Below are 57671 nucleotides of genomic sequence, written 5' to 3'. Positions count from 1 at the left end.
CAGCAAGGCGCCGTCGGTGATCTGGCCGATGGCCGCCGCTCCGATCGCCGCGGCGACCATCAGTAGGTCCACATCGAGCGTCTTGTCGCGTAGCGCCTGCAATCCGGCCCACCCGGGTTCCCAACCGCCTGTCGCGTAGCAGGCCAGATACAGACCCCAGCACATCCACTCGGGGCCGCCGGTGAGCCGCACCGCCAGCCCGGCGCAGAAGAACACCACAGCCGCTGCGGCCCAACGGGCTTCGGGCAGAGCGAACAACCCGGTCCGGCGCATGGGGACGCGACCGGATGGCGGAGTCGGACGGGTCGGCGCGAGCGTCGGCGCGGCCACGGGTCACCTCCAGAACGGCAACGAACAGATGGCCCGACCATACCAGAAAACATGAACATGTCTTCATCTGTTCCTAGAGTATGCTGTTCAGTCATGGGACACGGTGTCGAAGGCAGGGACCGTCCTGCCGTGCGCCTGGATCCCGAATCGGCCACCCACGTGGCGACCACGTTGCAGGCGCTGGCCACGCCGAGTCGCTTGATGATCCTCACCGAACTGCGTCAGGGCCCGCTGCCGGTGAGCGCGCTGGCCGACGCCATCGGCATGGAACAGTCCGCGGTCTCCCACCAGCTTCGGCTGCTGCGCAATCTGGGGCTCGTCACGGGCACCCGCACCGGCCGCAGCATCGTCTACAGCCTCTACGACAACCACGTCGCCCAATTGCTGGACGAGGCGATCTACCACAGCGAACACCTGCGTCTCGGGTTGGCCGACCGACCCCGGACCGCGGGCTGACCGACCGCGCGGCAGAAACGATCCCCCTGCTCGGTGCGCTTTCACCCGATTCGGGTGATGCCCGCCCGGAACGGCGGTGGCACCGTCCAGGAAATGACGGCCTCGGCGATGGTGGACAGCCGGTACGAGTTCGCGAACGGGTATCCGATCGAGACTTCCGCGACCCGGGCATGGGACGAGAGTTTGTTCCAGCGCGCCGTGGTCGCGTACCGGTTCTGGTATCCGACCGTGTCGATGGAGGGAATCTTCCACGGCAACCGGGAGATCGGGCTGAACGACAACCGCGCGATCGGGATCCTCTCTGCCGGGCCGCGGCAAATCGGGTTCACCCTCAATTCCGACACTCCGTACGGCGCGGCGGTGCTGGATCTGTCGGCCGGGCCGATGGTGGTCGAGCTTCCGCCGGGACCGTACATCGGGCTGGTGGACGATCATCATCAACGCTGGATCACCGACCTGGGCATCCCCGGGCCCGACCGAGGGCGGGGCGGCGCCTACGTCATCGTTCCCCCCGGCTACGCGGGCGCACTGCCGGAGCGGGCCCACGTCGGGCGATCCGCGTCGTTCAAAGTGCTGCTCGCGATGCGCGCGCTGCCCCTCGGCGGCGACCTCTCCGAGGCGATGGACGCGCTGCGAGAGGTGCGGGTCCATCCACTCGGCGCGGCCGGTGCGGTGCTCGACATCGTGGACACCACCGGGGATGCCATGGACTCCACCTGCTTGTCCTGGGAAGACGGCCTCTCCTACTGGCAGGTGTTGCACGGGGTCTTGGAGACCGAACCGGTGGTGCCGGAGTTCCTGCCGTTGTACGGGCTGCTCGGGGCCATCGGCATCGAGCGAGGCGCCCGGTTCGCGCCCGACCGCCGGTCCGCGACGCTGTTGACGGCCGCGGCGCGGGCCGGGCGCGACCACCTGCTCGTCTCCGCGTTCGCCAGCGCCCGCCCGGACCGCACGGCATGGCCGGATCGTCGCTGGGAATGGGTGGGACTGGTCGCCGACAACGGCGACTTCCGGACCGCCTCCGGCCTGGATCTCGAAGCGCGCGACCGGTGGTTCGCCCAAGCGATCACCGCCTCGCCGGCCATGTTCCGGCGGCAGGTGGGCGGCGGATCGCTGTATTGGCTCGGCGTGCGGGACCGGCGCGGGGATTACCTGGACGGCGGTGCCACTTACACCCTCGACATACCGTGCCCGGTCCCGGCCGGGCTGTTCTGGTCCGTGACGGTCTACGACGCCGCGACCCGCTCGCAGATCCAGGCCGGCCAGGGCATGGCCGCCCTCCGATCGCTGTTCGAGTTGCGCGACCTTCCTCCCGGTGGTCCCGTGCGCCTGCACTTCGGCCCCATCCCTCCCGACGGCGCCGAAACCCGCTGGCTGCAAACCGTCCCGGGTCGCGGATGGTTCGCCTGTCTGCGCATCTACGGACCCGAGGAGGGAGCGTTCGACGGCACCTGGAAGCCGGGGGATTTCGAGCGCACGAGCTGATCGAGTGTGGGCGGCGGTCGCATGGCGCGGGATGGGACCGGTTGCGTTTCGCGGATCGAACCGCTGCTTGACCTGGAGTGCACTCCAGCACTTAGTGTGCGCTCATACAGGGTTGTCCAGCAGAAGGGATCACTTCATGGAGCTCGGTTTTCATCTGCCAATCTTCGATATCGACGGTGGTACCGCCGCCATCGCCGGCGAGCTGGCGCGGGTGGGCGCGGCCGCGGAGGAATCCGGCGCGACCTGGCTGTCGTTCATGGACCACTACTTCCAGATCGAGCCGACCGGGCTGCCCGCGGAGGCGAACATGCTGGAGGGGTACACCACCCTCGGCTACTTGGCCGCGCATACTTCGCGCATCGACCTCGGGCTGCTCGTCACCGGCGTGACCTACCGTCACCCCGGCCTGCTCGCCAAGATCGTCACCACCCTCGACGTCCTGTCGGGCGGTCGTGCTGTCCTCGGGATCGGTGCCGCGTGGTTCGAGCGCGAGCACCGTGGGCTCGGCGTGCCGTACCCGCCAACCGCCGAACGGTTCGAGCGGCTGGAGGAGACTCTGCGCATCTGCCGCCAGATGTGGGACCCGCAGGACAACGGGCCGTTCGACGGGAAGTACTACCAGCTGGCCGAGACATTGTGTTCGCCGCAACCCATCAACCGGCCGAAGGTGTTGATCGGCGGTGGGGGAGAGCGCAAGACGCTGCGGTTGGTCGCGCAGTACGGCGATGCCTGCAACCTGTTCGGTTCCTCGCCGGCGGATGTCGAGCACAAGCTCGACGTGCTGCGCGGGCATTGTGACGACGTCGGCCGCGACTATGACGAGATCCGCAAGACGATCATCGCCAACAACCCGCGGCCGAACCCGGAGAACCGCGACGAATTCGTCCGGCAAATGGCCGACTACGCGAAACTCGGCATAGAGACCGCCATTGTCACTCCGACCACCGGCTCGCCGGCGGCATGGATCGATGCCATGGCGCCTGCCGTCCCGCAACTGGCGGAACTCGGCTGAGTTGTCCGCGGCGGGCCCGGACCGCTTACGAGTTCCGGGCCCGGCTGGTGATGCGATCAGGAGACACCACGGCACGGACCATTCGATCGCGGTTCTACAGTTTGTAGCCGATCTGGCGCAACAGTTGCTTGCGGGCCGCCTGGTCGTCGGCATTCTCCACACCGAGCGGGGCCGAACCGTCGATCACTCCGATGATTCCCCTGCCGAGTTCCGTTTCCGCGATCAGAACCTCGACGGCATTGGCTGTGGCGCAATGGATTCCGCATACTTCCGGGACCTGTTGCACGGCGTTGAGCACGTTGACGGGGTATCCCTCGCGAAGAAAGACGACGAACGAGTGTCCCGCGCCGATGGCGACCGCGTTCTTGGTGGCGAGTTCGACGAGCGCGTCGTCGTTGCCGGAGCAGCGGACCAGGCGCGGTCCGGAGGCCTCGCAGAACGCCAGCCCGAAGCGCAGATGGGGACCGACCCCGACCAGCGCCTCGTGCAGGTCTTCCACGGTCTTGATGAAGTGCGACTGTCCGATGACGACGTTGAGATCGTCCGGTTTGTCGATGTGCACGGCTGTCAACTCCACAGCGACATACTGCGCCCCACCGACGCCGATTCATAGCATTTCGACATTTGTACCGAACGCGTCGCGAGTGGACGCGTGACCGCCCAGCGAAGGCGGACGTACGCAGGATGGGTGCGGCCGGACTTTGTCCGTCTTCAGTCCGCGCATGGCCGGAGCGAAGGCGGAGGTACGCAGGATGGGTGCGGCCGGACTTTGTCCGTCTTCAGTCCGCGCATGGCCGGAGCGAAGGCGGAGGTACGCCTTAGGCGCCGCCGGGCCGGGAAGGCAGGTCCACGACCAGTGCGGTGGCGTTGTCCCTTCCGCCGGCCTGGAGGGCGGCATCCACCAAGGTGTTCGCGACCGTGGGAGCGGCGTCGCCCTGCGCGAGGATGGCTTTGACCGCGGCGATTCCGAGGGGCTTGTGTACGCCGTCGGTGCTCAGCAGCAGTCTGCCCGTGCTCGACCCGGTGACGGCGTACCCGATCGCGTCCGGCCGAACGGTGCGCGCCGAGGTGGTGACCAGATGGTGCATGCGCGGCTTCGGATCGAGCCCGCGGGCGCGGTACACCTCGGCGACGGTGTGATCGGTGGTGATCTGGTGCAGCACCCGGCCGTTCCAGCGATACGCGCGACAGTCGCCGACCCACGCCACCTCGCAGGGGCCGTCGGGTCCACCTGCGGCCGGAAAGACCGCGACCACGAGCACGCTGTCGGCCGAAGGCTCCGGAACCTCTCGCAGCAGCTCCTCCTGGGCCGCCATGATCCCCGCGCGCGCTCCCTCGCCTGCGGCTACGCGTGCCGCGGCGGCGGCGACCGTGCGTGCCGCGCGGGCGCCGAGCAGGTGATCTCCGACGCCATCGGCGACGACGCACGCGGTCGTTCCGGTGACGACGTCGGTCTCGACCGCGACCGCGTCGGCGTTGATCGACCGTGACCCGCGCCGACTGGCCGAAGCGCTCATCGCCCCGCCCAGCCACGATGTCTCGATGCGCGGCATGCTCGCGGTGGTACCGGTGGACATGAACTGGTCTCCTCGGGGCTGGGCTCTGAGTGCTGCCGACCAGCACCCATCAAGGACACCGCATCAGTATTTGGGCTTGGCGAGAGTCCGTTGTGTGAACGCTGAGAATTCGCTCACGATCAGGTCACGGCCGGTATCCCGGAAGGGTGACCTCCGCGGTGGCGACGGCGGAAGACATCGTCTCGTGATGCCGTCGTCGGCGGGCGGACACGAGGCGTACTGATCGATCACCGGTGTACCTTGTGCCGCACTCCACAGCTCGCGGCGCGTTTCGCAACTTTATTTCCGGATTCCGGCAATCAATCGGCTCACCGATCGTTGCTCGCCGCATTTACGTTCTCCGCTGTGAAGCAGGGGCGCACGCAGCGCGTAACTCACCGGGGTGGAGCGAGTTTGTCCGATTTGTTCGAATCCGATCGGGCAATTCGCCGGATATCCGTGGAGACCGCAAATTCGGAGCCTCCGGCTTGTTACGTCCCAGCACGGCTGTCGGGCAGGTATCCGTCCGCATCCGTTCGGCGCTGAACGTCGAGAACCTTTCTGCCGCATATCAATCGACGCGCCGAGACGGTCCCGCGGGCCGATTCGGCGGCACCCGACAACGCACGCCCGCCCGCGCCGGGCGCGGGCGTGTCCCGGAACGGAGCACTACGTGGTCATCAGTCCCGCCGAGCCTGCTTCCCGACGATTCGCGCCGCGGCTGAGCCCGCGACGCGGCGGTGTACCCACCCCGGTATTCGTGGTCGCCGCGATGGTCAGCATTCAGCTCGGTGCGGTCATCGCCAAGCATCTGTTCACCCTCGCCGCCCCGGTGACCGTCGCGTGCGGCCGGATCGTGCTGGCGGGTGCGTTCGCCATGCTGCTGTGGCTACCGTCGCCGCGGATCGAGCGCCGGGCGCTGTTGCCGATCGCCGGGCTCGGTGTGGCCATCGCGGGCATGAATCTGTGCTTCTACGCGGCGCTGGATCGCATCCCGCTGGGCATGGCGGTGACGATCGACTTCATCGGTCCGCTCGCCGTCGCGCTGATCGGGTCGCGGCGTACCCGCGACGCGCTGTGGGTCGCGCTCGCCGGAGCGGGCGTTCTGCTGCTGGTCGACAGTGAAGGACCGGTGTCGTGGAGCGGTGTGCTGTTCGCGGTCGCGGCCGGTGCGGGATGGGGCGCCTACATCGCGTGCGGCGCCGTAGTGGGCAGGCACACCGCCGGGCACGACGGATTGGCGCTGTCCATGGGCCTCGGCGGGCTGCTCGCCCTGCCGGTGCTGGTCGCGAACGACGCTGTGGCACCGGCGAATCCGGACTTCCTGCTCGGCGCCGCGGCGTTGGCGCTGCTCTCGTCGCTGGTGCCGCATGCCATCGAGATGGCGGCCTTGCGCCGGATCGCGCCCGCGGTGTTCGGCGTCATGATGAGTTTGGAGCCCGCGGTGGCCGCGGGCGTCGGGCTGCTACTGCTCGGCGAGGAGATGCGCGCGGCGCAGTGGTCGGGCATCGGCCTGGTGGTCCTGGCGTGCGCCGGAGTGGCGCACGGATCTCGTGCCGTCGCTCGCGACGGCGGCGATCGAGCGTATGCCGAAATGGCGGTGTCCACCGCTGTAGACAAAGCCACGTAGGTTTTTCGATGTCGGCATCGCTCACGTGTTTCCGTCGCGGCTGCCGACAGACATGATGACTAGGCAAAATGCATTCCGCACGCGGTGATTTCGGTAGCGGGCGAAGATGTCGGTGACGTAGACAACATCCGAAACTCGGTTGAATTCCGAGCCTTACCGGCGGGTACGTGATCGAATGCTCTGCAACTGAAGTCTCGAACCCGCGTGACGCATCGCGGGTGCAATAATCCGGGAGGTTGTGGCTGTGGTCGACGCAAGCGTGCCCACGCTGCGTCCGTCGGAGCTGGAGAGGTTGGCTCAGCTCGACGAACACAACGAACTTTCCGCCGACCAGGTGCGATCGAGTTCGCAGCGGCTGGGCGTGCCGGAGGAGGACCTGTGGCGGTGGCTGGAGGAGCGCCGCGGTGCGTCCGCGCCCACCAGACGCATCGATGTCCCGGAGCAGCAGGCCGCCCGCGTCGAGGTTCCTGATCCGCCGACCACGCGCGTCGACGTTCCCGAGCAGACGGCCGCCGCCGTCGAGGTTCCTGATCCGCCCACCGCCCGCGTCGACGTTCCCGATCCGCCGACCACACGCATAGATGTCCCTGACCCGCCGACCACCCGGATCGATGGCCCGGAGCCACCGACCAGGCACGTGGGATATGGCGAGATCAATCACCGGCCGTCCCGCATCATCACGCTTTCCGAAGCGGCCGGAGGCGGGCTGCTGCCGCAGATCTCCGACGGGGACGTCACCACCTTCCGCGCCGATGCCTACCGGAGCCTGCCACCGGACGAATTCGCGCGCATCGACGCCGTCTACACCGACGGGATCCAGACGGCCTGCCGGTGGCTGGCCGAACACACCGGACGAGCGTGCAGGCACGACCTGAACCAGAACGGCGTCGGCAGCTGGCTGGGGCCGCGCGGGGCGGGCCTGGCCGAATACATGCTCTCGGTGCTACAACCTCGCCTCACCGTGCCGGAGCGTTTCCACCAGGGCGCCGGTGTGGTGGACGAGTGGAACGACATTCTCAGCCTCTACCGGTTCCTCGGCGCACTCGTCGCCGACAGTCCCAGTCGCGGGCACACCATCACGCGCCTGCGTGGTGCGCAGGCGGCGTTCCTGCTGCACGGGCTGCGCCTGGATCTGCCCCAGGATCTCGCCTACTCGGTAGGCCCGGGTCTGACGACGGTTCCGGTCGATGACGAGCTGGTCGCCCGGGTCCGGGCCAGGACCGCCGATCCGGTGGACGCGGCGGCGATCGTGACGGCGCTGTTCACCGGCGCGACCGCGATGGAACTCAACGCCATCCCTTGTGTCGCGCTCACCACGGACGCGCTGATCTTCAACGGCCCGATCGGTTACACCCATGCTCCCGACCTGTATGTGTGGGTGATACCGCCACCGGCGCGCCCTCTGCTCTACGAAGCCCGCGCCTACCAGGAATCCCGCCCGACGCCCAACACCAAGCTGTTCGCGGGCGCCATCGGCGGAGCGGGTTTCCGCCTCCGCAGGCTCGCCGCGGCGTGCGAGGTGACGCTGCCGGATCTGTACCACTGGCATCACAGCTGGATCCGCGAAGCCGGACTGCTCCGCAAGTCCGACCAGCCGACGCCGGTCCGCAACACCGATCTGCTCTTCGGCCTGAAACTGGCGCCGCGGCCACGCCGCCGCCGCGCACGCTGAGGCCGCGTCGATCAGGTCACCCCGCGTTGTCGAGCAGATGGCGGGGTGCGGCCTGCTGCCACGAGTCGCGCACGATGGCTTCGAGTTCGTCGCGGTCGTCGAGGGCGGTCAGTCGCGCGCGAACCCAGGCGTTGCCCGCTTCGTGCGGGGCGATCCAGAACTTCTCCGGTTCGGCGAGGACGAGTTCGTCGCGCTCGGCGATGGGGCAGCGGACCGCCATCGAGGTCTCGGCTTCCGGAAGGGTGAGGAACAGCTTGCCCGCGACCCGGAAGGTCGGCATCCCCCAGGTGAATTGTTCGGATGTCTCCGGTAGCGACAGCGCGAAGGCCCGGACATCGTCCCCGGTGAAACTCATGCACCGAATCCTGCCAGCCCGCAAGGGAAGTCTCTGACGCCGGAGGGCATAGCGGTTGCCGGTGCGATGCCGGACCGATCCATAGGGCGTCGTGCCAACGCGGCTATCCGCGCGTTGTGAGCTGCCCAGTAATCGCCTCAGGACCATGGTGCTCTGCGTCCAGCCCCCTATCGTCTGCGCAGAAGCCAGTGAGGTCGAGAGGCAGTTTCGGATGGTCGGCACACGCGAGAAGTTGGAGCGATTGCGGGACGCCCTCGCGACCGCCGAGGAACCGGCCGGTGCGTCCGGCATCGCCAAACGGCAGAGCAAAGGCATACCCAGTGCCCGCGAACGGGTCCGCTCGCTGCTCGATCCTGGTACGTTCGTCGAGATCGGCGCACTCGCGCGCACGCCGGGAGCGCCGGACGCGAAGTACGGTGACGGAGTGGTCACCGGCCACGGCCGCATCGACGGGCGGCCGGTCGTGGTCATCGCGCACGACCAGACGGTGTACGGCGGCTCGGTGGGCGAGATGTTCGGCCGGAAGGTGGCCCACATCCTGAAGTTCGCCTTCGAGAAGGCGTGCCCGGTGGTGGCGATCAACGATTCCGGCGGTGCCCGGATCCAGGACGCGGTCACTTCGCTGGCCTGGTTCGCCCACATGAGCAGGCGCCAGGAGCGGTTGTCCGGGTTCGTCCCGCAGGTCTCCATCATGCTCGGCAAGTGCGCCGCCGGTTCGGTGTACGGCCCGGTCAACACCGACGTGCTCGTCGCGACCGAGAACTCCTACATGTTCGTCACCGGGCCCGAGGTGATCAAGACGGTGACCGGCGAGGACGTGACCGCGGAGGAACTGGGCGGCGCTCACGTGCAGGCCCGCAACGGCACGATCCATCACGTGACCGCCACCGAGCAGGAGGCTTTCGACTGGGCCCGCAAGTACCTGAGCTATCTGCCGTCGAGCTGCCTGGAGCAAGCGCCGATCGTCAACCCCGGTCTGGAACCCGAGATCACCGCCACCGATCTCGAACTCGAGTCGATCATCCCGGACTCCGACCGGGAGGGATACGACATGCACGAGATCCTGCTGCGCATCTTCGACGACGGCGATTTCCACGAGATCCGCTCCGCCACCGCGGCGAATCTCATCACGGGCTTCACCCGCGTTGACGGCCGCAGCGTCGGCGTCGTCGCCAACCAGCCGCTGGTTCTCGGCGGCGCGGTCGACGCGAAATGCTCCGACAAGGCAACCCATTTCATCCGGCTGTGCAATGCCTTCGGCATCCCGCTGGTATTCGTCGTCGACACTCCCGGCGTGCTCCCCGGCGTAGAGGAGGAGCGCAATGGTGTCATCGTCCGCGGCGGGCGCGTGTTCCGCGCGATCATCGAGGCGACCGTGCCCATCATCAACGTCGTCGTGCGCAAATCCTATGGCGGCGCGTACGGCTTCATGGCGTGCAAGCAGCTCGGCGCCGACATCAGCCTGGCCTGGCCCACCGCCCGCATCGCGGTGATCGGCGCGGAGAGCGCGGTCGACATCGCGGGCAGGCGTCAGCTGCTGCAGGTGCCGGAGGAGCAGCGCGCCGCGGTACGGGAGTTCATGATCGACCAGTACAACACCACCGTGGCCACGCCGTGGATCGCGGCCGAACGCGGATACATCGACGCCGTCATCGAGCCTTCCCGGACCCGGCTGGAGATACGGCACGCGCTGCGACTCCTGCGGGACAAAGAGGCGGCTGCCGAACACAACCCGCGCAAGCACAGCCTGTATCCGATGTAGTTCGGGTTTCCTCGCTGCCGGGCCGGGTATGCGGCCGGAGGACGAAGGTCCGCGGTCGGAGGAGTTGCGGGCATGGACTGGTTCACCGCACCCGAATATTGGTTGGGCAGGCAGCTGCTGACCCGCGGTGTCGCAGCCGTCTATCTGATCGGCTTCGTGGTCGCCGCCCGCCAATTCCGGGCGCTGATCGGGGAGCACGGCATGCTGCCGGTGCCGCGCTGGCTGGCCGGGCGGTCGTTCCGGCGCGCGCCGAGCATTTTCCATGTCCACTATTCCGACCGGTTCTTCGCGGTCGTCTCCTGGTTCGGTGCGGCGCTGTCCGCGGCGATGGTTGCGGGCGTCGCCGATGTGGTGCCGCTGTGGGCGGCGATGCTGATGTGGACGCTGTTGTGGGCGCTCTACCTGTCGATCGTCAACGTGGGACAGGACTGGTATGCCTTCGGCTGGGAGTCACTGCTGCTCGAGTGCGGGTTCCTGGTGATCTTCCTCGGCAACGACCGCACCGCGCCGCCGGTGCTGGTGCTGTGGCTCGCCCGCTGGCTGCTGTTCCGGGTGGAGTTCGGCGCCGGACTGATCAAACTGCGCGGTGACCGGTGCTGGCGCGATCTGACCTGCCTGTACTACCACCACGAGACGCAGCCGATGCCGGGACCGCTGAGCTGGTTGTTCCACCACCTGCCCAAGCCGCTGCATCGGATGGAGGTGCTGGGCAACCATTTCGCCCAGCTGGTCGTGCCCTTCGGGTTGTTCGCGCCGCAGCCGGTGGCGAGCATCGCGGCGGCCGTCATCGTGATCACGCAGTTGTGGCTGGTGCTGTCGGGTAACTTCGCCTGGCTGAACTGGCTGACGATCATCCTCGCCTGTGGGCTTGTCAGCGGGCCGGCCGCCGCGGCGGTGCTGCCGGTGCCCGCGCCGCCGGCGCTGCCGGGACCGCCACCGTGGTACACGGGCCTGGTCATCGCGTTCACCGCGCTGGTGGTCTTCCTGAGTTACCGGCCCGCACGCAATCTGATCTCCAGTCATCAGGCCATGAACCGGTCGTTCGACCCCTATCACTTGGTCAATACCTACGGAGCGTTCGGCAGCATCGGCCGCACCCGCTACGAGGTGGTCGTCGAAGGCACCGACGAGCCGACCGTCACGAGCCGGACGCGGTGGAAGGAATACGAATTCAAGGGCAAACCCGGTGATCCACGCCGCCTGCCGCGGCAGTGGGCCCCGTACCATCTGCGGCTGGACTGGCTCATGTGGTTCGCCGCCGCCTCACCCCGGTACGCGCAGTCGTGGCTCGGCCCCTTCTTGGCACGACTGCTGGAAAACGACGCGGCCACGCTGCGACTGCTACGGCACAATCCCTTCCCGGAGGCCGCGCCCCGTTTCGTCCGGGCGCAACTGTATCTCTACCGCTTCACCACACCGCGCGAATTGGCCCGCACCCGGGCGTGGTGGGACCGCACACTGGTGACGCGATACGTTCCGCCGCTATCGCTGGACGACCTGCGTTACCGCAGCCATTCCGGTCTGCAATGACACCCGGTCGGACCCACTGGGCTCGGCCTGAGAATCCCTGACCCACAACGGCTTGCGCCCGCAGTACGCCGTGGACGGTGGCATTCGCCACACTGGCGTGGCGACGATCGACGACGAAAGCGGGTATGCGCCTCGATGACGCAACCGACCGAAGGAGGATGTATGTCCGTCTCGGCCTCGCGCTCGCAGTATCGCGCCGCTCGACGCGGTGACAGCGGTTATCCCGGCACGGAATGGCCCATCGAATGGACCATCGCGGCATGGGTCCTGGTGTTGGCAGTGCTGAGCATGGCGCTGGCGCTGCTGTAGGAACACCTCGACCGGGTGAAGGGTCGCTTCGCCGGAACCGGAATCGAAACATGGCACTCATCCGAGCGGGAGCTCGAGCCGCATCGAGTGCTCGAGATTTCTTGCCGAAACGGCGCAAGAATCGCCTCGCACGGGTGAGTGGAGGAGGAGAAGGAGTTCGATCCGTTGGAGGAAATACTACGGCCGCTCATCGTGATTCTCGGTACGGTGGCCATCACCGTGACGGCCGGTCTGCTGATCGATCGGTTACTGCGTTACAGCGCAAGCAGACGTCCGGGCAACCAACTTCCCACGCTGTTGCGCCGGGTGCAGTTGCCCCTGCAGGTGTTGCTCGGCGCGTTGGCGTTGCACGCCACCTATCCGCTGGCGCAACTGGAACTGCGCCAGGACGCGATGATCCGCACGGTCCTGGCGACGGCGGCGATCATGGCGGCGGCGTGGGTGGTCATCCGTGCCGCCGACGCGGTCGCGGAGAACACGCTGCGCTCCTACGCCCGGCGTACCCAGGACATCACCCGGGTACGGCAATTGCGTACCCAGCTCGGCCTGGTGCGCCGGATCATCACGTCGGTCCTGGTGGTCACGACCGCCGCCGTCGTGATCCTGCTGCTGGTTCCGAGTCTGCGGACCCTGGGAACCTCGCTGCTGGCCTCGGCAGGGGTGATCGGCATCATCGCCGGTGTCGCCGCGCAGTCGACGTTGAGCAACCTGATCGCCGGATTGCAGATCGCGTTCGGTGACTCCGTCAAGATCGGGGACACCGTCGTGGTGGAGGGGGAGTGGGGCATCGTGGAGGAGATCACCCTGGCGTTCCTCACCGTGCGGATCTGGGACGACCGGAGGCTGACCATGCCGGTCTCCTACTTCAACAACAAGCCGTACGAGAACTGGTCGCGTGGCGGCCCGCAGATCACCGGGACGGTCTTCCTGTACCTGGATCACAGCACACCGGTGCCGCTGCTGCGTGAGCACTTGGAGGAGTACCTGCGCACGCGCGCGGATTGGGACGGCCGCGCCTGGAGTCTGCAGGTCACCGACAGCACGCCGACCAACATCGTGGTGCGCGCGACGATGTCGGCGGCCAATGCCGACGACGTGTGGAATCTACGCTGCGCGGTCCGCGAGGAAATGCTCGACTGGCTCGGCCGCAACCATCCCTACGCCCTGCCGAAGATCTCCACCGCCATCACCGACGCCGCCACCGGCGATCGTCACTTGGCGCTGGTGGGCGACGGCGGCGACTGACGCTACGATCGAGTCTTCGCGTCGCACCCGGACGAGGGCCGGGATCGGGGATGGGGAGGCGATCATGACCGACGCAACCGAGGGGATCACAGACGACCTGTTCGCCGGAACAGCCTGGCACTACGCGCGCTACCGGCCGGACTATCCGCGGCGGTTCTTCGATGATCTCGTCCGGCGGCTGCGACTCGACGGCACCGGCCGACTACTCGACTTGGGCTGCGGCACGGGCCAGCTCACCGTCCCCCTCGCGCGGCACGTGTCCGAAGCCGTGGGCATGGACCCCGAGCCCACGATGCTCGTCGAAGCCGCCCGCCGCGCAGAAGCCGCGGGTCTTGCGAACGTGACCTGGGTGCGGGGCGGTTCGGAGGACCTCCCGGGCGGGCTGGGGCGTTTCCGGTTGGTGACCATCGGGCAGGCCGACCGCGGCCGAAGGCCAGGAGTCGCACGAAGAGATACTGGCGCGATCCTCCTTCCCTGCGTGCACCGGCTGGTCCACGAATTCGAACGCGCGTGGACGATCGAGCAGGCGATCGGGTACCTCTACTCCACCTCGCTGCCACTGCACCGGCTGCTCGGGGACCGGCGCGCCGCGTTCGAACAGACGATCACCGAGAACTTGCTCGCGATCGACCCCGGCGGATGTTTCGTCGAACCGGTCACCCTGGAAGTGCTGATCGCCGCCGAGAGTTAGGGCGTCTGCGGTGCCAGGGCATGCAGTGTCACCTGGCTCAGCCGCCCCGCCTGTATCCGCGCCGTGAGATAGGTGTGGTCCGGCTGCCTGCGGCGGTCGGTGGGCGAGCCGGGATTGAGCAAGCGCAACCCGCTGTCGGCGATGGTGTCCCACGGAATGTGGCTGTGGCCGAAGACGAGTACGTCGGTGTCCGGGAAATTCCGGGCACAGCGTTCCTCGCGGCCCTTCGCGGGTCCGGTTTCGTGCACCACCGCCAGCCGGAGTCCGTCGAGTTCGGCGCGGGCGACCTCGGGCAGCCGCGCACGCAGATCCGGGCCGTCGTTGTTGCCGTAGACAGCGACGAGGCGTTCGCTGCGGGCTTCGAGGCGGTCGAGCAGCGCGACGTCCACCCAGTCGCCCGCGTGCACGACCACGTCGGCGGCGTCGACCTCGCGCCAGAGCACCTCCGGCAGATCCCGCGCACGTTTGGGCACGTGCGTATCGGAGACGATGAGCAACCGCATGGTGACCGGTCTACCACGGTTGCGGCGGAGCGCCGATTATCCCGGTCGTCCGGCGGACGGCACGGCAGATCGCGTCTGTGACATCTATCACATCAGCTCGGCGTCCCGGTGGAGATTGGACCTCCGCTCGTGGGTATGCCGGGCGTGACGGTGACGCAGTGCAGCGCACCGGTACGACAGTTTCCATCGCGTTGTCCGGGAGGGCTTGTGTCTTCGATGCTTTCGTTTCTCATGCTCATGCTGATGCTGCCGGGGATGGCGACCGTCGCTGCGTATGTGACGGTGGCGGTCAGTGTGTGGCTCGAAGAGCGTCGCGACGCCGGCGACTCCGCGGTCGGGGTCGAGGCCCGCCATCCGTAGGACAGGACAGGTCCGAACTCAGGGTGTGCTGTCGGCCGATGCGCGATGCCAGGGAAACCACCAGCGGGTTCTCGCCCGGCGGAGTGAGATGGCCTTACAGTCGATCCCGGTGGCGGCCGCGAAGGCGGCGGCATCGGCGGGAGTGGTCGTCTTCGGGTGACTGCGGGCCCACGCGGTGAAGCGGGCGGTGAACTCACCCTGACACGCGTGCACCAGCAGCGGGTAACGGCGCGCCACCTCACCGGCCCGCTTGCGCAGCAGGGCGTCCGCCGCCGCTCCGACGGCCTCGGCGTCGAATCCGGGCGGTATCGGGGCTCCCGCGACCAGCGCACGCACCAGCGCTGCTTGCCGCTGCGCCAGCGTCGCACCGCCGGAAGGCTGTTCCGGTACGGAGTCGGCGCTCACGCCGGTACCGCCCTGGCGCCCGCGGTGATCGGTGGGCGGGCGGCGGCGGTAGCGAGGGCGTCCAGTTCGTCGAGTAGTTCTGCCGCGGGCGGATAGTTGCCGTCGCGCTCCAGCATCATCGGCGCCGGACGATGCGCGGTGAATTCGGCGACGAGCGTGAGAACTTCGCCGGGAACCGGATCGGTGTGGGTGTCGTGGTAGCGACCGCCGGATTCGTGACCGCCCGCGACGTGGCAGTACGCCACCTGTTCGGTGGGCAGGCGCAAGAGTTCGGCGAGCGGATCGCGACCGCGGTTGCGGGCGTTCGCGTAGACGTTCGCGAGATCGAGCAGCAGCGATACACCGGTGCGTTCGACGAGTTCGGACAGGAACTCCGCTTCGGTGTATTCGTCGTCGGGCCAGTCGAACAGCGTGGCGATGTTCTCCACCGCGAGCGGGACGTCGAGCGCCGCCCTGGTCCGGGCGATATTGCGGGTGAGCGCGTCCAGCGCTTCCCGGGTCCGCGGCACCGGCAGCAGGTGTCCGGCTTCCAGGCCGCCCGCGCGGACGAACGCGATGTGCTCGCTCACCAGCGGAGCCGCCACCGCCGCCGCGCAGGCCGCCAAGTGCTCGACGCGATGGCCCGCGACCGGCTCCGCCCCGCCGAGCGACAGCGAGATGCCGTGTGGCACCACCGCCACGCCGCGTGCGCGCAGAGCGGCCAGTTCCTCGGGGACGGCGATCTCCCCGGCGCGGCGGGTATCCCCGGGCAACGACTCGGCGATGACCTCGCAGAATCCGAGTCCCGCCAAGGTGGCTATCACCCCGCAGATCTCGGCCCGCCAGCCGATACCGAGCGCGTCCGGCGGCAGCGGCCCGAGGCGCTCATCCACCGCAACCGCCGCAGCCCCCGCCGCACCCGCTGCCACATCCGCCCCCGTCGCCCCCGCTGTCACCCCCGCCGTCACCGCCGCCCGACGCACTCGGCGGAGCGACTGCCTGGGCGAGTCCGGGATCGAGGGCGACGAGCGCGCCGATACCGAAAACCGCGGCCGCGAGCGCCGCGCTTTCGGCGCCATAGGTCGCGTAGGAAGGCGAATTGCTCGGCCGCAGATGCCGATTGCGCTCGGACGCGGCGTCCCGGGCGCGGACACCGAGCGCGGTGAGCCGGGGCTTGCGCACCACCAACCAGTAGGCGACCGCCTGTGCGAGCACCAGCACCACCAGCACACCCACCGGGTTGCCGTGCGAGGCGCCCGCGATGATCCGCACCAGGCCGAGCGCGCCGGTGACGAGGATCGGTATGCCCGCATCACGCAGACCGTGGCGCATCTCGGGTCCCGGGAAGTACCCGAGGTCGACCATCCTGGTGCGCAGCGCGTCGAGCGACCCGCCCGCGATCGCGCCGACGGTCTTGCGCTGACCCGCCGCCAGCCGGTCGTATACCGACACGGTGAACGGATCCAGCCGCCCGAGCTCCTGCGGTGTGAGGGTGCGGACCGGCGCGGCGGCCGAATCGATCGCGTCGAGGCCGCGCAACCGCGCCATCGCCGCGAGTACGGCGTTCTGGTCGCCGTACAGCATCCCCAGCTCGGGTGAGGTCAGCTCCGCGCCCGGCGCGGTGACCGAGTCGGTTTCCGGATCCGCGCGCGTCGCACGGGACCGCAGCCAGATCCCGACGAGCACGGCTATCAGCACGAGCGGTATGTAGACGGAGAGGAACTGCGGCCCGGAAATACCCCAGGTATCACCGGCCGCGACAAGTCCGTCCGAGCCCACCCCGATCACTTTCATCTCCCACCTCGGAATCGGTCCAACCCTGCCCTCAGTATCAGGCCGCGGAGGCTCACACGCCATGCCGAATCGCCGTGTCGCGCATCGGCGCACCGCGACCCGGGCTCACTTCGCGCGGCCGAGACCGAGTTGCTCGGAGACCATCAGCGCGACTTCGGTCTCCAGCCGGTTCACCGTCAACGGATGACCGAGCACTTCTTCGGCCCTGCGTATCCGGTAGTGGACGGTGTTCTTGTGGACGTGCATGCGCGCCGCGGCGTCGGTGAGGCTGCCGCGGGCCTCCAGATACGTCTGCACCGTCTCACGCAGACGAGCGGTGGTCTCGTCGTCGCGCATGAGGTCGCCCAGCACCCGATGAACCCACGCCTTCGCATCGGGCAGATGGTCGATCAGCAGGCTCGACAGCGCCACCCGGGAATGCATGGTCAGCGGGCGGTCGGGATCGGCGAGCAACGCGAGGCTGCGAGCGCGCTGGGCGTCGCGGAAGGTCTGCCGGAAGCCGGCCAGTCCGGCGCCGGGATCACCGATCGCGACGCGAATTCCCGGGCGCCGCCGCAGGTCTCGCTCGAGCCGGTCGGCGTCCAGCGACGGCTTGCCGACCGACGAGATCCACGCCCAGCAGTTCTGCTCGTCGACCAGTACCGTCAGCGGGTGCTTGCCGGTCGCGGCGGCGAGCATCGAGGTCCCGGCGCGCAGCAGTTCGATCGATGCGGCGACGGGTTCACGCACCCAGACGACGGCGGCCATATGCCACCCCCGTAGTGAGGCGGACAGCATTTCCTCCGCGGAGGCGACGTCGAGGTTCTCGGTGTCGAGCACCGCGCGGATCTGGGCCGCGCGGGTGCTGTCCGAACGCGCGTCCCAGCGACGGCGTTCGCTTTCGTAGATGTCGATGACGCCTTCGATGACCTGGTCGATGTAGCTGTTGACCAGCACGGCGACCCGGCTGGTCGTCGCCAGGGCGAGATCGGCGGGGGTCTGGGCGTGCCGGAGTACGGCGATGGTCCGCTGCATGAACATGTGCTCGCCGAGCCGGTACGCGCGCAGCAGCGCCTCCAGGGACATCCCGTGCTGGGCGAACCGGCGGGCGTACTCGGCGGCGGCGGGCGGCACGGTGATGTCGTCGCGAGAGATGCTCAGGATGAGCATGTCGAGGATCGCGGTGAGGTTGGACGCGGTGCTGGCGATCATCAGCCGCCGTACTTCGTCGTCGTGGCGGAATTCCGGGATCACCTCGGCGAACATCGCGGTCATCTCGGAGGTCAGGCGATCGAGATCGGCTTTGACGCGTCCGGCGACCTCGCGGATGGTCGTGTCCACGTCCTCGCTCATGCCGGGACCGTACCGGAATCGGTGCGGCGGCTCGGAGGCATTCCGCATTCTTTTGTGCCATCGGTACAAAGGCCGGTGGAAACTCTGGGATGCCGGCCCGTAGCCGGGTCCGGGCACCGAATCTAACTTGGAGTGTAATTCCCGTCACCCCGAGGTAGGTGAGGATATAAGTGCAGCACGTTGTGGAAATTCCGGAGGTCAGGGCGACATGGGATCCGTCCGGACCCTGCATCGCGGATGATCGCGAGCAACTCGACAATCAAGCTTTCGAGAAACGGGTGCGCTCGGCCGCCGCTGTTCTGTCCGCGAATGGTGTCGGCGAAGGAGATGTCGTCGCGCTCGTATTGTCGAATCGACTCGAATTCGTCGTCATTCTTTTCGCGGCGTGGCGGCTGGGTGCGGCGGTCAGTCCCGTGAAGCCGGATTCGACGATCGAGGAGGTGCGTTATCAGGTCAGCGACTGCCGGGCGAAGGTGGTCGTGACCGAAGGCGGGCGCGGAGGGGAAACGCTGGATGTGACCGAGGTCGCCGGGCTCGGCCCCGACATGGCCGGGCCGGAACCGGCGCCGGTGGATCCCGGCGCCGCGGCGCTGATCATCTACACCAGTGGCACCACCGGCCGACCGAAGGGAGTGGTGCTCGACCACGCCAACATCGCCGCGATGTGCGAGATGCTGGTCGAGGCGCTGGCTTTGAACGAGACCGATCACAGCCTGCTGATCCTGCCGCTGTTCCACGTCAACGGGATCGTGGTCAGTGTCCTGTCGCCGCTGCTCGCCGGTGGCCGGGCCACGATCGCGGGCCGGTTCTCGGCTTCGGCGTTCTTCGGCATCGTGGAACGTGTTCGCCCGACGTACTTTTCGGGAGTCCCCGCGATCTACGCGATGCTCGTCGCGCAGCCCGGCAGCGCGACGCCGGACACTTCGTCGTTGCGCCGTGCGATCTGCGGGGCCGCGCCGATGCCCGCGGAACTGATCGCGCGGTTCGAAACGCGCTTCGGTGTACCGATCGTCGAAGGTTACGGACTGTCCGAAGGTACCTGCGCGTCGACGCTGAATCCGCCGGAGGGACCGCGGAAGCCGGGCACCGTCGGGCGGCCGCTGCCAGGGCAGGCCGTCGCGATCATGGATGCCGCGGGCCGCGTCGTGCCCACCGGGACGAGCGGGGAAGTGGTCATCCGGGGGGCGAATGTGATGCGCGGCTATCTGGGCAGGCCCGAGGCGACCGCGCGGACGGTGATCGAGGGCTGGCTGCACACCGGCGATGTCGGCTATTTCGACCCGGACGGATATCTCGTCCTGGTCGATCGGATCAAGGACATGATCCTTCGAGGTGGCGAGAACATCTACCCCAAGGAGATCGAGAACGTCCTGCACGCCCATCCTGCCGTCTTGGAGGCCGCGGTGGTGGGCGCTCCCGATCCGGTTCTCGGCGAGGTCCCGGTCGCCTATGTGGTGACGATGCCGAACGCGTGGGTGGACGCCGCGGAGCTCGTCGAGCACTGCCGGAAGTCCCTCGCCCGCGTGAAGGTGCCGGTATCGATCGAACTCACCGAGGCGCTGCCGCGGAATGCGGTGGGAAAGATCGACAAAAGAAGGCTTCGCGCACTCGCGGCCGCAACGGCCTAGAAACAGTCCGCTCGGGACGAGCGGAAACCGCATGATCGAACCCGATTCGTCCGGGTTCTCGCACGCGCTCGATTCATCGGATAAGAAAGGTCCGAACAATGGGATTCAAAACAGCGGATTTCCCGCCCGTCGACGTGACGACATTCCTCGACCTGCCGTTGCGGGAGCGGATGAGAACGCTGGCTCTGCACTGGGTGGAATACGGCTTCGGTTCGCCGAAAATGATCCACACGATCTATCTGCTCAAGGTCCTGCTCGTCTCGGCGCTGGGCGGCGTCGCCGTCGCGACCTGGACTTCCGGCGTCGGCCCGTTCTGGGATGTCGCGGCGTGGTGGAACGAGCCGATCGTCTATCAGAAGCTGGTGTTGTGGACCGTCTTGATCGAGGCGCTCGGCATCGCCGGGTCCTGGGGGCCGCTCGCGGGGAAGTTCAAGCCGATGACCGGCGGAATCCTGTTCTACGCCCGGCCAGGCACGATTCGCCTGCGGCCGTGGCGACGGGTGCCGTTCACCGGCGGTGATACCCGCACGGTCGTCGACGTACTGCTGTACCTGGCGTTCCTGGGCACCTTGCTGGCGGCGATCGTGCTGCCCGGCGTGCCGAGCGCCGCACTGAGCGCGGTCCTGCCGGACAACACCTCCGGCTTGGTGAATCCGGCGCTGCTCATCGCTCCGATCGTGCTGTACGTGCTGTGCGGCTTGCGGGACAAGACGATCTTCTTGACCGCACGCGGTGAGCAGTATCTGCCCGCACTGGTGTTCTTCACGGTGCTGCCGTTCGTCGACATGATCATCGCCGCCAAGTTGCTGATCTGCGCGGTGTGGATCGGAGCGGGCGTGTCCAAGTTCGGGCGTCATTTCGGCAATGTGGTGCCGCCGATGATCTCCAACAGCCCGGGCGTGCCCGCGAAGTGGATCAAGCGGTTGCACTACCGTGACTTCCCGCGCGACATCCGGCCGTCGAAGGTCGCCTCGTTCATGGCTCACGTCGGCGGCACGACCGTCGAGATCGTGACACCGCTGGTGCTGCTGTTCTCCACGAACCACTGGCTGACGCTGGCCGGAGTGGTGCTGATGGTGGTGTTCCACGCGTTCATCACCTCGACGTTCCCACTGGCGGTGCCGTTGGAGTGGAATGTGCTGTTCGCCTACCTGACCGTCTTCCTGTTCTTGGGCTTCCCCAACGGCGGCGGCTACGGCGTGACCGATATCTCCTCGCCGTGGCTGGCCGTGGCGATCGTGGCGGCGCTGGCGTTCTTCCCGATCCTCGGGAACCTGCGCCCTGATCTGGTGTCGTTCCTGCCGTCGATGCGCCAGTACGCCGGGAACTGGGCGTCGGCGCTGTGGGCCTTCGCGCCCGGGGCGGAGGAGAAGCTGAACACCATCGCGCATCGGCCCACCCGGAACCAGATCGACCAGCTGCGGGCCATGGGCTACCCGCCCGCGGTCGCGGAGATCACCATGCAGCAGACGATCGCGTGGCGCTCGATGCACAGTCAAGGACGCGGCCTGTTCTCCTTGCTGTACGACCACATTCCCGACATCGATCGCTGGACCGTGCGGGAAGCGGAATTCGGCTGCAATTCGCTGATCGGCTTCAACTTCGGCGATGGTCACCTGCACAATCTGGATCTGATCGAGGCCGTGCAGTCCCGGGTGGGATTCGCTCCGGGAGAATGGATCGTGGTGTGGGTGGAATCCCAGGCGATCCATCGCGGGGTCCAGGAGTACCAGGTGATCGACGCGGCGCTCGGCGTCGTCGAACGCGGCACCTGGCGGGTGCGCGACGCGGTCGAGGCGCAGCCGTGGCTGCCCGACGGCCCGATCCCGCACGAGGTGACCTGGCGGCGCGCTGGTTACACGGTGCCGGTGCCTCCGGTCGGATCGACCCGGGCACTCGTGCCGCAGACGGTCGGTTGAGCGCAGGCCACCAGGGACGGAGAGCGACATGAGCAGCGCAGTCGTGGTCGGCAGCGGCCCCAACGGGTTGGCCGCGGCCATCACCTTGGCCCGCGCGGGAGTGGACGTCACGGTGCTGGAGGCCGCCGAGGAGATCGGGGGCGGCACCCGCACCGGCGAGGCGATCGTGCCCGGCCTGCTGCACGACCACTGCTCGGCCATCCATCCGATGGCGGTCGGCTCTCCGTTCCTGCGCGGTCTCGACCTGGAGCGCTACGGATTGTCCTGGGCCTGGCCGGAGATCGACTGCGCTCATCCGCTCGACGACGGCACCGCGGGCGTCCTGCTGCGCTCGGTCGCGCAGACCGCGGCCGGACTCGGCGGCGACGGCCGGGTGTGGCGGCTGTTGTTCGAGCGGACGGCGGCGGGGTACGACCGGACCAGCGCCGACATCATGCGGCCACTGCTGCGCCTGCCGCGCCACCCGTTGCGGCTGGCCCGCTTCGGCGTTCCCGCCGTGGCCCCGGCCACGCTGCTCGCCGGACTGTTCCGCACCGAGCAGGCGAGGGGATTGTTCGGCGGCGTCGCCGCTCATGCCTTCCATCCGCTGCACCGGCCGCTCAGCGCGAGTATCGGCCTGGGCATCCTCACCGCGGGCCACGCCTACGGTTGGGCGGTCGCCGCGGGTGGATCGCAACGGATCACCGACGCCATGGCGGCGGCACTAGGCGACCTCGGCGGGAAGATCGAAACGGGTGTCCGGGTGCGATCGGTGTCCGATCTGCCGCCGACGGAGCTGACCATATGGGACCTGGCGCCGACCGCGGTCGCGGACATCCTCGGCGATCGCCTGCCGCTGCGAATCCGGAAGGCATACCGAAGGTTCCGTTACGGACCGGGCGCCTGCAAAGTGGACTTCGCGGTGCACGGCGGCGTGCCGTGGACCGCGGCGGCGGCGCGCCGGGCGGGGACGGTGCATCTCGGCGGCACCTTCGCCGAGATCGCCGCCACCGAACGCGAGATCCATCGTGGCCGGATGCCCGAGCGACCTTTCGTACTGGTGGGCCAGCAGTACCTCGCCGATCCGCAACGTTCGGCCGGCGACATCCATCCGATCTGGGCATACGCCCACGTCCCCTACGGCTATCCCGGCGATGCCACGGCGGAGATCACCGCCCAGATAGAACGCTTCGCTCCGGGTTTTCGCGACCGCATAGTCGGAACGAGCGTGCGCAGCGCGGTGGGATTCGCCGAGTACAACCCCAATTTCGTGGGCGGCAACATCATGACCGGCGCGAAGGACATTCCGCAGTTGCTGTTCGGTCCGCGCCGGACTCTGCAGCCCTACGACGTCGGCGTGCCGGGTCACTACCTCTGCTCGGCGGCCACACCGCCGGGCCCAGGGGCACACGGCATGTGCGGCGTCAATGCGGCGCAGCGGGCTCTTCGGCGCATGGGACGGAAAGAGCCGTTGTAGCGGGGCCGCCGTCGCCCTCGCCTGACGCGGGCGCGGGCGGCGCCGCCGGCTGGTCCCTGGCGACCAGCCGGTTTCCCGTGAGATCACCAGGGCATTCGGTCACCATGGATGCCGAGAACACGCACGCAGCAGACTCGACGCCGAGCAGCGCTCATCATTTCGGTCGCGTGACCCAGGACGACCTGAGTCGGTTGCTCGCCACCGAAGAGCCGGACGCACGCTTGGTCCTGGAAGAAGGACAGATCAAGGTCGAACGCGGTTCCGGATCCGAACCGCGCGGAATGCTCATCCTGTCGCGCGCCGAACTGACCGATCGGGTGGGAGCCGACCCGGACGGGACCGCGCTGGCCGAGGCCGCCGCCGAGTTGGACGCCGAAGTCCGCCTCCGGGGCGCCTGAGACATCGGCGCCGCCCGGCCGCCGCGCCGCGCGGCAGCCACCCGGCGCGGCCCGGTCGCGTGCGTGCGAAATTGCTTTGCACGGCGGCGCGTGGAGCAACGACGATATCGATATGGACGTCGAACCATGCTCGGCGCTCGCACCGGGCGTCGGGCCACCGGAGCGGATAGAACTGGAAGAACTGCTGTTGCGGCGGTGGCTGCCGGAGGATGTGCGGCCGCGACTCGAGGCGATCAACGCCTCGTTCGACGAGATCCACCCTTGGATGGATTGGCTCGCCGAACCGGCGACGCTGGAGAGTCAACGTGCGTTCGGCCGGGAGACGGACGAGAGCTGGCCCAGCGCCGCGGGCAGTTGGAACTTCGGCATCTTCGACGCCGACGGCAGCGTGCTCGGTGCGATCGGCCTGCACGACCGCCTCGGCTCGCGTGCTGTGGAGATCGGCTACTGGTGTCACACCGCGCACAGCGGGCGAGGCGTGATCACCCGCAGCGCAGCTGCCTTGACCCGCATCGCCTTGGCACTGCCGGGCGTCGACCGGGTCGAGATCCATTGTGACGAGGCGAATGTCCGAAGCGCCGCGGTGGCCCGGCGGCTCGGCTACCGCTTGGACCGGATCGAGCCACGCGAGAAGCGTGCGCCCGCCGAGTCCGGTCGCGGAATGTACTGGGTCAAGGAGCGCTGAGCGTCGGCGGTTCGCTCACCCGGTGGTCACCGTGGTGGCGACAGTCGCGCCGGGTTCGTGGACATCGGGGCGGAGCTCGGGGTCGTAGAGCTCGGCGATTTCGGCGGCGTACTTCTCGGCGATCACCCGGCGCTTCAGTTTCATGGTGAGGGTGACTTCGTCGCCGCCCGCCTCCCAGAAGGTGGGCAAGAGACGGAACCGCTTGACTTGTTCCACCCGGGAAAGTCGAGTGTTGCCCGCGGCGATGCCCGCCGCGATCTGTTCGATGACGCCGGAGTCGGCCGACAAGGCCGCCGCCGAGGAGTCCGGCAATCGGTGGCGCGCGGCGTACGGCCCGGCGGTTTCGGCGTCGAGGACGACCAGTGCGGTGTTGTAGGGCCGACCGTCGCCGATCACGGCGATGGCCCCGATCAGCGGTGTCGCCGCCTTGATCGCGTTCTCGATGTTGGTCGGCGACATGTTCTTCCCCGCGGAGTTGATGATCAGCTCCTTCTTGCGGTCCACCACCCGGAGATATCCGTCGTCGTCCACGGTGATCACATCGCCGGTGCTCAGCCAGCCCTCGGAGTCGACGGCATCGGCGGTCTTGCCGGGCTCGCCGCGATAGCCCTTCATCACCAGCGGGCCGCGAACGTGGAATTCACCGTCGTCGGCGATCCTGGCCCGCATGCCCGGCAGCAGTTTGCCCACGGTGCCGAGCCTGGCGTCGTCGGGGTGGCTGACGCTGCAGATACAGGTGAGTTCGGACATGCCCCAGATCTCGGCGATCGGGATCCCGAGGCCTGCGAAGAATCCGAGCGTTTCGGCCGGGATGGGGGCCGCGCCGGACATCGCCCAGCGCACGCGGTCGAGACCGAGTTTCGCGCGCAGCCCGGACAGGACGAGCCGGTCGGCGCGCGCCCACTCGGCGGTGACGGATTCGGGGACCGGCTCTCCGTTCGATTGATGCGCGCTGCGCTGGGCGGCCACCGTCAACGCCCACTGCAATGCGGCCTTGCGCTGCTCGTCGGGTTCGTTGGCGACCGCGAATTCGATTCCCGCTTTGAGCTTTTCCCATACCCGCGGAACGGCGCCCCAGATCGTGGGGTGCAGGTCGGCCAGAGCGGCGCCGATCCGGGTCGGGTCGTCGACACAGGTCACCTGGGTACCGAAGACTTCCTGGAAATAGAGCGCGGTGAGCCGGTCGGCGATGTGCGCGGTCGGCATGTAGGAGGTGATGGTGTCACCGAAGCGGATTCCCAGCACCTCGTCGACGGCGTAGCACTCGAACATCAGGTTCGCGTGTGTGGTCTCCACCCCTTTGGGGGCTCCGGTGGTGCCCGACGTGTAGATCAGCGTGGCGACGTCATGGGGCCGGACCGCGCCCCACGCGGCGTCGAAGTCGAAGTCGTCCGCTCCGGCGGCGATGACGTCGGCGACCGACAAGGTGCCCTCCGGCGCTTCGTCGACACAGACGATGTGGTCGAGCGCGGCGCCGCTCGCGCGGACCTGTTCGACATAGCCGGGCTCGCAGATCAGCAGGCGCACACCGGCATTGCCGAGGACGTACGCGATCTGCTCCGGGGACGCGGTGTTGTACACCGAGAAACTGGTGGCGCCGAGGTGCTGCGCTGCGACCTCGAGTGGATAGAACTCGATGCGGTTGGACATCATCAGGGCCACGGTGTCGCCGCGCCGGACCCCCAGTCCCGCCAGTCCTGCGGCGATCAGCCGGACCCGCGTCGCGTACTCGCGCCAGGTGAGGGTGGCGGCGTCGCCGGGAGTGCGCAGCGCGATGGCGTCCGGATCGACCGCCGCGTTGTGCTGGAAGGCGGCGGGCAGTGTGTCGAAGCGTGGAGTGCTCACGGGATGGATTCCTTCGGGTCGGATGGCGCATGCTGCGGCCGGACCGTGCTGAGTGGAGGTGCGGTGGGCGAACGCGAGCCGTCGTCGCCTGCGTACGGTGATGGTGTCGTGCGCGCTTCGACTCTGCGCAACAGGTCGTGCACGCGGCTGTCGCGAGCGAGCGCGCTGTCGAGCACGACGTTGACCGCCCCGCGCAGCAGCGCGTAGGGCTCCCACCCCGCGGGTGCGATGGTGCGCGCAGCCCGCCGCTCGATTCCGTCCGCGATGGTCTCGGCCGCTTGTGCCGCCGAGATGCGCACGTTCAACGGCCACGGCAGCAGATCGTCCAGTTCACGTCCGAGTTCGTCGTGATCGAGGGTGTCGTGCGTCATGCGGGTCTCGACGATGCCGAAATAGGCGATGCCCGCCGAAGCGCCGAAAGGCGCCAATTCCACGCGCAGCGCCCGCCCCAGCTGTTCGACCGCGGCCTTGCTGATCATGTACGGGGCCCCCGCCATGCCGGGCGCGAACGCCGCGCACGACGACACCACGACCACATGACCTCCGGCGGCGACGACGTGGTCGAGCGCAGGGCGCACGGTGTTGAACACGCCGGTGAGGTTGATGTCCATCACCCGGTCGAAGTCCGGCCCGTCGAGCGTGCGCACCGTCGCCGGCCGGGGCACCACGCCCGCGTTGGCCACCACCACGTCCAAGCGGCCGAAATGATCGACGGCCCGGTCGACGACCGTCCGCATCGCGGAGCGGTCGGCGACGTCGGCGGCGATCGCGAGAGTTCCGTCGCCCAGTGCCGTGGCCGCCGCGTCGACAGCGTCTCGATCGAGGTCGACCAGGACGATCGAGGCCTGCTCGCGGTGCAGCAGCCCCGCGAGTTCGCGGCCGATGCCGCGGCCCGCGCCGGTGATCAGCACGACGCGGCCCGCGACCGAAAGACCACGCCGCCCCCGGCCGATCCGGAGTATGTCGCCGATCACGCGGTCACCTCGTAGGCTCCGGTGTCGAATCGGCTGGTGCGCTGCCGGTATTCGAAGCTCCAGTTCGGGTAGAGACCGGCGTTGAGCCCGTCCGGCGTCTGGTAGTAGCTCTGGCATCCGCCCGTGAGCCACACTGTCGACGAACTACGGCGGGCCATCTCCGCGACGAAGTCGGCCTGCGCTTCCGGTCGTACCTCGATCCGGCGCGTTCCGCGGGAGCGCGCGTTGCGCAGGGCGTCGACGATGTAGGCGATCTGGGATTCGATCATGTAGATCGCGGACTGGTTGCCTGCGGCGCCGAAGGGACCGAGCGTGCAGAAGAAATTCGGGAACCCGGACACCGCGACACCGAGATAGCTCTGCGGTCGCTCACGGTAGAGCTGTGCCAGCGTTCGCCCGTCGCGCCCGACGTAGCGCTCGTAGGCGGTGGGGATCGAGGTGAAGCCGGTGCCGAAGATGATGGTGTCCACCGCATGCTCGCTGCCGTCGCGCAGCAGGATCGAGTGCGGCCGGATCTCGGCGATGGGCTGGGTGACCACGTCGACGTTCGGCTGGTCGAGCGCCGGTAGATAGGTGTCGGAGAAGATGGCTCGTTTGCAGCCGATGACGTAGTCGGGGGTGAGCTTCTTGCGCAGGTCCCGGTCGCGGACCTGCCGCAGCAAGTGCAATCGGCCCAGCGCTTCGTACGGATGCCGGAAGCGCTGATCGACCAGTGAGATGAGCCCGAACGTCTCGATCGCCGCGTAGAACCCGCCGCGGATCGCGCGTTGCGCCAGCGGGATACGGCGCAGCAGCCGCCGCTCGAGTTCGAGAGTGCGGCGATCCATGCGCGGGACGATCCAGGGGGCCGATCGCTGGAACAGCAGCAGTCGGGCCACCTTCGGCTGGATCTCCGGCACGAACTGCACCGCCGACGCGCCGGTACCGATCACCGCGACCCGCTCGCCGGTCGGATCGTGGTCGTGGTTCCAGTGCAGCGAGTGGAACGACGTGCCCGCGAAGGAGTCGATGCCGGGTAGCCGCGGGTACTTCGCTTCGGCGAAAAGCCCTGCGGCCGAAAGCAGGAAGTCCGCGGTGAGCGCGCCGCGCGAGGTTTCGATCCGCCACAGCGAACGCTGCTCGTCCCACCGGGCGTCGAGTAGTTCGGCGCCGAACCGGATGTGCCGGACGACATCGTGCTCGACGGCCACCGAGCGGATGTAGTCGAGGATTTCCTGCTGCCGCCCATAGGTGCGCGACCAATCCGGATTGGGCGCGAAGGAATAGCTGTAGAGGTGGGACGGCACATCGCAGGCGCAACCGGGATAGGTGTTGGCCCGCCAGGTGCCGCCGAGATCGTCGGCGCGTTCGAGGACGACCAGATCGTCGAATCCCGCCTCGCGCAGTTTGATCGCCAGGCCGATGCCGCCCAGTCCCGCGCCGACGATCGCGACGGGGGTGTGCTCGATTCTGTCGGATGTCACGGGCGCTTCCTTCCGTGCAGGACGGCGATGAGCAGGTCGACGATCGTGTCCACGCGGTGGTCGCGCCGGAACGAGGTCAGCGGGAGCGGGGACGGGAAGCGCTGGTGCGTCGTCGCTTTGGCGTAGGCGAATTCCTTGAGCCCGTCCGGCCCGTGGACGCGGCCGAATCCGGAGGCGCCCACACCGCCGAGCGGCAGAGCGGGGATGGTGGCGTGCGCGACGAAGGCGTTGATCGAGGTGCCGCCCGCGCGAATGCGGTCGGCGATGGCGCGACCGTTGCGGCGGGAGAAGACGGTGCCGCCCAGCCCGTACACGCAGCGATTGACCAGCTCCACGGCCTCGTCCATGTCCCGGACCTTGGTGACCGTCAGCGTGGGGCCGAACGTCTCCTCCGTCACCGCGGCGGCGTCTTCGGGGACGTCGACGAGGATGGTGGGCTGGACGAACTGGCGATCGATCGCGTCCGGGCCGCCGAGCACGGCCCGCGCGCCGCGCGCAACGGCGTCTTCGATGTGGCGGCGAATGATCGACAGTTGCTTCGGCATGGTGATCGGTCCGATCTTCGGATCCGCACCGCCCGCTTCGATTCGCTGCGCCGCCGCCACCAGCTTGGCCAGGAACTCCTCGTAGACCTCGGCATGGACGTAGACGCGCTCCACGGCCAGACAGGTCTGCCCCGCGTTGGACAACCCGCCCCAGACCGCCGCGTCGGCGGCGGCGTCCAGGTCGGCGTCGGCGTCGACGATCAGCGCGTCCTTGCCGCCGCACTCCATCAGCACCGGCGTGAGATGATCCGCGCACGCGGCCATGACCAGCTTGCCGGTGGCGGTGGACCCGGTGAATCCGATCTTGCCGACACCGCTGCGGCACAGGGCATTTCCGGTATCGCCGAGTCCGGTGATCACCTGTAGCACGGGCTCGGCGGGCGCGGTGCGGGCGAACGCTTCCGCGAGCCACAACCCGACGCCGGGGGTGTACTCGCTCGGCTTGAACACCACCGCGTTCCCGGCGGCGAGCGCGAAGGAGATGGAGCCGAGCGGAGTGAAGACCGGATAGTTCCACGGTCCGATGACGCCGACCACACCGAGGGGGAGGTATTCGACCGTGGCCGCGTGGTTCAACGTCAGCAGGCTCGACGGCACGGTGCGGCGACCGAGTACCTGCTCGGCGTTGCGGGCCGCCCATCGGAGGTGTTCGAGCGCCATGGCGATCTCGAGCTTGGCGTCGGAGATCGGTTTGCCCATTTCCCGGTGGATGATCCGGGCCAGTTCGTCACGGCCGGAGGCGATCTCGGCGCGCCAGGCGTTCAGATGCCGAGCGCGTGCGGCGAAGCCGAGATCGCGCCACCAGATCGCGGCCCGGTGGGCGTCGGCGACGGCGGTGTCGACGGCATGGCGGTCGTGGATCGGATAGGTGCCGACCACCTCGCCGGTGGCCGGATCGTGCACGTCGAAAGTCGTCAGTACGGACTGTGCGGGGTGGTTGGTCGAGACGCTCATCGGGGCGTCTCGCTCGGTCGGCGACGGATAGACAACGCTGTCCCTTTCGTGTGGCGGTCTCAGAGGTCGACCACGAGGTGATCGCTCGCGGCGCGGGAGACGCAGACCAGCATCTGGTTCTCGCGTTCGGCGGCGGTGAGCGCGCGGTCACGGTGGTCGACGGCGCCGGAGACGACCGCGACCTTGCAGGTGCCGCAGAAACCCTGTCGGCAGGAGTAGGGGGTGTTCGGCAGTTCCCGGTGGATGGCGGTTAGCGCCGTTTCGTCGGCCGCGACCCGGACGGTGGTCCCGGTGCGGGCCAGCGTGAGGTCGAATTCCGCGCCGTCGACGACCGGGAGGGCGGAGAACCGTTCGGTGTGCAGCGAGGCCGTCGGGTTGAGGTCGAACAGGCACCGCTGCGCCGCCTCCAGCATGGGCGGGGGCCCGCACACGTACACCGCCGCACCGGGTGTGGCGCGAGCCAGCAGTGCGGCGACATGCGGGGGACCGAATTCGTCGTCGGGTCGGATGTCGGCGTCCGGCAAGTCGGCGAGAAACGGCATGGTCGCGCGCGAGCGGCCGACGTACACCAGGCGCCCCCGCGCCCCCGCGGCCTTGACCATGGGGAGGATCGGGGTGATGCCGATACCGCCCGCGAGGAACAGATACGACGGCGCGTCGATGAAGGTGAACGCGTTGCGCGGCCCGCGAATCCGCAGACGATCGCCGACCCGCAGCGATTGGTGGATCTCGCGCGATCCGCCGTCCCCTTCGGCAATGAGCCGCACGGCGATGCGATACCGGAGGCCGTCGCTGGGGTCGCCGCACAGCGAGTACTGGCGCTGGCGGCCCGAGGGCAAGAAGACATCCACGTGCGCCCCCGGCCGCCAAGCGGGCAGCGGCCCGCCACCGGCCGCGCGCAGCGTCAGGCTCACCACGTCGGCGGCTTCGCGTTCGATCGCGACGATCGTGGTATCCAGATCGAAACCCGTGCGGCGCACGGCGTTCGGGCGTGACAGCAGCGTGGCGGTGCGCCCGGTGACGAACACCTTCCGGTAGATGTCCATGACATCGCCGATGAGGCGCAGTCCCGCGGGCGCGGTGCGCTCGGCCAGGGCAGGTGATCGGGTCATCGGTGCGCCTCCCGCGCGGCCGGCGAGTGCGCCAGGTAGCGCAGGGCCTTGTCCATCGGGCCCAGTTGCGACGGATGGAAACCCGGACGCAGGTACCGCGGCATCTCGGTGAGGAAGACCGTCCACTTCGGGATGACGCCACGCCGGGTCGCGCTCCAGAACTGGAGCCCCCAGAAGCGGCCCTTCTCCGGCGACGGGTCCTTCCGGTACAGATAGGCGGTCGAGACGATGAACAGCGGCAGCAACGTCGCGCTGGCCAGGATCGCCGTGCGGGCTTTCCGCGCGTAGCTGCCGTCGAGGTGCATGAAGGCGTCGTAGACGACGCTGCGGTGCTCCACCTCCTCGGCGCCGTGCCATCGGACCAGGTCCAGCATCGCCGGATGCATGCCCTTCTGCTCGAGGATGTCCGCATCGAGCAGCCACTCCCCGAGTACCGCGGTGTAGTGCTCCATACCCGCGAACAGGCCCAGCCGTTCCTTGAGCCACTCCTCGCGCGCGCGGCCGGTCAGGCCGTGGTCGCCGAGGATGCGATCGACCAGCCAGGCGACTTTGGCGACGTAGGAGTCGACGTCCAAGCCGATCGATTGCAAATGCCTGCGCGCGGCTTCATGACTGTTCGCGTGCATGGTCTCCTGACCGATGAACCCCGTGACCTCCTCCCGCAATCGCTCGTCGTCGATGTGGGGCAGGGCTTCGGCCAGTGCCTGCGCCATGGCGCGCTCACCTTCGGGCAGCACCAGGTGCATCACATTGACGATGTGGGTGGCCAATGCCTCGCCCGGCACGTAGTGCATGGGCACGGAGTCGAAATCGAAACGGACGTCGCGCGCATGGATGGCATGCGCTTCGTCGCGATACCGGCGCTGCGTCGCGCCCACCTGCTCAGCCATGACTCGACCGTACAGAACAACAAATCGTATTGCAATGTTGCAGCAACAACTCGGGCCGAATGTTGCAGGAGAGGCCTATTTTGCTAGCGTTGGCTCATGTCCACCGCGTCGAAGTCCACTGTGAGCAGCGAGAACGTCGCCGGTAGCCTCGTCACCCGGATCTTGGACGCGGCCCTGGTGCTCTTCGAGCAGGTCGGCGTCAAGAAGACGACGGTCGAGGAGGTGGCCCGGAAGGCCGGTGTGGACCGGGTGACGGTCTATCGGAACGTCGGTGGCCGCGACGACCTGGTGCAGGCCGTGATCAGCCGCGAGGTGGCCGCGGTGCTCGCCGAGATCACCGAGATCGTCGACCGGCACGACGAGCTCGGCGATCTCGTCGCCGACATCTTCGTCACCGTGCTCACCCGCTGGCGCACGAATCCGCTCGTCGAGCGCATGCTGGCGCTGGAACCGGCGCGCGTGGTCCTGAAACTCACCGTCGACGGCGCGGGTCCGTTCGCGATGTCGGTCCACGCCACCGCCACCGCGCTCCAGCGGGCCGTCGAACGAGGGATCCTCCCGCCGACAACGGATCTGACCACTCGGGCGGAGATCGTGTGCCGGATCGTCCACTCGCTGATCCTCGCGCCGCACGGGCTCACCGAACTCGGGACCGACGAGCAACTCGACGCTTTCGCGCGGAAGTACCTGGTGCCGGTGGTGACCGGATCGAACGCCGCGCCCCGCTGACGCCGAAACGTTCCCGGGCTCTGGAATGCCGCGCGGAGATGTCCAACGGGCGAACGCTCAGTTGTACTCCGTGGTCTGAGGTGCGGGGTGACGTCTCCGGCCTTGCGCTGTCGCGGCGAGCCGGGACTGGAGCAGGTGGCGGCCGATTGGCTGTTCCCCAGCGGCGCAACGTGTTCCAGCTCGGTCGGAAGATGATCTCGTCCACTTGGCGATCCCGGATGTGCCGTTGACCAGCGCCACGTCGAATCTGTCGCGTTCGGCGAAACCGGTCCTCGGCATCTCCCGCGCGGTCGTGCCGACGTGACACTCGGCCCTGCCGGCGGCAAAGCCACGCGACATCCGCCCGCAAATAGCGGACGGTGTGCTATTAGAGGGGCAGCCAGGCGGTGACCGCGTCGCGACTGGTGTCCGCGCGATCGTGAACGGGTCGTCGAGCATCGTGCCGCTGATCATGTCGAAGACGGTGTTTCACTGTGGCTCCGTACATCTGGCCCGTGCCCGTGCGGTGAGGCATCGCTCGATGTCTTTCCATCCAGAAGCCTTCAGCCAACGAAGAGATCAGGTAGCTGCATGTTGACTGTGTGAGGAAAAGGAGGAGGGGTGGCGATCGCGATGACCTGCAAGGTGGCTGTCGTCGGAGCGGGCTTCGGCGGTATCGGGATGGGAGTCGGGCTGCGACGGGCCGGGATCACCGATTTCGTGATCTTCGAACGGGGCGGCGACGTCGGCGGGGTCTGGCGGGACAACACGTATCCGGGGTGCTCCTGTGATGTGCCGTCGCACTTGTATTCGTTCTCGTTCGCGCCGTACCGGAGTCGGCGTGTCCGATATCCACGTCAGGCCGAGATACTGGAGTATCTGCGCAGGGTCGCCGCCGACCACGGTTTGGTTCCGCATCTGAGATTGGGCACCGCCATCAGTGCGGCGCGGTATCTGGAAGCCGAGAGCGGGTGGGAGCTGACCACCTCCGAGGGCCAGCGGGTGTTCGCCGACGTGGTGGTCTTCGCTGTGGGCCAACTGCACCGGCCGCATATTCCGGATCTCGCCGGCCGGGCGGATTTCGCCGGACCGTCATTCCATTCCGCGCGATGGGATCACGAGCAGAACCTGCGCGGAAAGGACGTGGCCGTGATCGGCAACGGCTCCAGCGCGGCCCAGATGTTGCCTGCGCTGGCCGCGATCGCCCGTCAGGTCCGCGTCTTCCAGCGCACGCCGCACTGGGTGCTGCCCAAGCCGCCCGCCCATTTCGGGCCGCTCGCTCGAACGGCGCTGCGGCTGCCCGGCGCTCACCGTCTCTATCGCCGAGTCCTGTACTACGGCGGCGACGTCCTGCTCGCGCCGATCATGCACCGAGGGTGGTCGGCGCGGCCCGCCGAATGGGCTGCCCGGCGGTACCTGCACCGCCGGATCGCGGACCCGGGGCTGCGAGCGAAACTCACACCCGACTATCCGATCGGGGGCAAGCGCATCATCTTCGACAGCCACTACTACTCGGCCTTGAGCCGCCGGAACGTCGAGCTGATCACCGACCCGATCACCCGGATCACCCGCGACGGACTGCGCACCGCCGACGGCGCACACCATCGGGCCGACGTGATCATCTACGCCACCGGTTTCCGCGCTCCGGAATTCCTGGTCCCCATCACCGTGCGCGGACGCGGGGGGGTGCTCCTGCACGACCAGTGGCGCTCCGGAGCGACCGCGCTGCTGGGCGTTGCGGTCCCGGGCTATCCGAATGCCTTCCTGATCGCCGGGCCGAACAGTTTCAACCCCGCGGGCAGCAACCCGGAAATGAAGGAGTGCCAGGTCGACTACATCATCCGTTGCCTGCGCTGGCGGGATCGGATCGGTGCGTCCGCCATCGAGGTCAGGATGACCGCGATGCGCGCACACCAGCAGTGGCTCGAGCGAGCGGTCGCCGCGACGGTGTGGCCCGCCACCGAACCGAGCTGCTGGTACAAGCACGACAGCGGGCGCGTCACCAACCCGTGGCCCGCCTCGGCGCGTGCTTTCGATCGCGCATTACGGCGACCGCCGTCCGAATCGTTTTGTGCGGTTCCTCCCGATCCGGCGGATCCACTCGAACCGGGGCAGTCCGCACCGGAACCGACCGCGGGAATCCGCTCGGAATGAGCAAGCTCGGCCGAGCTGCTCTTCGCCGCTACCGCGGTGTTCCCGGTCGATCGGCCGGATTCGCGCCCGAGCCGATCGGTTCGTAGAGGGCGATGTGCCAGGCGGAGCCGGGCGTAGGCCGGAGCGCGGCGCGACGTTCGTGCGGTCCGACGACCGGCTGTGCCGCGTCGAAACCTTTGCTGCGCAGCCGGTTCAACGCGGCATCCAGATCGTCGACCTTGATCGCGAGAAACGGGCTGTCGTCCGCGCGGTCGGTGCCAGCGAGCATCACGCGGACGCCGTTGCTGTCGAACTGGGCCCAGCGGTCGCCGTCGACGACGGTGGGTTCGGTAGCCAGGACGGCGGTCAGCAGCGCCACGGCGGCGGGCAGATCCTCGGTGGGGTAGGCGGGGCCGATCCGTTGGATCGTCATGAATGGTTCCCTAACAGTGCGTGGTGCGGGCGCGTTCAGGAACGCCGCTCGGCGTGGGCGGCGCGTACGGCCGCGTAGGCGGCGGTGTTGGCCGGCACCGCCTCGGGAAGGTTGTCGGCCATGCTCATGAAGCCGTGGAACATGTGCGGCTGCACCGCTGCCGCGGGCCATAGATCCGGACCCGGATCTCGGGCGCGCCCTGCGGGCCGGGAATCCGTCGTTCCCGCACCTCGGCATCGCGGCCTTCCGCTACTGCTGCGGGTCCGGCGGCAGGAACTTGCCCGCCGCCAGACCGCCGTCGATGGTCACCTCGGCGCCGGTGATGTAGGCCGAGGCGTCGGAGGCCAGGAACGCGACCAGTTCGGCGACCTCCTCCGGCGCGCCGGTGCGTTGCAGCGGCAAGGACGGGAAGCTGCCGGGGCCGGTGGTCAGGTACGGGACCATCGGTGTCGCGATCGGGCCCGGGTGCACCGAGTTGACCCGGATCCCCGCCGGTCCCAGCTCGAGCGCGGCGGTCTTGGTCAGTCCGCGCAGTCCCCATTTCGAAGAGCCGTAGGCGGAGTGACCCATCAGTCCCTCCAGGCCCGCCTGCGAGGAGATGTTGACGACCGATCCGCCGCCCGCCCGCGTCATCGGCTCGATCGCGGCCTGGATGCCGCGGAACGGACCGACCAGATTCACGCGCAGGATGGCCTCCAATTCCTCTGGCGCGGTGTCGGTCAGCGGCTTCGCCGTGTAGATGGCGGCGTTGTTCACCAGGACGTCCAGCTTGCCGAACGCGGAGACCGCCGTGCCGACGGCGACCTCCCAGTCGTCACCGCGGCTGACGTCGTGCCGGACGAAACGTGCGGCGGCGCCGAGCGATTCGGCCAGTCGCGTGCCTTCGGCTTCCAGCACGTCGGTGATCACCACGCGGGCGCCGCGTGCCACGAACAGCCGCGCCTCGGCGGCGCCCTGCCCCCTGGCGGCGCCGGTGATCAGGGCCACCTTCCCACTCAGGTCAACCATGTCGAACTCCTCGATGTCTTGCCGGGATCAGCTGTTACGGAAGTGGGGAATGACCTTCTCGCCCCAGTGCCGGATGGTCTCCAGGCAGGCCTCTTGCGGCACGGTGCCCATCTGGATGAGGCAGAGGATCTCGTCGGCGCCCGCGGCCTGCAGACGCTCGACGTAGGCGATGGCGTCCTCGGGGCTGCCGTAGGCGTGCTCGACGTTGAACACCGAGGTCGCGCCGGTCTTCACGGGGATCTTGGCCTCGTGCAGGTAGGCCACGTGATCGTCGGCCGCCTGCTTGATCGCGGCGACTTCGTCCGCGTTCGGGTCCACCGCCTCGTCCGGAGCCGGGCCCGCGCCGTAGTAGTGCTTGATGGACTGCGCGAAGAAGCGCTGGCCGCGGGCGCCGATCTGCTGGGCCTTTTCCCGGTCGTCGAGGACGATGGTGGGGCACAGCGCCGCGAAGTGATCGTTCACGACGGTCGACACGAATCGCTCACCGGTGCGCGCGGCGATCGCCTCGTCGTAGGTGCGCCGCAGTTCCGCGATCTCCTCCACACCCGCGAAACCCAGGACCAGCGCGCCGATTCCGTAGTCGGCCGCCATCTTCAGCGTGTCCTTCTTGGTGCAGGCCATGAACAGCGGCGGATGCGGCAGCTGCTCCGGCCGCGGCAGCAGCGAATGCGGCGAGACCTGCAACAGTTCGCCGTTGTACTCGAATTCGCCCTCGGGGTCCTGCCACGCTTTGCCGATCATCCGCAGCGACTCCTCGACCTCCTGGTAGGTGCGCTCGGGGTCGACACCGCACATGGAGGTCTCCACCGGCGTCGCGCCGCGGCCCGCGCCGAGGTCGAGCCTGCCGCCGGACAGCACATCGAGCATCGCGGCGCGCTCGGCCGCCCGCACCGGGTGGTTGAAGTTGAACGGCATGCACACCACGCCGTGCCCGATCCGGATCCGCTCGGTCTTGGCGGCCACCCAGGTCAAGAAGACCTCCGGGGCGCTCATGTGGGCGTACCACTTCAAGCCGTGGTGCTCGACCGCCCACACGGTGTCGAATCCCATCTGATCGGCGAGCACCGCCTGCTCGACGCAGTCGCGCAGCACCTGGTGCTCGTGCTCGCGCGAGGGGTTGGCCATCTGGGCCTCGAAGATCATCGAGAACTTCATCCGGTCTCCTTGTCGATCGCCCGATCGGGCGTTTCGTCGGGGTGATTGGTCCCGCTGCGGGACGGTCGGGAGCTGTATGCCTAATCGAAATATGACCGCCGGAACTTCTCAGGTCAGGAGCCAGTCCCGCTGGCCGGGACCGTCCGGTGCCGTGCCCCGGTGGGCGTCCTAGCGTCGGTCTCGAGCGACGGTCAGAGAGGACGGAAATCGGTGGGACAACTCGACGGCAAGGTGGCGCTGGTCACCGGCGGGGCACGGGGGATGGGCGCCGAGCATGTGCGGCAGTTCGTGGCCGAGGGCGCGCGGGTGGTGTTCGGCGACGTGCTCGATCACGAGGGAACGGCGCTGGCCGCGGAACTGGGCGAGGCCGCGCGATACGTGCACCACGATGTGACCAGTGAAGCCGATTGGTCCGCCGCGGTGTCGGAGGCTGTCGAGCACTACGGGCGGCTGGACGCGGTGGTGAACAACGCGGGCATCCTGCGGTTCGTGCCGATCGCCGAAATGGCGCTGGCGGACTTCAGCGCCATCATGTCGGTCAACGTGACCGGCACCTGGCTCGGCATCAAGACCGCCGCGCCCGCGCTCGCCGAGACCGGAGGCGGCTCGGTGGTGAACGTCTCCTCGGTGGAGGGGTTCGTCGGCGCCGCCGGGCTTTCCGCCTACAGCGCGAGCAAGTTCGCGATCCGCGGCCTCACCAAGTCGGCCGCCCGTGAGCTGGGGCACCTGGGCATCCGGGTCAACTCGCTGCACCCTGGCGGCATCGCCACGCCCATGACCGCGGCGGTGTCCGGCGCTTCCGGCGTCGACGGCGACGGGTTCTTCGCGAGCCTGCCGATCCCGCGCTGGGGGCAGCCCGTCGAGGTCTCCCACGTGGCGGTGTTCCTGGCCTCGGATGCGGCCAGTTACTGCACCGGAGGCGAATTCGTGGTCGACGGCGGCATGCTCACCGGCTGCGGCTACTGACAGGAAGCGATGTGATGACTCAGGAATTCGAATTCGACGTGGTGGTCGTCGGTTCCGGCGCCGCTGGCATGACCGCCGCCTTGACGGCCGCCTACCGTGGACTGTCGGTGACGCTGATCGAGAAGAGCCGCGCGTTCGGCGGCTCCACCGCACGGTCCGGCGGCGGCATCTGGATCCCCAACAACCCAGTGCTGCAAAGCGAAGGCGTGCCCGACAGCCCGGAACTGGCCCGCACCTATCTCGCCGCGGTGGTGGGCGATCGGGTTCCGGAGGCCAGACAGCGGGCCTTCCTCGAGCGCGGACCGGAGATGATGCGCTATCTCGGCGCTCGCAGCAGATATTGGGAATTCGTCTACGACCGCGGCTATTCCGACTACCATCCGGAATTCCCCGGTGGTCTGGCCCAGGGACGCAGCATCGAGCCGGCCCCGCTGGACGGACGGCTGCTCGGCGGCGACCTGCACAAGATCAACCAGCCGACCATGTCCGGTCCCAAAGGCATCGCCTTCACCGTCAGCGACTTCCACGATCTGAACATGATCGCCCGCACCTGGGCCGGGAAGCGCACCGCGATCAAGGTCGGCATCCAGGCAGTGGGGAACAAGCTGCGCGGGCGGCTGCCGCTGAGTCTTGGCAAGGCGCTCGCGGCCCGGCTGTGGTTGTCGCTGCGCGACGCGGGGGTGCCGGTGTGGCTGAACACGCCGCTGACCGAACTGATCACGGAGGGCGACGCGGTGGTCGGCGTACGCGCCGAGCGCGACGGGACGCCGGTGGTGATCAAGGCGCGCCGCGGCGTGGTGCTGGCGGCGGGCGGTTTCGAGCACAACCTGCAGATGCGTCAACAGTATATGAGCGGCCCCCAGTCCACCGACTGGACAGTGGGCGCGACCGAGAATGTCGGTGAGGGCATCGTCGCGGGCCAGAAGGCCGGTGGCGCCGTCGATCTCATGGACGACGCCTGGTGGGGCCCGTCCGTGCGCAATCCCGACGGGCCGCCGTTCTTCTGTCTGGCCGAACGCTCTCAGCCCGGCGGCATCATGGTGAACCACGCGGGCGAGCGGTTCGTCAACGAATCGGCGCCGTACGTGAACGTGGTGCACAAGATGTACGAGCAGGAAGCGGCGGGTGTGGGGCACATTCCGGCGTACTTCATCATGGACCAGCGGTTCCGGGACCGGTACCTGTTCCTTGGCAACTTCCCGAAACGTCCCCTCCCGCAGAAGTATCTGGATGCCGGGATCATCCGGCAGGCCGACACCTTGGCCGAACTCGCGGCGAAGATCGGCGTGCCGGCCGCGGCGCTCGCCGCGACGGTGGAGCGGTTCAACGGCTTCGCCCGTGCCGGTCGCGACGAGGACTTCCGCCGGGGCGATTCCGCGTACGACCGCTACTACGGCGATCCGACGGTGCGGCCGAATCCGTGCCTGGCGCCGATCGAGCAGGGCCCCTTCTACGCCGTCGAGATGGTGCCTGGCGATCTGGGCACCAAGGGCGGTCTGGTCACCGACGAGCACGCGCGCGTCCTCGACAGCGACGACCGGCCCATACCCGGCCTGTACGCGGCGGGGAACAACTCGGCCTCGGTGATGGGCAACGACTACGCGGGCGCGGGTGCGACCATCGGGCCCGCCATGGTGTTCGGCTACATCGCGGCCGGCCACATCGCAGGCGAGCGGACGGGATCGACCGCACAGCGGGCACAGACATCGGAAGGAGCGCGTTGATGGGACGCGTCGACGGCAAGAACGTGATCGTGACCGGCGGTGCCAGGGGAATGGGCGCGGCTTTCGCGCGGCGGCTGGTCGCCGAGGGCGCCAGGGTGGTGATCGGCGACGTCCTGGTGGACGATGGCGTGGCGCTGGCCGCCGAGCTGGGCGACGCGGCGACCTTCCTCCCGCTCGACGTCACCGACGAATCGGCGTGGAACGACGCGGTCACCTATGCCGAGAAGGTCTTCGGGCCGGTCTCCGGCCTGGTCAACAACGCGGGGATCGTCCACGTCGATCCGATCGAGAAGCTGTCGGAAGCCGATTTCCGCAGGGTGATCGACGTCAATCAGGTCGGGGTCTTCCTCGGCATGAAGGCGGTGCTGGGGTCGATGCGCCGGGCCGGAAGCGGCTCCATCGTCAACATCTCCTCGATCGGCGGCATCATCGCCTTCTCCAACATCCTCGGTTACACCGCGTCCAAATGGGCCGTGCGCGGCATGACCAAGACCGCCGCGCAGGAGTTCGCCGCCGACGACATCCGCGTCAACTCGGTGCACCCCGGTGTCGTGGTCACCGAGATGACCGCGGATTCCGCACGTTCGCAGGGCATGTCGGGCAACCAGCCGATCCGCAGGCCCGGCCGTCCTGAGGAACTGGCGAACCTGGTGCTGTTCCTGATCAGCGATGAGTCGAGTTTCAGCACCGGCTCGGAATTCGTGGCGGACGGCGGCTACACGTGCCTGTGAAGACCTCCGGCAGGGCAAACCGGCGGACCGACCGCCGCGCGAGACAAGGAAATCGACCGTGAAGAACTTCGAGGGCAGGACCGCGGTGATCACCGGCGCGGGCGCGGGCATCGGCCGGGCGTTGGCGATCGAGCTCGCCCGACGCGGCGCCCGGCTGGCGCTGTCGGGCCGCAACGTGGAGAACGTCGCCGAGACCGCGGCACTGTGCGGCAGAGAAGGCGCGCAAGCCCGCGCCTACAAGCTGGATGTGACCGACCGGGAGGCGGTGTACCGCCACGCCGACGAGGTGGCCGAGGACTTCGGCCGGATCAATCTGGTGGTCAACAACGCCGGAGTCTCGCTGACCGCGAACGTGGAAGAACTCAGCTGGGCGGACTTCGAATGGATCGTCGGCATCAACTTCTGGGGCGTGGCCTACGGCACCAAGGCGTTCCTGCCCCATGTCGTCGCCTCCGGTGACGGCCACATCGCGAACGTGTCGAGCATGTTCGGCCTGGCCGCCTGCCCCAGCCAGGGCGCCTACAGCGCGACGAAATTCGCCATTCGCGCCTTCACCGACGCGCTGCGGCAGGAAATGAATATCGCCGGGCACCCGGTGGGCGTCAGCAGCGTGCACCCGGGCATGATCAAGACCGAGATCGCGTGGAAGGCGCGGGCGGGCGGCGATCGTGATCGCGACGCGCTGGCCGCCAACTTCGACCGCCTGGCCAAGACCACCCCGGAGCACGCCGCGCGGGTCATGGTCAACGGGATCCGCAAGAACAAGGCGAAGATCCTGATCGGCGCGGACGCCCACGTGATCGATTGGCTGCCGAGGCTTTTCGGGGCGGGGTATCAGAAGATCCTCACCGCCCAGATGAAGAACGAGGTCGCCTGACAGCACGTCCGGCGGTGGTCCACCACCGCCGGACACTCAGTCGTCGTCCTCGATCAGCAACAGACAACTTGCCTCCAGGTGCACGATGCACTCATCCGGGCGATGCAGGCGGTGGATGTACCGCAGCTCACGGGCGCGTTCGCGGGTCAACTCCAGTAGGCGCACCTGACACATGAACTCGGCAAGCATGCCGTCTGCTTGGACAAACGTCCTGTGCTGTGACGGATCTGAGAAAGTCACCACGGCCTCCCTGCCGGTGCCGCCGCTCCGGAGGACACCGGAATGTGCTCCCCTCGGCATTCAGGCACCTGGCGAGGCCCCACGAGTGCGCGCCGAGAGGTCAATCCCATAATCCGGCGCATGGGAGCGGCGGTAGGTCGGCACGCACGTCGTCATCGACCGTGACAATCAGCGCGGTGAATCCATGTGCCAGTTGCTCTGCGACGCTCTGCGCTTGGTCGGCGCGGGCTTGGTAATCCATAGCCAGCGAGCCGATCTCGATGTGGATACGGCGGATATGCCGCGACGGGAGAGCGGGTGGCATTGCGGATCACTGTGGTTCGTCGGCGGACGGGGCAACGCGCCCGGCTGCGGTCAGCGCCTCTAATGCGGTTGCTCTGCGGGGATATTCCGCGCCTCGACAAGCTCTGCGGAAATGCACGACCGTGTGCGACCGGCCGACCGTGAGGCGCTGCTCGGGTGGTGGATGAACGCCAAGCGGAGTCATGGTGGCGAGTTGGTGGATGGCGAGCGCCGCGTATGGCATCGAGTGAACACCTTCTCTGCGAAACAGTATGGATCGGTCGAAGGCGCCCGCCACCAAGGGCTCTCGCCACCTACCCCGGCTCTCCGGGGCGGGTGCGCCGTCCTAGGGAGTACGGCGTCAGCTTGGTGTCGGGCACCGGAAACAACAGTGCCTGTCTGCCATTGGTGCGCGCGATCGTGTAATGGTCGGGTAGTGTTCGTCTCACGTGCGCGTTTTCCCAGTTCAGATGGCAAATCGTAAGGTGGGGGAATGGTCAGAGGACGGGCATGGACCGGCTTCGAAGCGGTGGCGCTGCAAGAAGCGATGCGGCGATCGGTCCGGGACTTCGCCGCCTTACTGGGACTGGAGACGACAACCGTCAACAACTGGCGCACCGGCCTGAGTTCCGTCAGGCCGCGGTCGGGCACACAAGCGATCCTGGACACGACCCTCGACCTCAAAGCCACTCCCGAGGACCGGGCACGATTCGAGCAGATCGTGGCCGAAGGCGAGGCTGCGTGGCGGAAGAGGCACCAGGCGCCGACCTGCCGCTCGACGCGTGTGACTGCTGCGCCGGGAGACGACGAAGCGACCGGCACTTCGCACCGGGAGTGCGGTGCAGTGCGCGGATTGCCGCTGTCCGGTCACGGTGGCGGTGGCGGTGAAGAGCTGCTCAGTGTGCTCGCTCGCGTCCACAAGCTGAACCGGTCGATCGATCCCGAAATTCTTCAGCAGTTGCAAGACTGCACGCTTCAGACCATTGCCCGGTACGAAAATCTCGATCCATTCGCGCTCGTTCCGCCGCTCCGGAAGCAGCGTGTTCGGCTCGCTGAACTCATCGACGAGTGTGGTCACCCGGGGCAGCGGGAGAAATTGTTCGAGATCGCATGCGAAACGTCAGGATTGCTTGGTTATACAGCGGTGGGGTGTGGAGATTTCCCACTGGCACGTGCCTATTGCCTGGAATCTTTTCACCTCGGCGACTATGCGCAGAACAACAACCTCGTGGCATGGGCTCGCGGCATGCAAAGCTTCTGCGAATACTATGCCGGGCAGTACGATAAAGCGCTGCGCTACGCACAGGACGGTCTGAGATTCGCCGGTGCCGGACCGCAAAGCGTGCGGCTTGCGATCAACGGCGTCGCGCGAGCGATGGGGAAGATGGGTGATGCCGAGGGGGTGCATCACGCGGTTGACGAGGCATATGAACGCTTGTCGCGCGCTTGTGCCCCGGCGGCGGTTCCTTCCAGCATCGCACTCGAGAGCTATGACGCGGCGCAGGTTGCCGGGAACGCGGCCACGTCGTACCTGTCCTTGGCGATCCCGGACAAGGTCGAGCAGTATGTGCGGCTTGCGTTGCCCGAGATGACGGGTGCGAAATCCCCGTGGGGTCGTTCGCTGGTGATGATCGACCTGGCTCGTTCGCATGTTCTGTCCGAAAACGCCGACTTGGACGCAGCGGCCGCGATCATGCTCGATGCGCTCGATGTGTCCCCCGGCAAGGCGATGATGCGAGTCCGGCGGCGGAGCGCGGAGTTCTTGCAGGAGGCGGGCGCCAGATGGGGAGAAACGATACAACTGCGTGCTGTACGGGAGGCGCTGGTGAATGTGGCGGATCATGATGGGCAACATGGATAGCTCGCACGTTCAAGAGCAGGAGCGGCGGGTCGGCCTGCTCGGTCACTACTGGTTCTTGACTTTCGAAAACGCTCCCAACGTACGATCACTAGCTGAACGCTGCCAGCAGGTGTTGGATGCCGATTCCTTCTATCCGGTTCACCCGGATGGTCTGCATCTGACGCTCGACCGTATTGCCTACGACGGCCAAAGTTCACCGGAACAACTCGAATCCGTCGAGCGGGCGGCACGAAGCGCTGGTCGATATCAGAAACCTTTCACTGTGACCGTTGAGCGTCTCGCCGACCTGCGGGGTGCGTTAGGGTTCGCGGTCGTTCCTGCCGAGCCGGTACGCGCCCTCCGCGACACTCTGCGCATGGCAACACGGGCCGTCTTCCCGGACGCACCAGTGAAAGATTCGCTCTCCGAACCGCATATAACGATCGCCTATCCGCTCGGCGGTGATCTGTCGGCTAAGGCCGCTGCCATTGCTGTGAGAACGAATCCGACGATCGAAAGGGTGGCGGTGGCGGTTACCGAGGCGGTCATGGTGGCCTTGGAACGCCATGACCACTCGTACTCGTGGAAAATCACGGCGCGCATCCCGCTGACTGGCGACCAAAACCCGCCGACATGTTCGTCGGTCCCCCATTGATGAGGAGCACTGTGAGTAATGACGACGACCATGGCGGCAGGGTCTTCCGCGAAGCCTGGATCGCCGGCGTCACCGCTTACTATCCGGGTACGCCGAAGGACGGTTACATGGCTCCCTGGGAGGACGTGCGGGACTGGGAGCGGGCCAGTGCGGCGGCGGTCTACGGTCAGGTGGTCGCCTTCCTCGAACTCACGCGGAATGCGGCAGCGCGCCTGAGTCCGGAGCTGAAAGGGCAATTCGTGGCGATCTGCTGGATCGGGCAGATTCTGGCGCGGATACCGGACCCGAAGCCTGGCTATATCGCGCCGTGGGAGCAGTTGCCCGAGTGGCAGAAGAAGACCGATATCGGAATTTTCGAAGCGATAGAGCGCCGAGTGGAAGTCTCCGGGTCCACCGCCGCCTCGTAGGGCACACCCAACGGGCACCGTTGTAGGCGTGGGCAGGGCTCTGAAGTGCTCAGGACTGGGACCCTTGCGAGCGCAGGACGCGTTTGAGGACTTTGCCGCTGGCGTTTCGCGGTAGTGCGGCTACGACCTCGATGTGGCGGGGGGTCTTGAATCCGGCCATACGGGTGCGGCTCCACGCGATGATCTCTGCGGGGTCGATTTCGGTGAGGCCGTGGGGGACGACGTAGGCGTGGGCGACTTCGCCGAGACGAGCGTCGGGGACGCCGACTACCGCGGCCTCGGCTATGTCGGGGCGGGTGTGCAGGATTCGCTCGATCTCGGCGGGGTGGACGGTGAATCCGCCCACGATGAACGTATCGGTGCGGCGGTCGGTGATGCGGAGGTAGCCGTCGGTGTCGAGGGTGCCGATGTCGCCGGTGTGCAACCAGCCACCCGAGTCGATGGCGGACGTTGTCGCGGCGGGGTCGTCGAGGTAGCCGTGCATCACGTTGGGGCCGGAGATCACGATCTCGCCGGGTGATCCGACCGGTAGCGGTCGTCCGGAATCGTCCACGATCCGAATCCGCACGCCGGGCAGCGCCTTTCCTGCGGTGGCGGCGAGGAGTCTCGCGGGGGCGTCGGGGGTGCAGACCGTGGCGACGCCGGTGGATTCGGTCAACCCGTAACCGGTGAAGACCTTTTCGACGCCCAGTTCTCGGCGGATTCGCTCGACCGATTCGGTCGGCACGCTCGAACCGCCCGTGCCCGCCAGGCGCAGGGAACTCAGATCGCGGCCGACTGGACCGCCGTGCGCGAGCAGGTCGTGGAAGAGGGTCGGAGGACCGGTCAGCACGGTGATCTGGCGGCGCTCGATCACATCGAACACTTGCTCCGGCTCGAATCGGTCCATCGGCGCCATGGCGGCGCCGCGCAGCAGGCACGCGATGATCCCCGCCTTGTAGCCGAAGGTGTGCGAGAAGGGGTTGACCAGCAGATATCTGTCCTCGCCGGACAGGGTGACCGCGTCGGCCCAGTGGCTGAACGCCTCGATCGTCTGCCGGTGGGTGGACGGCACGCCTTTCGGTATTCCGGTGGTGCCGGAGGTGAAGAGGATGTCGGAGACCGAATCCGGGTGTACGGACCGGCTCCGGGCACATGCCTCTGCGACGGATACTTCGTCGCCGAGCGCAAGAAAACGCGACCACGAGAAATCCTCGGACACCTCGTCGAGCAGGACGGTGGTCCGCAACTCCGGCAGCGAGCGCCCGGCCTGGCGCAGCATTTCCGGGTAATCGACGCCGAGGAACGCACCCACGGTCAGGAGCATGCGGCAGCGGGTGCGCGCGAGGATGTCGGCGGCCTCTGGACCGCGCAGGCGGGTGCCGATGGGCACGAGCGTCGCGCCCGCGCCGAGCACGCCGAGCGCGGCGACTATCCATCGCGGGGTGTTGGGCGCCCAGATCGCCACCCGGTCACCGGGCCGCACCGATCGCGCCAGCACCGCCCGGGTGACGCGCTGCGCCGCCGCGGCGAGTTCGGCGTAGGTCAGCTGCCCCGGCGCTATCACCGCGAGCCGCGCGCCGTCGCGGCGTGCCCGCTCGGCCAGCACCGCCGGAATCGTCGCGGAGTCGTGCTGCGGACGGTCGGGCGCGGAAGCCGATCCTGTTCCGAGCCCACCGGCCGCCCGCCGTCGATCCATGCCCCGATCGTGCCGCACCGGCAGCTCGATACGGTCCGATCGCCGCCGGACATCCCGCTGACCGGGAACCCGATCCCGGTCGAGAGATCGCGCAGCGCCGCCCCGTGCGGATATCGGCACCGGCGCGGCGCTGCGCGCCGAGGGCAGCGCCCGGCAGCTTCGGACAGCGGGCCGGTCGGCTCATGCGGCGCCGGTCGTCCTGCTCACCGGGACCACGGGTACGGCAGGTGACCGGCGGCACGGCAGGCTCGAATCGAGCGACAGGTGTGCGCCGCGGTTCGCGCCGGGCACGGTCCGTCGCAGGAGATCCGAATCGCGCTGGAGCGCAGCGCGTTCAGTGATTGCTAAGGAGTGACATGACGGCCGGAGCAGAGCTAGTGGAGCGAAACGACGAGGCAGCGGGCGCGGGGCCGGTCGTCGAACTCGACGGCGCCTGTTCGCTGTCCCGGGACCGCATCGGTGGGAAGGCGTGGAGCGTCAACCGCATGCGCGCGCTCGGCCTGTCGGTGCCGCCCGCGTTCGTCATCACCATCGAGGGTTGGGCCGACTTCTCGACGCGCGGGGAGATCGGCGAGGACATCTGGCACGGTGTCCGAGCGGGCATCGCGGCCCTGGAGCGGGGCACCGGACGTGTTTTCGGCTCCGGCACCCGCCCGCTGCTGGTATCGGTCCGCTCGGGCGCCGCGGTGAGCATGCCCGGGATGATGGACACGGTGCTGAACCTCGGCATGAACGAGGCGGTAGCGCGAGCGCTGGCGGCGGAGACCGGGAACCCGGGCTACGCGGCCGACACCCGGGAGCGGTTCCGCGCCCAATATCGCGAAACCGTGCTTGGCGACCCTGCCGGTGCGGTGCCGGAGGATCCCTGGGAGCAGTTGCGCGCGGCCATCAGCGCGGTGTTCCGGTCCTGGGATTCGCCTCGGGCGCAGACGTATCGACGCAATCGCGGCGTGCCGGGAACCTTGGGTACCGCCGTCACCGTCCAAGCCATGGTCTTCGGCAACCTCGACGACGAGTCCGGCACCGGCGTGCTGTTCAGCCGCAACCCGAACACCGGGGAACGCGCGCTGTTCGGCGAATGGCTGGTGGGCGGGCAGGGGGAGGACGTGGTGTCCGGCCGGACCACTCCGCGACCGCTCGACGAACTGGCGACGCTGCTGCCCCGGGTGCACGCCGAACTCGTCGCGGCGGCAGGCCTGCTGGAACGCGATGGCCGCGATATCCAGGACATCGAATTCACCGTCGAATCCGGCGCCTTGTGGCTGTTGCAGTCGCGGCCCGCCAAGCGCTCGGCGCGCGCGGCCGTGCGCGCCGCGGTGGCGATGGCCGAGGAAGGGCTCATCGGCGCCGACGAGGCACTGAAGCGGATCACCGCCGACCAGGTGCGCACCGTGCTGCGTCCGGCGACCGGGGACTACAGCGGGACACCGCTTGCTCGCGGCGAAGCGGCGTGTCCCGGCCTGGCCTCGGGTGTCGTCGTCACCGATCCGCACGAGGCCGAGCGCCGCGCGGAGGCGGGCGAGGACGTGATCCTCGTACGCCCGACCACCAGCCCCGACGACCTGCACGGCATGATCGCCGCCAAGGCGATCGTCACCGAATTGGGCGGAGCCACTTCGCATGCCGCGCTGGTCGGTCGCGAGATCGGCAGGCCGTGCGTGGTCGGGTGCGGCCCCGGTGTCGTCGCGGCACTGGCTGGTCGGGTGGTGACCGTGGACGGCGGCGCGGGCACGGTCTGGCCGGGCCGGGTCGAAGGCAAACCCGTGGATGCCGCCACCCTCGCCGACGTCGCACGATTGGCCGGGTGGGCGGGCACCGACATCGACGGGTTGGCGACCTGGCTCGACGCGCGGGCGACCGACGCCTCGGCGAAGGCACACGCGGCAGCACCGGCGACGGTGACGGACATTCCCGACCTCGGTCTGCTGCGGCTGATCGGCATCAAAGGCCGGGCCGCTCACGACGCGCTGGCCGCGGGCGTAGGCGCGCCCACCGAGACCGTCGCCGCTCGATGCGAAGAACTGGTGGCCGGGGGCTGGTGCGCAGCGACACCGATCGGCGTGCGGCTCACACCGGAAGGCCGCCGACACCTGGATGGCCTGCTGACGCTGGAGCGACGGGCAGTCGATCGGGCCGCGATCGCCTCCGTCTATGCCGAATTCTGCGAGTTCAACGGTGTGTTGAAAGAAATCGTCACCGCATGGCAGATGAAGGACCCGGCCACCGTCAACGACCACGCCGACGCCGAGTACGACGGTGCGGTCCTGACCAGGCTGACCGACCTGCACCATGCCGTGCAACCGCTGCTGCGGCGGATCGGCGACGTCGCGCCGCGGCTGGCCCGGTACTCCGCCCGCTTCGCGCAGGCGATCGAGCGGATCGCCGCCGGTGATCACGCATGGGTCGCGCGACCCGTGCTCGACAGCTACCACACCGTGTGGTTCGAGCTGCACGAGGACCTGATCGGACTGTGCGGCCTGAACCGCGCCGACGAGGCGGCGGCCGGCCGTGCCCACTGACATCACGGGCGAATCCACCGCGCCACAGGAACGGTGGGTCGAGTTCGCCCAGATCGATAATGTCCGCGACCTGGGCGGGCTGCCCGTGCGGGGCGGGGGCGCCACTCGTTTCGGGGTCGTCTACCGTTCCAGCACGCCGCAGAATCTCACCGAGTCCGACCTGGCCAAACTGCTCGGGCCGATCGGTCTGCGCACCCTGATCGATCTGCGGCTGCCCGACGAGGTGGAGCGCGAGGGCTACGGCCTGCTGGCCGGCGCCGACGTGCGGCGGGTCTGCCTGCCGGTGCGGAAATCGCCGCAATCCTCGCTGGCGGCACGAGATCTGGTGCCCGATTCCAGCCGGGTGGATCTGGTGGACCTGTACGAGAAGTTGCTGGCGGGCAGCGCCGACTCCGTCGTCGCGGCGGTACGCCTGGTCGTCGACTCGGGTAGCCACTCGGTGCTGTTCCACTGCGCGGCGGGCAAGGACCGCACCGGCGTGCTGGCGGCGGTGCTGCTGGACGCGGTGGGCGTACCGCCGGAGGCGATCGCGGCCGACTACGCCCTGACCGGTGAACGCATGCACCGGGTCCGCGACCGGCTCGACGCGCTCCCGTCCTACACCGGGCTGCCCCCGGTGAGTACCGGCATTCTCGGCGTCGAGGCCGAGGTGATGGGGCGTTTCCTCGCGAAACTGTCCGCTGACCACGGCGGCGCAGCGGAATGGTTGCTGAGCAGCGGGCTCACCACCGCGGAACTGGTGCGTCTGCGTGAAGTGTTGATCGCGCCGGAATAAGAGATCGCCTCTGCGCCACTCCTGACGGACGCACAACCGAGCCGCTCCGGCAGGTCAGTCCCTGACCGGATCGGCTCCAGCCCGCTTGGTCACCGAGTCGCCGACCTCCAGCGTCTCCCACAACGCTCGGTCCACGCGAATCCTTCTCGTGCTGCCGTCCGGCAAGCGAATGTGCAAGCGTCGGTACAGATTCGCCCCGTCCAGCAATCCGCGCGACTTCTTCACGACCGTTCCGCGCCACTCCTGCTGTTCCATCGACCTACTCCCTCACTCGACTCGACGCCGACGCCGTAGCGATGCGCCGACCGGCGTATTTCCAGTGTCGCGACCCGCCACGCTCGGCACATCACCACTGAGAAGTAGACGTGCTGTGCCCGAAGTCGGACACCACATCGGTCAGGGGGGTGATGTCGCATGCCACCGTAGGCCGCAGCACCGATCTAGCGCGGTGGCCGTGCGGTTTCCACGCGCGCGAGAATCGCCGCGGTCACCTCGCCGGGCGCCTGCTCCGGCAACCAATGGCCTTTGTCGTCCAAGACCAGCAAGCTGTAGTCGGCGTCGACGAACTCGCCGCACAAGTCGATGCCCGCCCGTGCCACCGCGATATCCTCGCCGCCCCACACCACCGTCGTCGGAACACTCACCCGCGGCACGTGCAGCCAGTCGTCACCGATGGCGCGATACCAGTTCAGCGCGGCCGCCATCGCGCCAGGCTGGAGCAAGCGGGCGATGTGACGGTCCGCGACCTCGGACGCCACGGCGTCGCCGAAACCGAGCCGCAGGCTCGCTCCGCCGTTGGCGGTCAGCACGTCCTCCGTGCCAGGGTGGCGAAGAAAATCCACATAGCTGGATTTCTGGCGCTGCTCGGGGTCCTCGGCGAGCACCGTGCGAAGGCCGCCGGGTGCGGCATGGATACGGCCGTCAAGGATGCGACACGCTCGGCATGTCGAGCGGCGACGGCCCACGCGACGACCGCACCCCAATCGTGTCCGACCAGATGCACCGAATCGAGCGCCAGTTCGTCACAGAGACCAAGAACATCGGAGACCAACTCGGCCAACCGGTAAGCCTCGACACCGTCGGGCCGGGCGCCGGCCGAATAGCCGCGCTGATTCGGCGCCCAGGTCGACACACCGTGGGCGGCGAGTCGCGCGGACACCGCCTCCCAAGAGGCGGCGCTCTGCGGAAAGCCATGCAAGAGAACGGCATCGACTTCACCAGGACAGCGATGGACGTCGACGTCGAAAACGAGCTCACCGACACGCACCTGGCGCGCTCCAGCGGAAGCAGCCACCTCTGCATGCTAGCGGCGGGCCGCCTCATCGATGACGAGTTCGTGACCGGCCGCGCCGCCGTCTCCCGTGTCCCGCAACGACGGAGCGGGCCGGGTGGACATGCTCCACCCGGCCCCGCTCCGGTCATCGACTACCGCGGCAGCAGTTTGGTTCTCAGCGCGTCCAGCGTCGCGCCGTCGACGCCGAGTCCGTCGGTGACGAACCGGTCGAACGATCCGAAGGACGCGGTGGCCTGGTCGAAAGCGGCGTCGAGATATTCGGCGCGTACGCCGAGGATCGGATCGAACAACGCGGGATCGGTGACCAGGCCCTTGGCCACCAGCCCGTCCATCGTCGTCTTGTTGCCCGCGGCCAGGTTGTCGTTCGATTCCAGATAGTCCTTGTACACCTGACCCTTCGGGACGCCGAGCGCCGTCATCAGGACCGCGGTCATCCATCCGGTGCGGTCCTTGCCCGCGGTGCAGTGGAACAGCACCGGTCCGTTCGCGTTCGCGATATCCCGGACGGCGGTCCCGAACTGCGAACGAGCGGTGGCGTCGGTGACCAGCCAGCGGTAGTAGTCGCGCATGATGCCCACGGCCTTGCCGTCGCCGAGCATCTGCTGCTGTACGGCCGGACCGCCCTGTATCGCCCGGCCCACCATCAGGTAGAAGTCGTTGCCCGGGTCGTACACCGGACGCGCGAGCGTGGGAATCGAGGACGGAACCTTGTCGGGGTTGGCCCCGGACTCGTTCGGGCTGCGGAAATCGATCACCGCGGTGATGCCGGAGGTGATCAGCTTCTGCTGGTCGGCGGCGGTGAGCTTGTCCAGGGCGTCGGTGCGGAAGACGACGCCGGTACGGAGTTTGCCGTTGCCCTGGGTGGGATAGTCGCCGATGTCCCGTGCATTCGGCGCCGCCGACAGCTGCATGGAACGGTCGTGCACGGTGTGCACGAGTCCAGGGCCCGCCGATGCGGTGGTGGTGGACGGGAACACGGCGATCAATGCGGCGGCGACACCGGTCACCGCCCCGCGAACAGCACGCGAAATCGTCACTGTCTCATTCCTTCCATAGGTCGCGGCCCGGCGACGCCGAACCGGAAAGTGGGCCGGGGTGCGCGACCCCGGCCACGGCTCAGGCGTCGGCGAGCAGGGTGACCGTGCCGGCCGAACCGTCGACGCGCACCCGCTGTCCATCGGCCAGCCGGACGCTGGCGGTCTTGGTGTCCACGACGCAGGGAATGCCGAATTCCCTGGCCACGATGGCGGCGTGCGAAGCCGAACCGCCGATGTCGGTGACCACCGCGGCAGCGTAGGCGAACATCGCGGTGTGCCCGGTGTCGGTCACCGAGGCCACCAGGACGTCGCCCGGTTCGATGTCGTCGTCCAGGGACAGCACGCGTTTGACGGTGCCCTCGACGACGCCGGGGCAGACCCCGATGCCGGTGAGGCTGTCTCCGGGCAGTAATGCGTCCGCATTCGGCAGCGGCTCCCAGTCGCCCGCGATCACATCCGGCATGCGGACGCTCTGCAACCGGGTCAGCTCCGCTCGCCGTCGGGCCACCCGCTCGGTCAGATCCGCCGGGGCCCACAGTATTTCGTCGAGCGTGAGGAAGCAGGCGTCCTCGGCCTGCCGTAGCAGCCCTTGCCCGATCAGCCGTTGCGCCCGCTCCCGCACGGCCAGGCGCAGGCAGTGGGTGTACCGGACGACGGCGTCGCGAACGCGTTCGCGCGCCATCGTCGCTCCGGCCGCCATCCGTGCGGTGCGGCTGGGCGACGGATCGACCGGTTCCCGCTTGGGCGCGGGCATCTGAGCGGCGCGGGCGGCGGCGGTGACCAGCAGCTCCGGCCGGTCGCCGAAGGTCGGGTTGAGCAGTTCGCACTCGCCCGGTCCGCGATGACCGATCCGCCGCAGCTCCTCCTCCAGCGCGGCGGAGAACGCAGGGGAGATCGCCCGCGCCGCGGTGACGTCGCCCGCGTGCGCCGCGTCGTGCAGCGCGGTGTCGCTCCGGCACAAGGCGGCGAGCCGCTCCACCGCGAGCATGGTCCTGGCCGACTCCAGCTTCTCCAGATCGATGGGCACGGACGCCGCTTCCTTGCCGCGGGAGTGGATGGCCGTGGCCGCGCCGGTCATCATCACCCCGATGGACGCCGCCGCCCAGGACTGGTTCAGCCGGTCCCGCCACAGCAGGGCGCGGGCGTGCAGTTGTTCATCGGTGAGTTCCCGAATCGCCGCGGCGCCCAGGGATTCCTGATGCGCGGCGGCGTTGATGCCGTCGGTGGTCTCGCGATAGCGCAGCGCGGTGCGCAGCACCCGGCCCGCCGCGCGCCACGTCGCGCGGGTACTGGCGAATCCGGTCGGGGTGGGCGGCTTGCCGTGCGGGGTCAGCGAGATCTCGGCCGGGATGTTGCCGTAGACGTCACGGCGGATGCTCTGCTCGTCCCAGCCCGGCATGTTCTCCGCGGCCAGCACCCCGATGGAGGCGTTGATGTAGATGTGGTGCCCGAGCACCGTGGTGACCCGGCTGGTCCAGTGCTCCAGCGCGATGCCGTCCAGCGCGATCATCCTGCCCATCGCGGCATTGGCCAGCCGGATCGCGCCGGCCTGCAGATCCACGGTCAGCGGTGTCAGCGGTCCGGGCAGTGCCTCGGACGTATTGGTGGCGGTGTGCACCGGGTAGGCCGGGTCGACGCGATCGTCGAACTCGCCCTCGAGTCCTTCCGGCGCGACCGACACCAGGGCGTGTCCGTCCGAAGTCGCCGCGCGGGTGGGTATCACATAGCCGGGCAGCGGGATCGCGCCGGGCTCGGCGACGAACTCGTCGCCGTCGAGCCTGCGACCGGCCAGTCCGCGGACGATGTCGGCCGCCACTTCGGACGCGGTCCATCCGCAGTGAAAGCCCCACTCGTCGCGTGCCGCCGTCGGGTCCACCCGCGGTGGCGTCCCGGCCATCCGCCGTAACATCCGGGTGCCCGCGGCTCGGCGGATGCGATGCGCGTCCGCGCCGGACACCACACCCGACGCGGCCAGTTCCACCACGCCGGTGCGCGCGGATCCCGCGGCCAGCACCAGGAAACGTTCGAAATCGTCAGTGTGCAGCACCTGGAATCCGTCCGACCGGCCGGAACCGAGCAGCCGACGCAGGATTCGCCAGCTCCCGCGCTCGATGCGCCTGCCCGCGACCGGCGCGGTGCGCACGATCAGAGCCGCCGCCCCGCTGGCGCGCACGACATCCTCGGCGTCCGGATCCGCACCGGCGACCACCGGAACCACGATCCGCGCCCCGGCCGCTCGGGCCGCCGTCGCGATCGCGGCGAGCGAACCAGCCAGATGCACCACCGCCGCGCACTCGGCGACGGCCCGTGCGCACAGTGCGGGGTCGGCCGGGTCGCCGGTGACCACCTCGACCCGAGGGTCGACGTACCGGTGCCGTTCACGGTCCAGCCCGGCCACGTCGTGGCCCGCGGCCAGCAGCATGCGCGCCACCGCGCGACCGGTCGGCTCGGAAACTCCGGTGACCAGGACCCGCATGAAATCTTCCTCCTCGCTGGCGCCCATGCAGACGTGACGCCGTTCACACACCATCGCCATATGGCGAGCCCGCGACCGACCACAGTCCCGATGACCGGGACCGGCGAGTCGCTCACCAAGACGGGCGCCCGGCCGTCGCGATCGGCACGGGAAGGTCGACCCATGAGTGATCGGAATTCGGTCGCGCCTCGGGAGGCCGCCGACGTGCGCGCCTACGACCTCGAGACCGACGTGCTGGTGGTCGGTTACGGGTGCGCCGGAGCGGCGGCGGCATTCGAGGCGGCGGGCAGCGGCGCGCGGGTTCTGGTGCTGGAGCGGATGAGTGGTCCGGGTGGCGCTTCCGCCCTGTCCGGCGGCGAGATCTATCTCGGCGGCGGCACACCGATCCAGCGGGCCTGCGGGTTCGACGACGACCCGGCGGCGATGGCCGCGTTCCTGTCCGCGGCGCTCGGTCCGAGCGCCGACACGGCCAAGATCACGCGCTACAGCGAGGACAGCGTCGCCCATTTCCACTGGCTGGCCGACCGCGGCGTGCCGTTCAACCCCACGCTGTGGGACGCGCCGGCGTGGGTGCCGCCGACCGACGACGGGCTCATGTGGCTGGGGGAGAACAGCAGCCCGTTCGCCGGCCTCGCCACGCCCGCGCCGCGCGGACATCGCCCGGCCACTGCCGGCTTCGGCGGCAAGCTGCTCATGGACTGCCTGGCCGAGGCCGCGCGAACAGCTGGCGCCACAACGCTTTTCGACACCCGAGCGGCCCGCCTGGTCGTCGCGGGCGACGGCGCGGTCGTCGGCGTGGTGGCTCGCCGGTACGGCACGGAGCTGACCATTCGGGCTCGCCGCGGCGTCGTGCTGACCACCGGCGGATTCGTCGACAACGACGCCATGCTCGCCGCGCACGCGCCGAAACTGCTGGGGCACACCAAAGTCAGCGCGGGCACCGACGACGGAAGCGGCATCCGGATGGCGCAGGCGCTCGGCGCGGCCGTGCGGCACATGTCCACGGGTCAGGTCGGCATCTCGCTCGTTCCCGGCCTCGCCGCGCGCGGCATCGTGGTGAACGGGCACGGGCAGCGGTTCGTCAACGAGGACACCTATCCCGGCCGGATCGGCCAGGCGGCGCTGTTCCGGCAGGGCATGCGGACCTGGGTCGTGCTCGACGAACGAGCCTTCGAGGAAGTGCCGGAACCGCAACGGTGGGGCGTGCGACCGACTCACGTGGCGGAGACCGCCGAGGAACTCGCCGACCTGATGGGTCTACCGGCGGCCGCGCTGGCCGACACCGTCCGCCGCTACAACGATTCCGCCTCGCGCGGTGCGGATCCCGAGTTCGAGAAGGCGCCGCGCTGGGTGCGTCCGCTCGCGCCGCCGCTCGCCGCGATCGACGTGCGGACCGGGGTGCGGCCACCGTCGGAATCCGGTGATCGCCGTGGGACCGGTGCCTCCGTGTTCACCCTCGGCGGTCTGCACACCTCCCTCGACGGCGCCGTGCTCGATATCGACGGCGCCGCGATCCCCGGACTGTTCGCCGCGGGCCGGGCCGCGAGCAACCTGCACGGCGAGGGTTACATCAGCGGCACTTCGCTCGGCGACGGCACCTTCTTCGGCCGCCGCGCCGGCATCGCCGCGGCCCGCACCAGCTGATCCGGACGGCGGGTTCCGGTCATCGGGATGGATCGGACCGGACGGCACCGCACCGGCCTAGCGTCGAAAGACGGCACTACCAGGAGGACTACCGCAAATGACGAACAAGGTGCTCGATCGGGTACGGGATCTGCTGCCCGCGATCCGAGAGCGAGCCGCCGACGCCGAACTGCAGCGCAGAGTGCCCGACCAGAGCATCAGCGAGCTGACCGAAGCCGGGGTGTTCCGCATGCTGCAACCGTCCCGCTTCGGCGGCGACGAATCCTCACCGGTCGCGTTCTACGAGGTGATCCGCGCCATCGCGACGGCATGCCCGTCGACGGCGTGGGTGTCGTCGGTGCTGGGCGCGCACCCGTGGCAGCTGGCGTTGTTCCCGCTGCGGGCGCAGGAGGACGTGTGGAGCGCCGATCCGGACACGCTGGTCTCGTCGTCCTACGCGCCGACCGGCAAGCTCACGCCCGTCGAGGGCGGTTTCGAGATCAGCGGTCGGTGGAGCTTCTCCTCCGGCTGCGATCACGCCCGGTGGGCCTTCCTCGGCGCGGTCGTGCCGAATGCCGAAGGCGGAGCGGAGTACCTGACCGTTCTGGTCCCGCGCGCCGACTACCGCATCGAGGACGTCTGGCACGTGTCGGGGCTGTCGGGCACCGGCAGCAACGATATCCTCATCGAGAAGGCGTTCGTCCCCGTCCACCGGACCTACAGCGCGACCGAGCAGGCCGAGCTGCGCGGGCCCGGGCAGGAGGTCAATACCGCGCCGCTGTACCGGATCTCGTTCGGCGCGGTGTTCTCCAACACCATCACCGCACCCATCATC

General features: G+C 68.5%; 54 protein-coding genes (2 of these 54 only partly in view). 29 read left to right on the top strand and 25 right to left on the bottom strand.

Going from position 1 to position 57671, the window contains the following annotated elements:
* A protein-coding gene (locus ON21_RS25265) for a heavy metal translocating P-type ATPase (protein WP_039801557.1) crosses the window boundary here: on the bottom strand, positions 1-330 show its 5' portion. It extends 1629 nt beyond the left edge of the window; only the first 330 of its 1959 coding nucleotides appear in the window; the start codon lies at positions 328-330; its stop codon lies off the left edge, out of view.
* A gap of 93 nt (positions 331-423) precedes the next feature.
* Between ON21_RS25265 and ON21_RS25260 the strand changes: the two genes are divergently transcribed.
* The 3 genes from ON21_RS25260 (at position 424) to ON21_RS25250 (ending at position 3283) form a co-directional block, all read left to right on the top strand.
* A complete protein-coding gene (locus tag ON21_RS25260) occupies positions 424-786 on the top strand; it encodes an ArsR/SmtB family transcription factor (protein ID WP_039801556.1) in 363 nt (120 codons plus the stop codon).
* A 93-nt stretch (positions 787-879) separates the two neighbouring features.
* Complete coding sequence (locus ON21_RS25255; RefSeq protein ID WP_039801630.1) at positions 880-2271, top strand: DUF1214 domain-containing protein; 1392 nt, start codon at positions 880-882, stop codon at positions 2269-2271.
* Positions 2272-2407: 136 nt separating this feature from the next.
* The gene (locus ON21_RS25250; RefSeq protein WP_039801554.1) at positions 2408-3283 is read left to right on the top strand and encodes an LLM class F420-dependent oxidoreductase; all 876 of its coding nucleotides are present in this window, start codon (positions 2408-2410) and stop codon (positions 3281-3283) included.
* A 94-nt stretch (positions 3284-3377) separates the two neighbouring features.
* Here the strand turns inward: ON21_RS25250 and ON21_RS25245 are convergent, their stop codons facing one another.
* Positions 3378-3860 carry an adenosine-specific kinase gene (locus ON21_RS25245; RefSeq protein ID WP_039801553.1) on the bottom strand — a complete coding sequence of 161 codons (483 nt, stop codon included), beginning with the start codon at positions 3858-3860 and terminating at the stop codon, positions 3378-3380.
* A gap of 241 nt (positions 3861-4101) precedes the next feature.
* Positions 4102-4860, bottom strand: a complete 759-nt coding sequence (locus ON21_RS25240) for a PP2C family protein-serine/threonine phosphatase (protein ID WP_218004142.1) — start codon at positions 4858-4860, stop codon at positions 4102-4104.
* Between the two features lie 652 nt (positions 4861-5512).
* Here ON21_RS25240 and ON21_RS25235 point away from each other — a divergent pair.
* Both ON21_RS25235 and ON21_RS25230 read left to right on the top strand, forming a co-directional pair.
* A complete protein-coding gene (locus ON21_RS25235) occupies positions 5513-6469 on the top strand; it encodes an EamA family transporter (RefSeq protein WP_063821123.1) in 957 nt (318 codons plus the stop codon).
* 244 nt (positions 6470-6713) lie between these two features.
* Entirely contained in the window at positions 6714-8141 is a 1428-nt protein-coding gene (locus ON21_RS25230; protein ID WP_039801551.1) for a superantigen-like protein SSL4, read from the top strand.
* Positions 8142-8157: 16 nt separating this feature from the next.
* Here ON21_RS25230 and ON21_RS25225 read toward each other — a convergent pair whose 3' ends face one another.
* Positions 8158-8496, bottom strand: coding sequence for an MmcQ/YjbR family DNA-binding protein (locus tag ON21_RS25225; protein WP_039801549.1), 339 nt, complete (start codon positions 8494-8496; stop codon positions 8158-8160).
* 211 nt (positions 8497-8707) lie between these two features.
* Here ON21_RS25225 and ON21_RS25220 point away from each other — a divergent pair, with 211 nt between their 5' ends.
* From ON21_RS25220 to ON21_RS25205, 5 genes are all read left to right on the top strand, one after another.
* Complete coding sequence (locus ON21_RS25220) at positions 8708-10258, top strand: acyl-CoA carboxylase subunit beta (RefSeq protein ID WP_039801547.1); 1551 nt, start codon at positions 8708-8710, stop codon at positions 10256-10258.
* Between the two features lie 72 nt (positions 10259-10330).
* Positions 10331-11788, top strand: coding sequence for a lipase maturation factor family protein (locus ON21_RS25215; protein WP_039801545.1), 1458 nt, complete (start codon positions 10331-10333; stop codon positions 11786-11788).
* A gap of 162 nt (positions 11789-11950) precedes the next feature.
* Positions 11951-12097 (top strand): hypothetical protein, encoded by a 147-nt coding sequence (locus ON21_RS38675; protein WP_157170961.1) that lies wholly within the window; start codon positions 11951-11953, stop codon positions 12095-12097.
* A gap of 165 nt (positions 12098-12262) precedes the next feature.
* The gene (locus ON21_RS25210) at positions 12263-13342 is read left to right on the top strand and encodes a mechanosensitive ion channel family protein (RefSeq protein WP_051021327.1); all 1080 of its coding nucleotides are present in this window, start codon (positions 12263-12265) and stop codon (positions 13340-13342) included.
* Positions 13343-13406: 64 nt separating this feature from the next.
* Positions 13407-14033, top strand: a complete 627-nt coding sequence (locus ON21_RS25205; protein WP_039801544.1) for a class I SAM-dependent methyltransferase — start codon at positions 13407-13409, stop codon at positions 14031-14033.
* Here the strand turns inward: ON21_RS25205 and ON21_RS25200 are convergent.
* Entirely contained in the window at positions 14030-14536 is a 507-nt protein-coding gene (locus tag ON21_RS25200) for a metallophosphoesterase family protein (RefSeq protein WP_039801542.1), read from the bottom strand. The two genes, ON21_RS25205 and ON21_RS25200, sit on opposite strands and share 4 nt — an antisense overlap.
* 207 nt (positions 14537-14743) lie before the next feature.
* On the opposite strand from ON21_RS25200, the gene ON21_RS39335 reads away from it, so the two are divergent.
* Positions 14744-14896, top strand: coding sequence for a hypothetical protein (locus ON21_RS39335; RefSeq protein WP_169332731.1), 153 nt, complete (start codon positions 14744-14746; stop codon positions 14894-14896).
* A gap of 18 nt (positions 14897-14914) precedes the next feature.
* On the opposite strand, the gene ON21_RS39665 is transcribed toward ON21_RS39335, so the two are convergent.
* From ON21_RS39665 to ON21_RS25180, 4 genes are all read right to left on the bottom strand, one after another.
* Entirely contained in the window at positions 14915-15301 is a 387-nt protein-coding gene (locus ON21_RS39665; protein WP_039801540.1) for an SCO6045 C-terminal-like domain-containing protein, read from the bottom strand.
* On the bottom strand, positions 15298-16152 hold the full coding sequence (locus tag ON21_RS25190; RefSeq protein ID WP_039801621.1) for an MbnB/TglH/ChrH family RiPP precursor modification enzyme: 855 nt from the start codon (positions 16150-16152) through the stop codon (positions 15298-15300). The genes ON21_RS39665 and ON21_RS25190 overlap by 4 nt, the downstream gene beginning before the upstream one ends.
* Before the next feature lie 13 nt (positions 16153-16165).
* Complete coding sequence (locus ON21_RS39660) at positions 16166-17074, bottom strand: TIGR04222 domain-containing membrane protein (protein WP_051021320.1); 909 nt, start codon at positions 17072-17074, stop codon at positions 16166-16168.
* Between the two features lie 105 nt (positions 17075-17179).
* A complete protein-coding gene (locus ON21_RS25180; RefSeq protein ID WP_039801617.1) occupies positions 17180-18406 on the bottom strand; it encodes a PucR family transcriptional regulator in 1227 nt (408 codons plus the stop codon).
* Positions 18407-18576: 170 nt separating this feature from the next.
* Between ON21_RS25180 and ON21_RS25175 the strand changes: the two genes are divergently transcribed.
* From ON21_RS25175 to ON21_RS25155, 5 genes are all read left to right on the top strand, one after another.
* On the top strand, positions 18577-20034 hold the full coding sequence (locus ON21_RS25175) for a class I adenylate-forming enzyme family protein (protein ID WP_039801538.1): 1458 nt from the start codon (positions 18577-18579) through the stop codon (positions 20032-20034).
* Between the two features lie 98 nt (positions 20035-20132).
* The gene (locus ON21_RS25170) at positions 20133-21953 is read left to right on the top strand and encodes a DUF3556 domain-containing protein (protein ID WP_083880871.1); all 1821 of its coding nucleotides are present in this window, start codon (positions 20133-20135) and stop codon (positions 21951-21953) included.
* 28 nt (positions 21954-21981) lie between these two features.
* On the top strand, positions 21982-23409 hold the full coding sequence (locus ON21_RS25165) for a phytoene desaturase family protein (protein WP_039801537.1): 1428 nt from the start codon (positions 21982-21984) through the stop codon (positions 23407-23409).
* Positions 23410-23576: 167 nt separating this feature from the next.
* Positions 23577-23807: a hypothetical protein gene (locus ON21_RS25160; protein ID WP_157170960.1), complete on the top strand. Its 231-nt coding sequence runs from the start codon at positions 23577-23579 to the stop codon at positions 23805-23807.
* A gap of 112 nt (positions 23808-23919) precedes the next feature.
* Positions 23920-24492: a GNAT family N-acetyltransferase gene (locus ON21_RS25155; RefSeq protein ID WP_083880870.1), complete on the top strand. Its 573-nt coding sequence runs from the start codon at positions 23920-23922 to the stop codon at positions 24490-24492.
* A gap of 15 nt (positions 24493-24507) precedes the next feature.
* Here ON21_RS25155 and fadD11 read toward each other — a convergent pair whose 3' ends face one another.
* Genes fadD11 through ON21_RS25125 form a run of 6 tightly spaced genes read right to left on the bottom strand, consistent with a single transcriptional unit; the run spans position 24508 to position 32275 of the window.
* Complete coding sequence (fadD11, locus tag ON21_RS25150) at positions 24508-26337, bottom strand: fatty acid--CoA ligase FadD11 (protein ID WP_039801533.1); 1830 nt, start codon at positions 26335-26337, stop codon at positions 24508-24510.
* The gene (locus ON21_RS25145) at positions 26334-27311 is read right to left on the bottom strand and encodes a short-chain dehydrogenase/reductase (RefSeq protein WP_169332728.1); all 978 of its coding nucleotides are present in this window, start codon (positions 27309-27311) and stop codon (positions 26334-26336) included. Before ON21_RS25145 ends, fadD11 begins: the two co-directional genes overlap by 4 nt.
* Positions 27308-28774, bottom strand: coding sequence for a flavin-containing monooxygenase (locus ON21_RS25140; RefSeq protein WP_039801531.1), 1467 nt, complete (start codon positions 28772-28774; stop codon positions 27308-27310). Before ON21_RS25140 ends, ON21_RS25145 begins: the two co-directional genes overlap by 4 nt.
* Positions 28771-30273, bottom strand: coding sequence for an aldehyde dehydrogenase family protein (locus ON21_RS25135; RefSeq protein ID WP_039801529.1), 1503 nt, complete (start codon positions 30271-30273; stop codon positions 28771-28773). The genes ON21_RS25140 and ON21_RS25135 overlap by 4 nt, the downstream gene beginning before the upstream one ends.
* Before the next feature lie 59 nt (positions 30274-30332).
* Entirely contained in the window at positions 30333-31385 is a 1053-nt protein-coding gene (locus ON21_RS25130) for a PDR/VanB family oxidoreductase (protein ID WP_039801527.1), read from the bottom strand.
* Positions 31382-32275 carry a metal-dependent hydrolase gene (locus ON21_RS25125; protein ID WP_039801525.1) on the bottom strand — a complete coding sequence of 298 codons (894 nt, stop codon included), beginning with the start codon at positions 32273-32275 and terminating at the stop codon, positions 31382-31384. The genes ON21_RS25130 and ON21_RS25125 overlap by 4 nt, the downstream gene beginning before the upstream one ends.
* Positions 32276-32371: 96 nt before the next feature.
* Between ON21_RS25125 and ON21_RS25120 the strand changes: the two genes are divergently transcribed.
* Both ON21_RS25120 and ON21_RS25115 read left to right on the top strand, forming a co-directional pair.
* Positions 32372-33004 carry a TetR/AcrR family transcriptional regulator gene (locus tag ON21_RS25120; protein ID WP_039801523.1) on the top strand — a complete coding sequence of 211 codons (633 nt, stop codon included), beginning with the start codon at positions 32372-32374 and terminating at the stop codon, positions 33002-33004.
* A gap of 600 nt (positions 33005-33604) precedes the next feature.
* The gene (locus ON21_RS25115; RefSeq protein WP_063821122.1) at positions 33605-35137 is read left to right on the top strand and encodes a flavin-containing monooxygenase; all 1533 of its coding nucleotides are present in this window, start codon (positions 33605-33607) and stop codon (positions 35135-35137) included.
* 28 nt (positions 35138-35165) lie between these two features.
* On the opposite strand, the gene ON21_RS25110 is transcribed toward ON21_RS25115, so the two are convergent.
* The 3 genes from ON21_RS25110 to ON21_RS25100 form a co-directional block, all read right to left on the bottom strand.
* A complete protein-coding gene (locus tag ON21_RS25110) occupies positions 35166-35549 on the bottom strand; it encodes a VOC family protein (RefSeq protein WP_051021319.1) in 384 nt (127 codons plus the stop codon).
* A gap of 249 nt (positions 35550-35798) precedes the next feature.
* Positions 35799-36557: a glucose 1-dehydrogenase gene (locus ON21_RS25105; RefSeq protein WP_039801521.1), complete on the bottom strand. Its 759-nt coding sequence runs from the start codon at positions 36555-36557 to the stop codon at positions 35799-35801.
* Positions 36558-36584: 27 nt separating this feature from the next.
* Positions 36585-37712: an LLM class flavin-dependent oxidoreductase gene (locus ON21_RS25100; RefSeq protein WP_039801519.1), complete on the bottom strand. Its 1128-nt coding sequence runs from the start codon at positions 37710-37712 to the stop codon at positions 36585-36587.
* A 210-nt stretch (positions 37713-37922) separates the two neighbouring features.
* On the opposite strand from ON21_RS25100, the gene ON21_RS25095 reads away from it, so the two are divergent.
* From ON21_RS25095 to ON21_RS25080, 4 genes are read left to right on the top strand one after another with little or no spacing between them, the layout of a single operon-like run.
* Entirely contained in the window at positions 37923-38678 is a 756-nt protein-coding gene (locus ON21_RS25095; protein ID WP_039801517.1) for a glucose 1-dehydrogenase, read from the top strand.
* A gap of 14 nt (positions 38679-38692) precedes the next feature.
* Positions 38693-40402, top strand: a complete 1710-nt coding sequence (kstD, locus tag ON21_RS25090) for a 3-oxosteroid 1-dehydrogenase (protein ID WP_039801515.1) — start codon at positions 38693-38695, stop codon at positions 40400-40402.
* A complete protein-coding gene (locus ON21_RS25085; RefSeq protein ID WP_039801513.1) occupies positions 40402-41133 on the top strand; it encodes a glucose 1-dehydrogenase in 732 nt (243 codons plus the stop codon). The genes kstD and ON21_RS25085 overlap by 1 nt, the downstream gene beginning before the upstream one ends.
* Positions 41134-41191: 58 nt before the next feature.
* On the top strand, positions 41192-42010 hold the full coding sequence (locus ON21_RS25080) for an SDR family NAD(P)-dependent oxidoreductase (protein ID WP_039801512.1): 819 nt from the start codon (positions 41192-41194) through the stop codon (positions 42008-42010).
* Between the two features lie 36 nt (positions 42011-42046).
* Here the strand turns inward: ON21_RS25080 and ON21_RS39330 are convergent, their stop codons facing one another.
* Complete coding sequence (locus ON21_RS39330; protein ID WP_169332730.1) at positions 42047-42199, bottom strand: hypothetical protein; 153 nt, start codon at positions 42197-42199, stop codon at positions 42047-42049.
* 826 nt (positions 42200-43025) lie between these two features.
* Here ON21_RS39330 and ON21_RS36055 point away from each other — a divergent pair.
* From ON21_RS36055 to ON21_RS25055, 3 genes are read left to right on the top strand one after another with little or no spacing between them, the layout of a single operon-like run.
* On the top strand, positions 43026-44393 hold the full coding sequence (locus ON21_RS36055; protein ID WP_051021317.1) for an NsdA family TPR-like regulatory protein: 1368 nt from the start codon (positions 43026-43028) through the stop codon (positions 44391-44393).
* Positions 44374-45027: a 2'-5' RNA ligase family protein gene (locus ON21_RS37345; protein WP_157170959.1), complete on the top strand. Its 654-nt coding sequence runs from the start codon at positions 44374-44376 to the stop codon at positions 45025-45027. The genes ON21_RS36055 and ON21_RS37345 overlap by 20 nt, the downstream gene beginning before the upstream one ends.
* Before the next feature lie 11 nt (positions 45028-45038).
* The gene (locus tag ON21_RS25055; protein ID WP_245562717.1) at positions 45039-45434 is read left to right on the top strand and encodes a hypothetical protein; all 396 of its coding nucleotides are present in this window, start codon (positions 45039-45041) and stop codon (positions 45432-45434) included.
* A 49-nt stretch (positions 45435-45483) separates the two neighbouring features.
* On the opposite strand, the gene ON21_RS25050 is transcribed toward ON21_RS25055, so the two are convergent.
* On the bottom strand, positions 45484-47112 hold the full coding sequence (locus ON21_RS25050; RefSeq protein WP_083880867.1) for an AMP-binding protein: 1629 nt from the start codon (positions 47110-47112) through the stop codon (positions 45484-45486).
* A gap of 356 nt (positions 47113-47468) precedes the next feature.
* Between ON21_RS25050 and ON21_RS39455 the strand changes: the two genes are divergently transcribed.
* Together ON21_RS39455 and ON21_RS25040 are read left to right on the top strand one after the other, a co-directional pair.
* A complete protein-coding gene (locus ON21_RS39455) occupies positions 47469-49631 on the top strand; it encodes a pyruvate, phosphate dikinase (RefSeq protein WP_083880866.1) in 2163 nt (720 codons plus the stop codon).
* Positions 49621-50406, top strand: a complete 786-nt coding sequence (locus tag ON21_RS25040; RefSeq protein WP_051021316.1) for a tyrosine-protein phosphatase — start codon at positions 49621-49623, stop codon at positions 50404-50406. Before ON21_RS39455 ends, ON21_RS25040 begins: the two co-directional genes overlap by 11 nt.
* 54 nt (positions 50407-50460) lie before the next feature.
* On the opposite strand, the gene ON21_RS25035 is transcribed toward ON21_RS25040, so the two are convergent.
* From ON21_RS25035 to ON21_RS25020, 5 genes are all read right to left on the bottom strand, one after another.
* Entirely contained in the window at positions 50461-50661 is a 201-nt protein-coding gene (locus ON21_RS25035) for a DUF7489 domain-containing protein (RefSeq protein WP_039801504.1), read from the bottom strand.
* 185 nt (positions 50662-50846) lie between these two features.
* Positions 50847-51290, bottom strand: coding sequence for an alpha/beta fold hydrolase (locus ON21_RS40225; RefSeq protein WP_245562724.1), 444 nt, complete (start codon positions 51288-51290; stop codon positions 50847-50849).
* The gene (locus tag ON21_RS40220; protein ID WP_245562721.1) at positions 51209-51565 is read right to left on the bottom strand and encodes an alpha/beta fold hydrolase; all 357 of its coding nucleotides are present in this window, start codon (positions 51563-51565) and stop codon (positions 51209-51211) included. Before ON21_RS40220 ends, ON21_RS40225 begins: the two co-directional genes overlap by 82 nt.
* Positions 51566-51831: 266 nt before the next feature.
* On the bottom strand, positions 51832-52737 hold the full coding sequence (locus tag ON21_RS25025) for a tyrosine-protein phosphatase (protein WP_039801502.1): 906 nt from the start codon (positions 52735-52737) through the stop codon (positions 51832-51834).
* Between the two features lie 79 nt (positions 52738-52816).
* The gene (locus ON21_RS25020) at positions 52817-55213 is read right to left on the bottom strand and encodes a PEP-utilizing enzyme (RefSeq protein ID WP_169332729.1); all 2397 of its coding nucleotides are present in this window, start codon (positions 55211-55213) and stop codon (positions 52817-52819) included.
* A gap of 162 nt (positions 55214-55375) precedes the next feature.
* Here ON21_RS25020 and ON21_RS25015 point away from each other — a divergent pair, with 162 nt between their 5' ends.
* Together ON21_RS25015 and hsaA are read left to right on the top strand one after the other, a co-directional pair.
* On the top strand, positions 55376-56857 hold the full coding sequence (locus tag ON21_RS25015) for an FAD-dependent oxidoreductase (RefSeq protein WP_039801594.1): 1482 nt from the start codon (positions 55376-55378) through the stop codon (positions 56855-56857).
* Positions 56858-56954: 97 nt separating this feature from the next.
* On the top strand, positions 56955-57671 hold the 5' portion of the coding sequence (gene hsaA, locus ON21_RS25010; protein WP_039801498.1) for a 3-hydroxy-9,10-secoandrosta-1,3,5(10)-triene-9,17-dione monooxygenase oxygenase subunit. Its footprint extends 447 nt past the window's final position; only the first 717 of its 1164 coding nucleotides appear in the window; it begins with the start codon at positions 56955-56957; the stop codon falls past the right edge of the window.

The sequence above is a fragment of the Nocardia araoensis NBRC 100135 genome (assembly GCF_000308435.1).
Lineage (GTDB): Bacteria > Actinomycetota > Actinomycetes > Mycobacteriales > Mycobacteriaceae > Nocardia > Nocardia araoensis.
This window is presented reverse-complemented; position numbering and strand designations above follow the sequence as displayed.

Coding starts and splice junctions, on each gene's coding strand:
- ON21_RS25205 (WP_039801544.1), top strand. CDS start 13,407: ATGACCGACGCAACCGAGGGGATCACAGACGACCTGTTCGCCGGAACA.
- ON21_RS25130 (WP_039801527.1), bottom strand. CDS start 31,385: ATGACCCGATCACCTGCCCTGGCCGAGCGCACCGCGCCCGCGGGACTG.
- ON21_RS25015 (WP_039801594.1), top strand. CDS start 55,376: ATGAGTGATCGGAATTCGGTCGCGCCTCGGGAGGCCGCCGACGTGCGC.
- ON21_RS25120 (WP_039801523.1), top strand. CDS start 32,372: ATGTCCACCGCGTCGAAGTCCACTGTGAGCAGCGAGAACGTCGCCGGT.
- ON21_RS37345 (WP_157170959.1), top strand. CDS start 44,374: ATGATGGGCAACATGGATAGCTCGCACGTTCAAGAGCAGGAGCGGCGG.
- ON21_RS25020 (WP_169332729.1), bottom strand. CDS start 55,213: ATGCGGGTCCTGGTCACCGGAGTTTCCGAGCCGACCGGTCGCGCGGTG.
- ON21_RS25085 (WP_039801513.1), top strand. CDS start 40,402: ATGGGACGCGTCGACGGCAAGAACGTGATCGTGACCGGCGGTGCCAGG.
- ON21_RS39660 (WP_051021320.1), bottom strand. CDS start 17,074: ATGAAAGTGATCGGGGTGGGCTCGGACGGACTTGTCGCGGCCGGTGAT.
- ON21_RS25215 (WP_039801545.1), top strand. CDS start 10,331: ATGGACTGGTTCACCGCACCCGAATATTGGTTGGGCAGGCAGCTGCTG.
- ON21_RS25260 (WP_039801556.1), top strand. CDS start 424: ATGGGACACGGTGTCGAAGGCAGGGACCGTCCTGCCGTGCGCCTGGAT.
- ON21_RS25035 (WP_039801504.1), bottom strand. CDS start 50,661: ATGGAACAGCAGGAGTGGCGCGGAACGGTCGTGAAGAAGTCGCGCGGA.
- ON21_RS39455 (WP_083880866.1), top strand. CDS start 47,469: ATGACGGCCGGAGCAGAGCTAGTGGAGCGAAACGACGAGGCAGCGGGC.
- ON21_RS25125 (WP_039801525.1), bottom strand. CDS start 32,275: ATGGCTGAGCAGGTGGGCGCGACGCAGCGCCGGTATCGCGACGAAGCG.
- ON21_RS25135 (WP_039801529.1), bottom strand. CDS start 30,273: ATGAGCGTCTCGACCAACCACCCCGCACAGTCCGTACTGACGACTTTC.
- ON21_RS25100 (WP_039801519.1), bottom strand. CDS start 37,712: ATGAAGTTCTCGATGATCTTCGAGGCCCAGATGGCCAACCCCTCGCGC.
- ON21_RS39330 (WP_169332730.1), bottom strand. CDS start 42,199: ATGCTTGCCGAGTTCATGTGTCAGGTGCGCCTACTGGAGTTGACCCGC.
- ON21_RS38675 (WP_157170961.1), top strand. CDS start 11,951: ATGTCCGTCTCGGCCTCGCGCTCGCAGTATCGCGCCGCTCGACGCGGT.
- ON21_RS25155 (WP_083880870.1), top strand. CDS start 23,920: ATGGACGTCGAACCATGCTCGGCGCTCGCACCGGGCGTCGGGCCACCG.
- kstD (WP_039801515.1), top strand. CDS start 38,693: ATGACTCAGGAATTCGAATTCGACGTGGTGGTCGTCGGTTCCGGCGCC.
- ON21_RS36055 (WP_051021317.1), top strand. CDS start 43,026: ATGGTCAGAGGACGGGCATGGACCGGCTTCGAAGCGGTGGCGCTGCAA.
- ON21_RS25225 (WP_039801549.1), bottom strand. CDS start 8,496: ATGAGTTTCACCGGGGACGATGTCCGGGCCTTCGCGCTGTCGCTACCG.
- ON21_RS25255 (WP_039801630.1), top strand. CDS start 880: ATGACGGCCTCGGCGATGGTGGACAGCCGGTACGAGTTCGCGAACGGG.
- ON21_RS25170 (WP_083880871.1), top strand. CDS start 20,133: ATGGGATTCAAAACAGCGGATTTCCCGCCCGTCGACGTGACGACATTC.
- ON21_RS25250 (WP_039801554.1), top strand. CDS start 2,408: ATGGAGCTCGGTTTTCATCTGCCAATCTTCGATATCGACGGTGGTACC.
- ON21_RS25165 (WP_039801537.1), top strand. CDS start 21,982: ATGAGCAGCGCAGTCGTGGTCGGCAGCGGCCCCAACGGGTTGGCCGCG.
- ON21_RS25200 (WP_039801542.1), bottom strand. CDS start 14,536: ATGCGGTTGCTCATCGTCTCCGATACGCACGTGCCCAAACGTGCGCGG.
- ON21_RS25110 (WP_051021319.1), bottom strand. CDS start 35,549: ATGACGATCCAACGGATCGGCCCCGCCTACCCCACCGAGGATCTGCCC.
- ON21_RS25050 (WP_083880867.1), bottom strand. CDS start 47,112: ATGGATCGACGGCGGGCGGCCGGTGGGCTCGGAACAGGATCGGCTTCC.
- ON21_RS25220 (WP_039801547.1), top strand. CDS start 8,708: ATGGTCGGCACACGCGAGAAGTTGGAGCGATTGCGGGACGCCCTCGCG.
- ON21_RS25105 (WP_039801521.1), bottom strand. CDS start 36,557: ATGGTTGACCTGAGTGGGAAGGTGGCCCTGATCACCGGCGCCGCCAGG.
- ON21_RS25240 (WP_218004142.1), bottom strand. CDS start 4,860: ATGTCCACCGGTACCACCGCGAGCATGCCGCGCATCGAGACATCGTGG.
- ON21_RS25180 (WP_039801617.1), bottom strand. CDS start 18,406: ATGAGCGAGGACGTGGACACGACCATCCGCGAGGTCGCCGGACGCGTC.